At 38.2% G+C, this 57,141-nt stretch carries 47 protein-coding genes; 23 read left to right on the top strand and 24 right to left on the bottom strand.

Annotated elements, in window-relative coordinates:
* Window positions 1-383: 383 nt before the first annotated feature.
* Window positions 384-1,364 (top strand): AraC family transcriptional regulator, encoded by a 981-nt coding sequence (locus CL42_RS06015; RefSeq protein WP_035266125.1) that lies wholly within the window; start codon window positions 384-386, stop codon window positions 1,362-1,364.
* A 43-nt stretch (window positions 1,365-1,407) separates the two neighbouring features.
* Here CL42_RS06015 and CL42_RS06010 read toward each other — a convergent pair whose 3' ends face one another.
* The 11 genes from CL42_RS06010 to CL42_RS05960 form a co-directional block, all read right to left on the bottom strand.
* Window positions 1,408-2,751 carry an MFS transporter gene (locus CL42_RS06010; protein ID WP_035266123.1) on the bottom strand — a complete coding sequence of 448 codons (1,344 nt, stop codon included), beginning with the start codon at window positions 2,749-2,751 and terminating at the stop codon, window positions 1,408-1,410.
* A gap of 98 nt (window positions 2,752-2,849) precedes the next feature.
* A complete protein-coding gene (antC, locus tag CL42_RS06005; protein WP_035266121.1) occupies window positions 2,850-3,884 on the bottom strand; it encodes an anthranilate 1,2-dioxygenase electron transfer component AntC in 1,035 nt (344 codons plus the stop codon).
* 11 nt (window positions 3,885-3,895) lie between these two features.
* Window positions 3,896-4,387 carry an anthranilate 1,2-dioxygenase small subunit gene (gene antB, locus CL42_RS06000; RefSeq protein WP_035266119.1) on the bottom strand — a complete coding sequence of 164 codons (492 nt, stop codon included), beginning with the start codon at window positions 4,385-4,387 and terminating at the stop codon, window positions 3,896-3,898.
* A 2-nt stretch (window positions 4,388-4,389) separates the two neighbouring features.
* Entirely contained in the window at window positions 4,390-5,826 is a 1,437-nt protein-coding gene (gene antA / locus CL42_RS05995; RefSeq protein ID WP_035266117.1) for an anthranilate 1,2-dioxygenase large subunit, read from the bottom strand.
* A 230-nt stretch (window positions 5,827-6,056) separates the two neighbouring features.
* On the bottom strand, window positions 6,057-8,060 hold the full coding sequence (locus CL42_RS05990) for an alpha/beta fold hydrolase (protein ID WP_035266141.1): 2,004 nt from the start codon (window positions 8,058-8,060) through the stop codon (window positions 6,057-6,059).
* A gap of 115 nt (window positions 8,061-8,175) precedes the next feature.
* Window positions 8,176-9,093 carry an ABUW_2363 family tetratricopeptide repeat lipoprotein gene (locus CL42_RS05985; RefSeq protein WP_035266116.1) on the bottom strand — a complete coding sequence of 306 codons (918 nt, stop codon included), beginning with the start codon at window positions 9,091-9,093 and terminating at the stop codon, window positions 8,176-8,178.
* A gap of 110 nt (window positions 9,094-9,203) precedes the next feature.
* Window positions 9,204-10,016 (bottom strand): serine O-acetyltransferase, encoded by an 813-nt coding sequence (cysE, locus tag CL42_RS05980; RefSeq protein ID WP_035266113.1) that lies wholly within the window; start codon window positions 10,014-10,016, stop codon window positions 9,204-9,206.
* Entirely contained in the window at window positions 10,009-10,851 is an 843-nt protein-coding gene (locus CL42_RS05975; RefSeq protein WP_035266112.1) for an RNA methyltransferase, read from the bottom strand. The genes cysE and CL42_RS05975 overlap by 8 nt, the downstream gene beginning before the upstream one ends.
* A 13-nt stretch (window positions 10,852-10,864) precedes the next feature.
* Window positions 10,865-14,443: a DNA polymerase III subunit alpha gene (gene dnaE / locus CL42_RS05970; RefSeq protein ID WP_035266110.1), complete on the bottom strand. Its 3,579-nt coding sequence runs from the start codon at window positions 14,441-14,443 to the stop codon at window positions 10,865-10,867.
* Between the two features lie 173 nt (window positions 14,444-14,616).
* Window positions 14,617-15,675: a type II asparaginase gene (locus CL42_RS05965; RefSeq protein ID WP_035266107.1), complete on the bottom strand. Its 1,059-nt coding sequence runs from the start codon at window positions 15,673-15,675 to the stop codon at window positions 14,617-14,619.
* A 186-nt stretch (window positions 15,676-15,861) separates the two neighbouring features.
* On the bottom strand, window positions 15,862-17,097 hold the full coding sequence (locus CL42_RS05960; RefSeq protein ID WP_035266106.1) for a pyridoxal phosphate-dependent aminotransferase: 1,236 nt from the start codon (window positions 17,095-17,097) through the stop codon (window positions 15,862-15,864).
* 151 nt (window positions 17,098-17,248) lie between these two features.
* On the opposite strand from CL42_RS05960, the gene msrB reads away from it, so the two are divergent.
* Both msrB and CL42_RS05950 read left to right on the top strand, forming a co-directional pair.
* Window positions 17,249-17,668, top strand: a complete 420-nt coding sequence (msrB, locus tag CL42_RS05955) for a peptide-methionine (R)-S-oxide reductase MsrB (RefSeq protein WP_035266138.1) — start codon at window positions 17,249-17,251, stop codon at window positions 17,666-17,668.
* Window positions 17,665-18,147 carry a glutathione peroxidase gene (locus CL42_RS05950; protein ID WP_035266096.1) on the top strand — a complete coding sequence of 161 codons (483 nt, stop codon included), beginning with the start codon at window positions 17,665-17,667 and terminating at the stop codon, window positions 18,145-18,147. Before msrB ends, CL42_RS05950 begins: the two co-directional genes overlap by 4 nt.
* A 37-nt stretch (window positions 18,148-18,184) precedes the next feature.
* On the opposite strand, the gene CL42_RS05945 is transcribed toward CL42_RS05950, so the two are convergent.
* The gene (locus CL42_RS05945; protein WP_051586537.1) at window positions 18,185-19,705 is read right to left on the bottom strand and encodes a flavin-containing monooxygenase; all 1,521 of its coding nucleotides are present in this window, start codon (window positions 19,703-19,705) and stop codon (window positions 18,185-18,187) included.
* A 155-nt stretch (window positions 19,706-19,860) separates the two neighbouring features.
* On the opposite strand from CL42_RS05945, the gene CL42_RS05940 reads away from it, so the two are divergent.
* The 5 genes from CL42_RS05940 to CL42_RS05920 all read left to right on the top strand — a co-directional run bounded on the left by CL42_RS05940 (window position 19,861) and on the right by CL42_RS05920 (window position 26,895).
* The gene (locus tag CL42_RS05940; protein WP_035266094.1) at window positions 19,861-20,871 is read left to right on the top strand and encodes an AraC family transcriptional regulator; all 1,011 of its coding nucleotides are present in this window, start codon (window positions 19,861-19,863) and stop codon (window positions 20,869-20,871) included.
* Window positions 20,872-20,971: 100 nt separating this feature from the next.
* Window positions 20,972-22,114, top strand: coding sequence for a cell division protein ZapE (zapE, locus tag CL42_RS05935; RefSeq protein ID WP_035266093.1), 1,143 nt, complete (start codon window positions 20,972-20,974; stop codon window positions 22,112-22,114).
* A 354-nt stretch (window positions 22,115-22,468) separates the two neighbouring features.
* Window positions 22,469-24,631: a malate synthase G gene (locus CL42_RS05930; RefSeq protein ID WP_035266091.1), complete on the top strand. Its 2,163-nt coding sequence runs from the start codon at window positions 22,469-22,471 to the stop codon at window positions 24,629-24,631.
* A gap of 123 nt (window positions 24,632-24,754) precedes the next feature.
* Window positions 24,755-26,170, top strand: a complete 1,416-nt coding sequence (locus CL42_RS05925) for an aldehyde dehydrogenase family protein (protein ID WP_035266089.1) — start codon at window positions 24,755-24,757, stop codon at window positions 26,168-26,170.
* 59 nt (window positions 26,171-26,229) lie between these two features.
* Window positions 26,230-26,895 (top strand): SOS response-associated peptidase, encoded by a 666-nt coding sequence (locus tag CL42_RS05920; protein ID WP_035266087.1) that lies wholly within the window; start codon window positions 26,230-26,232, stop codon window positions 26,893-26,895.
* Window positions 26,896-26,912: 17 nt separating this feature from the next.
* Here CL42_RS05920 and CL42_RS05915 read toward each other — a convergent pair whose 3' ends face one another.
* Window positions 26,913-27,377 (bottom strand): MarR family winged helix-turn-helix transcriptional regulator, encoded by a 465-nt coding sequence (locus CL42_RS05915; protein ID WP_035266085.1) that lies wholly within the window; start codon window positions 27,375-27,377, stop codon window positions 26,913-26,915.
* Between the two features lie 556 nt (window positions 27,378-27,933).
* On the opposite strand from CL42_RS05915, the gene CL42_RS05910 reads away from it, so the two are divergent.
* Both CL42_RS05910 and CL42_RS05905 read left to right on the top strand, forming a co-directional pair.
* Window positions 27,934-29,466, top strand: a complete 1,533-nt coding sequence (locus tag CL42_RS05910; RefSeq protein ID WP_035266083.1) for a TerC family protein — start codon at window positions 27,934-27,936, stop codon at window positions 29,464-29,466.
* A gap of 145 nt (window positions 29,467-29,611) precedes the next feature.
* The gene (locus tag CL42_RS05905; RefSeq protein WP_035266081.1) at window positions 29,612-30,067 is read left to right on the top strand and encodes a hypothetical protein; all 456 of its coding nucleotides are present in this window, start codon (window positions 29,612-29,614) and stop codon (window positions 30,065-30,067) included.
* 96 nt (window positions 30,068-30,163) lie between these two features.
* Here the strand turns inward: CL42_RS05905 and CL42_RS05900 are convergent, their stop codons facing one another.
* Complete coding sequence (locus CL42_RS05900) at window positions 30,164-30,415, bottom strand: hypothetical protein (protein WP_035266079.1); 252 nt, start codon at window positions 30,413-30,415, stop codon at window positions 30,164-30,166.
* A gap of 420 nt (window positions 30,416-30,835) precedes the next feature.
* Complete coding sequence (gene brnQ, locus CL42_RS05895; RefSeq protein WP_035266077.1) at window positions 30,836-32,128, bottom strand: branched-chain amino acid transport system II carrier protein; 1,293 nt, start codon at window positions 32,126-32,128, stop codon at window positions 30,836-30,838.
* A 344-nt stretch (window positions 32,129-32,472) separates the two neighbouring features.
* On the opposite strand from brnQ, the gene map reads away from it, so the two are divergent.
* On the top strand, window positions 32,473-33,267 hold the full coding sequence (map, locus tag CL42_RS05890) for a type I methionyl aminopeptidase (protein WP_035266073.1): 795 nt from the start codon (window positions 32,473-32,475) through the stop codon (window positions 33,265-33,267).
* 19 nt (window positions 33,268-33,286) lie between these two features.
* On the opposite strand, the gene CL42_RS05885 is transcribed toward map, so the two are convergent.
* The 4 genes from CL42_RS05885 to CL42_RS05870 form a co-directional block, all read right to left on the bottom strand.
* Window positions 33,287-34,465, bottom strand: coding sequence for a benzoate/H(+) symporter BenE family transporter (locus CL42_RS05885; protein ID WP_035266135.1), 1,179 nt, complete (start codon window positions 34,463-34,465; stop codon window positions 33,287-33,289).
* 53 nt (window positions 34,466-34,518) lie between these two features.
* Window positions 34,519-35,169 (bottom strand): leucine efflux protein LeuE, encoded by a 651-nt coding sequence (gene leuE, locus CL42_RS05880; RefSeq protein WP_035266071.1) that lies wholly within the window; start codon window positions 35,167-35,169, stop codon window positions 34,519-34,521.
* 66 nt (window positions 35,170-35,235) lie between these two features.
* Window positions 35,236-36,222 carry a transaldolase gene (tal, locus tag CL42_RS05875; protein WP_035266069.1) on the bottom strand — a complete coding sequence of 329 codons (987 nt, stop codon included), beginning with the start codon at window positions 36,220-36,222 and terminating at the stop codon, window positions 35,236-35,238.
* Between the two features lie 94 nt (window positions 36,223-36,316).
* Window positions 36,317-37,201, bottom strand: coding sequence for a LysR family transcriptional regulator (locus tag CL42_RS05870; protein WP_035266132.1), 885 nt, complete (start codon window positions 37,199-37,201; stop codon window positions 36,317-36,319).
* Between the two features lie 97 nt (window positions 37,202-37,298).
* Between CL42_RS05870 and aceI the strand changes: the two genes are divergently transcribed.
* Window positions 37,299-37,730, top strand: coding sequence for a chlorhexidine efflux PACE transporter AceI (aceI, locus tag CL42_RS05865; protein WP_035266067.1), 432 nt, complete (start codon window positions 37,299-37,301; stop codon window positions 37,728-37,730).
* Between the two features lie 55 nt (window positions 37,731-37,785).
* Here the strand turns inward: aceI and CL42_RS05860 are convergent, their stop codons facing one another.
* Window positions 37,786-39,315 carry an acetyl-CoA C-acetyltransferase gene (locus CL42_RS05860; RefSeq protein ID WP_035266064.1) on the bottom strand — a complete coding sequence of 510 codons (1,530 nt, stop codon included), beginning with the start codon at window positions 39,313-39,315 and terminating at the stop codon, window positions 37,786-37,788.
* Between the two features lie 240 nt (window positions 39,316-39,555).
* Between CL42_RS05860 and CL42_RS05855 the strand changes: the two genes are divergently transcribed.
* From CL42_RS05855 to dnaX, 7 genes are all read left to right on the top strand, one after another.
* The gene (locus CL42_RS05855; protein WP_035266061.1) at window positions 39,556-40,947 is read left to right on the top strand and encodes a 3-oxoacyl-ACP reductase; all 1,392 of its coding nucleotides are present in this window, start codon (window positions 39,556-39,558) and stop codon (window positions 40,945-40,947) included.
* Window positions 40,948-41,087: 140 nt separating this feature from the next.
* A complete protein-coding gene (locus tag CL42_RS05850; RefSeq protein ID WP_035266059.1) occupies window positions 41,088-41,942 on the top strand; it encodes a MaoC family dehydratase in 855 nt (284 codons plus the stop codon).
* A 67-nt stretch (window positions 41,943-42,009) separates the two neighbouring features.
* Window positions 42,010-43,269 (top strand): serine hydrolase domain-containing protein, encoded by a 1,260-nt coding sequence (locus tag CL42_RS05845; RefSeq protein WP_035266131.1) that lies wholly within the window; start codon window positions 42,010-42,012, stop codon window positions 43,267-43,269.
* Between the two features lie 108 nt (window positions 43,270-43,377).
* A complete protein-coding gene (gene cpaA / locus CL42_RS05840; protein WP_228133234.1) occupies window positions 43,378-45,108 on the top strand; it encodes a metalloendopeptidase CpaA in 1,731 nt (576 codons plus the stop codon).
* Window positions 45,109-45,111: 3 nt separating this feature from the next.
* Window positions 45,112-45,729, top strand: a complete 618-nt coding sequence (cpaB, locus tag CL42_RS16450; protein WP_051586535.1) for a metalloprotease secretion chaperone CpaB — start codon at window positions 45,112-45,114, stop codon at window positions 45,727-45,729.
* 60 nt (window positions 45,730-45,789) lie between these two features.
* Window positions 45,790-46,248 carry a copper resistance protein NlpE N-terminal domain-containing protein gene (locus CL42_RS05830; protein WP_035266055.1) on the top strand — a complete coding sequence of 153 codons (459 nt, stop codon included), beginning with the start codon at window positions 45,790-45,792 and terminating at the stop codon, window positions 46,246-46,248.
* Between the two features lie 118 nt (window positions 46,249-46,366).
* Window positions 46,367-48,493 carry a DNA polymerase III subunit gamma/tau gene (gene dnaX / locus CL42_RS05825; protein ID WP_035266054.1) on the top strand — a complete coding sequence of 709 codons (2,127 nt, stop codon included), beginning with the start codon at window positions 46,367-46,369 and terminating at the stop codon, window positions 48,491-48,493.
* A gap of 2 nt (window positions 48,494-48,495) precedes the next feature.
* Here the strand turns inward: dnaX and CL42_RS05820 are convergent, their stop codons facing one another.
* Together CL42_RS05820 and CL42_RS05815 are read right to left on the bottom strand one after the other, a co-directional pair.
* Window positions 48,496-48,933 (bottom strand): acyl-CoA thioesterase, encoded by a 438-nt coding sequence (locus CL42_RS05820; protein ID WP_035266053.1) that lies wholly within the window; start codon window positions 48,931-48,933, stop codon window positions 48,496-48,498.
* Between the two features lie 36 nt (window positions 48,934-48,969).
* The gene (locus tag CL42_RS05815) at window positions 48,970-50,130 is read right to left on the bottom strand and encodes an iron-containing alcohol dehydrogenase (protein ID WP_035266051.1); all 1,161 of its coding nucleotides are present in this window, start codon (window positions 50,128-50,130) and stop codon (window positions 48,970-48,972) included.
* Window positions 50,131-50,243: 113 nt separating this feature from the next.
* Between CL42_RS05815 and CL42_RS05810 the strand changes: the two genes are divergently transcribed.
* The 4 genes from CL42_RS05810 to CL42_RS05795 are packed head-to-tail and all read left to right on the top strand — an operon-like array spanning window position 50,244 to window position 53,981.
* Window positions 50,244-50,765: a low molecular weight protein-tyrosine-phosphatase gene (locus CL42_RS05810; protein WP_035266050.1), complete on the top strand. Its 522-nt coding sequence runs from the start codon at window positions 50,244-50,246 to the stop codon at window positions 50,763-50,765.
* 12 nt (window positions 50,766-50,777) lie between these two features.
* Complete coding sequence (gene murB / locus CL42_RS05805) at window positions 50,778-51,812, top strand: UDP-N-acetylmuramate dehydrogenase (protein ID WP_035266127.1); 1,035 nt, start codon at window positions 50,778-50,780, stop codon at window positions 51,810-51,812.
* Window positions 51,813-51,822: 10 nt separating this feature from the next.
* Window positions 51,823-52,953: a YdcF family protein gene (locus CL42_RS05800; protein ID WP_035266048.1), complete on the top strand. Its 1,131-nt coding sequence runs from the start codon at window positions 51,823-51,825 to the stop codon at window positions 52,951-52,953.
* Window positions 52,953-53,981 (top strand): alpha/beta hydrolase, encoded by a 1,029-nt coding sequence (locus tag CL42_RS05795; RefSeq protein ID WP_035266046.1) that lies wholly within the window; start codon window positions 52,953-52,955, stop codon window positions 53,979-53,981. Before CL42_RS05800 ends, CL42_RS05795 begins: the two co-directional genes overlap by 1 nt.
* 36 nt (window positions 53,982-54,017) lie before the next feature.
* On the opposite strand, the gene CL42_RS05790 is transcribed toward CL42_RS05795, so the two are convergent.
* Window positions 54,018-55,688, bottom strand: coding sequence for an FMN-binding glutamate synthase family protein (locus CL42_RS05790; protein WP_035266045.1), 1,671 nt, complete (start codon window positions 55,686-55,688; stop codon window positions 54,018-54,020).
* Window positions 55,689-55,798: 110 nt separating this feature from the next.
* A complete protein-coding gene (locus tag CL42_RS05785) occupies window positions 55,799-56,965 on the bottom strand; it encodes a cupin domain-containing protein (protein ID WP_035266042.1) in 1,167 nt (388 codons plus the stop codon).
* Window positions 56,966-57,141: the final 176 nt, after the last annotated feature.

Here is a 57,141-nt window from a genome sequence, read left to right as displayed (position 1 = left end):
TTACTTTTTAATGACAGCTTATTCAGACCAGAAATAATAATTTTAAAATTTAATAGCTATATTGGTAATTGAAAAAATTACATTTATTTATATCGGTCCTATCCTTAGGACGTTATTTAAAAATCTATCTCTATAATCGCTGAATGTCAAATAAAACCGAATTTTTTACCATTATGATTTTAATATAAATTAATGAAAATATTATAAAAAATAAAAATACCTATTAAGTAATATAAGATACCAAATTAGTATTTTTTAATTTACTAATCTGTGTTCAAAAATATATGTAAATATTTAGTCGAAGTAAAGAGACTTTATTTCGACATTATTATTAAAAATGTTTTATAGTATTTATCATGATTCAAAATAGCTAGGTGAACAGGATGATCACACTCAGCCAACATAAGGATCTTAGTCACGCATCGCGTGAATTGAATGTTGCTCAACGATTAATGAGCCTTATTTGTGGTTCACATCAATTAGAAACTGCTCGTAAAGATCAGCTTGATTTTCATTATTCAGGTATACGCTTGCCGAGTAAAAAAATGGCAATTGGCTGTATCAGTTATGGCACAGATGTGTCTATTCAAATTCAGCAGCTAGGTGCATATAGTATCAGTTTACCTATTCATGGACAGCAAACATTGCGTATGAATGGAGAAACACATTTATCACATAGTAATAATGGAATCATTGTTTCTAGTCAGGATCAGCAAGAACTCATCATTCACCGTAATTGTAAAAAATTTCAAGTGGTGATTCCTGAAGAAAGTGTCAAATCTGTACTTTCCAATTTGCTTTCTAAACCTGTTAAAGAGCGGGTGATTTTTGAGCCAGATATGCCATTTAGTGAAGATAACTTCCTAAGATTGTGGTGGAATAATATTCAACAATGTTTATCGCTCAGGCAAGATTATTCTCGTTTTGATGGTTTAAATCTGCTTTCTCAAGATTATGAAAGTTTTTTGATTAAGGCTTTGCTTTTAACCCAGCACAATAATTATTCCAATGAATTAAGATCGCTCCAAGAGTATCAGCTTCCGAAGCCAGTCATGGTGGTCAGAGAGTTTATTCATCGTTTTGCTGATCAAGAGTTGGATGCATCAGATTTAGTCATGATATCGGGGACTTCAAAATCGACTTTATACCGTGAGTTTCAACAAGCGCTGCATATGAGTCCTATGGATTATTTAAAAAACTATAGACTTGAACAGATTCATCATGCTTTGCTGCAGAACAATTCAAATATTTCCATTTCAAGATCGGCTTATGACTGGGGATTCAGACATTTAGGACGATTTTCTCAAGAATACAAAGCCAAATATGGGGTTCTCCCGAGTGAAACTCTTAAAATTATGGTTTAAAAAAAGCCCCTTTATTGGGGGCTTTTTAATGACTGATTTTAAATTACTGCGTCATTTCAGCAGTTGATGTATTAGCTGATTCAGGTTTTTTTAATCCTTTTAATGCAAGCGCAATAAATGAAATGAAGGTTGGAATTGCTAGGATATAGAAAATACCTGCTAGAGATAATTCAAATGTAAAAATCAGTGATCCGTAGAACGCACCTAAGATCGCACCGATACGTCCAATACCATGCATCCATGAAACACCTACACCGCGGCAAACTGAAGGATAGAACAGTGCTGTTAACGGAAGTAATGATGATTGAGCACCAACTAATAATGCGCCAATTAAGAAAATTGCAATACCGAGTAAAACAATACTTTGACTCACAAATGCTGCAACGAAGAACAATACAAATGCTGCGAGATAAGAATATTTAATCACAGTATTTGGATTGACTTTGTCCATATACCAACCCATAAAGCATGCACCTATTACACCGCCGAATGGGAAAATCGCTGCAATTAAACTAAACTGTTCTGTTGTGAATCCAGCGGTTTTAAGAATAGTCGGCATCCAGCTGGTTAACAGATAAAACACCATTAGGCTGGTAAAGCAACAAAGCCAAAGCATTGCTGAACCCCAAAAGTATTTGCTAAATAAAATTTTAACAGGGCTTTGTTTAGGATCTAATACTTCTGCTTCAGGTAGAACAAATACAGTACTTTGATCAAATGTTTGACCGTGAATCTTCTCAAGAATTGGTTTTGCTTTTTCTTGACGATTTTGTTTGATGAGGTATTGGGGTGATTCAGGTAACTTGGTAATCAAAAATACCAATACAATGAGTGGGATTACACCGCCAATAATAATGACATTTGCCCACCCTTGATTCTCTAATAAGAACGCAGATAAGACACCGCCACTTGAGATCCCTAACATAAATCCGCAACCTGCTAATCCGGTCAGGAATGCTTTACGTTTTAGAGGCATGTATTCGGATACCATTGTGCTGATATTCGGCATAGCCGCACCAAGTCCGACCCCTGTAATAAAACGATAGATCATAAGTTCTTGCGTGTTAGAAGCAAATCCACACATGATGGTGAAAATTGAAAACAACAAAGTCGTCATTACGATGACACCCTTGCGTCCAAATTTATCTGATAATGGTCCTGAGATAATGGCGCCGATCGACATGCCTACTAAGGCCGCACTGAGCACAGGTGCTAGATCTGGTTTTGAAATACCCCAATCATCTAACAATGATGGTGCAATAAAGCCTAAGATGCCAGTGTCTAATCCATCACAGAAAAAAACCAAAAACCCCAGAAAGAAAACTGTCCATTGTAAAGGGGACATTTTTTCCCGATCAATAACGTCATTTACAATTATTTTTTGCATTTAAAATTTCCATATATTCAAACGTTAGAACAAAAAAGGACTATCGTTTGCAAAGAATATTAACGATAGTCCTTAGTGATAGTCATCAGCTCATTTAATTATCTAGAGCTATGACTTTGAATAAACTTCTCACTGTAAACACGTCCGTTGTCTATCTGGTGATCAGCTAACCAATTTTTGACAGCTTCGATCATTGGTGGCGGACCACACAAATACATATCGAATGCTGATTCGCTTAATTGCGATTGATCTAAATGTTCGTGGATAAATCCTTTTTTTCCAGTCCAATCATTAGAAGGTTGTCCGATTACGGGATGATACTCAAAGTGTGGAATCTTAGCTGAGTATGCTTTTAACCTTTCTTGTTCACACAAATCTTGCTCTTTGTTTACACCATAATATAGATGTACTGGTGGAATTTGAGGTTGTTTCACAATTTGATCTAGCATTCCTAAAAATGCTGACAATCCAGTACCTCCTGCGACAAAGACTAATGGCTTTTCTTTTTCCACTTCGCGAAGATAAAAACTTCCTAAAGGTGCTTCGAGTAAAATTGTATCCCCAACTTTTGCTCGATCTCGCAGATAGTCACTCATGAGACCTTGCGGGAGTAAGCGAATTAAAAACTGTAATTGATTACCTTCATTGGGTAAATTCGCAAAGGAATAAGAACGCCAATCATTTGCACCAGGAATTTTTAATCGAGCATATTGACCCGGTAAATAATCAATTTTCTGCGTATGTTGACTGGCATCTACATGAATGATTGCCGTAGTTTCAGAGACCAATTCTACGTGAGTCACTTTGGTTTCGAGTTGAAGTGTTTCACCAGCATTACAGAAACTTGAGTCATGATCGAAATAGAATGCAGCATTCGATTGCACTCGTGTTTGACAAGCTAAAATTTTACGCTCTGCCAGATCACGTTCGGTTAATGCTTCTTCATCGACATAATCTTGAGTGTAATTGCCACTTTCACATTGCCCTTGACAGGTTGCGCAAACGCCTTCACGGCAGTCTAAAGGTAATGTGATACCTTGACGGAACGCAGCATCAAGTAAAAGCTCATCATTATTCACAGAGATAAAGAACGTTTTACCATCTGCAAAGTTGAGTGCAACAGAATGACTCATTCTTTTACTCCTTAAACGTGATAGAAGTCGAGCACAGAATCAATTTTGTCATTCAACAAAATGGTGTGCTGTTTACGAATGCGGAAAGTGTCTTCATGTTGACGAAGTATATAAGTGACATGCCCGTAAAAATAGCCTTCTAAACCTTGGCGGTTATAGAATGTCGACCAACCCGCTTTAACTTCTAATAATCCATCTTCAAGTGTTTTTACACGGATGTTGTGAATCGCATGCATGAGACGCGGAAGGGGCGTAGCTGATGCAGCTTTACCAGTTCCAATACGGAATACGCGATCTTCAAGGCCAGCACGGTTTTCATAATAGATATACGAAAGTCCTTGGTTTGGATCAGTGACGTATTCATGGTCACTAATCCATTGTGGAATGTGGTATTCGCTGTCTTCATCATAGAGTTCTAAATATGCGTCCCATTCATAGTTGTCACAAAGCGCAGATTTTTCATATAAAAATTGAGAAACTTGATGTACAAGAGCTTGTGTCATGATTAAGCCTCCTCAGTTGTCGCTTGTGATGCAGGGCATTCGTGTGGTTCAGAAGTATCTTCAGTGAGTTTAAGTGCTTTATTTTTTAAGCCTTTTAACATGAGATCGCGCCAAACTTGGTGTTGATTGACATATAAACCTTCTTGAGTGATTTCAGTTCCCGTAATGACTGGTTTAATACCAAGTGTTTGAGCATTCGGGCTGTCGCCATAATTCCATTTATGATAACCGCGCGAAATATCACTCCAGCGTTCTAAACGAGCTTGGAAACCACGCTGTTGTTCACGGAATTCAACTAAATCGTCAGGCGTGCCTAAGCCCGATACGTTGAAGAAATCTTCGAATTGACGAATACGGTTACGACGTGCTTCAGCCGACTCACCTTTAACACCAATACACTGGCTAATGACTTCAGTTTTATTCCACGCAACTGGACGAATAATACGAAGTTGCGAACTGATTTGATCCATAAAGAAAAGGCTTGGATATAGGTTTAAGTTTCTGAGACGGTGCATTGCCCATTCAGCACGTTTTTGACCATATTTCTCAACCAGATATGGCATCACAGTTGCGTAACCAGGACGTACAGTTGGGTTAGGCATGTCACTAAACAAAACGTTATGACCATTTTTAAATGAGAACCAACCATCATCAGTTGTGTCATCACCTGCACCTAATTTACTGTAATCAAGTGTGTCTTTTGGTCCCGTCCCTTTTTGTGCATTCAGTTGCTGACGATATTGAACTGTAGAGACATAGTTATAGTGAACAGTACTTACGTGGTAGCCATCTACACCATTTTCATTTTGCAGCTTCCAGTTTCCAGCAAAGGTATATGCTGATTTACCCGGTAAAACTTCTAATTCACCTGTAGGTGATTGTTCAACCATAAGATCAAGGAAAACACGTGTATCACCTAAATAATCTTCTAAGGTGTCTGTAGCTGTTGTATCTAAACTAACGAAGACAAATCCTTTATAACTTGCAATACGTGCTTTTTTTAGACCTCGTGATGATTTATCAAAGTCATCACAATACTCACCAGGAGCTTTAACTTTTACGAGGCGACCATCCGATTTGTAACACCAAGCATGGAACGGGCAGGTAAATGTGGATTGATTACCTTTAGCAACTCGGGTCAATGTAGCACCACGGTGCTCGCAGGCATTGACCATTGCATTTAAATTACCTTGACCATCACGGTTAATGATGAGCGGTTGGCGACCAATTTGAACAGTGACAAAGTCATTTGGTTTTGGAATTTCACTTTCATGACACGCGTAGATCCATACCTTTTCAAAGATCATTTCCATTTCTAGATCAAAAAGTTCTGGTTCAGTAAACATGTCACGTGCGATACGATAGACGCCATCCTCTGGTCGAAAATCGATACATCCTTCAATAAAATCATGCCATTCGATGCTGCTACGAGATCCCATGGTCTAACTCCTTATATCACTTGATTTCATTTATCTTTGAATCTATTGAACAGTGATTAACGGAGTCAGGCTATCCAGTTTGTTCTAATCGTTATCCATTTTTTCTCAAATATTTTATGGAGAAGGGAATTAAAAATATGAGTGGGATTCAAAAGTCGTCATTTGGGACTATAAAAACAAAAAGCCGATGCATCTTTGATACATCGGCTGATAAAAGCTAAAGGAAATCGTTATTTGGCAATTCCAAGCTCTGTCAAATGAAGTCTTAGGATTCGTCTTAATTCCAACACAGCTTCAGGCGTTTCCTGAATTGAATGACCACCTTTGATAATAATCTCAGATTGTGCCCCTTTAAGATGCGCACTTTGATAAGGCACGATCCCATCTGACATAACAGTAGGATCTTTACTCTCAGTCACATTCCCCATGATGGAGTGAAATTTAAACCCTTTGACTGGCATCACAGGTGAGGTTAATTTGGTGAAAGGAGAGTTGTGACTCAGATCACTCGGACCATTTTGAATCAATCCATGACCTAAGTCTTTGACAAAATGTTTAATATTAATATCTTTATCTGAGAGCGATTCAGCAAATGCACCCAAAAATGCACCTGGCAACTTGATCACTTTACGGGCAGCTCGTGTAAACCAACGATCAGCATAATCTGTACCTCGATGAGGTGCTGCTAAGAAAATAGCACGATTAAACTGTGGCACAGGTTTGATTTGTAAACGAGCTTTAAATAAAGGTTCATTCTTAAAGCGGCTAATTTGAGAATTTTTTAATTGAGACAATGCAGGTTGTGTTAAATCAGCTTGGCTCACCAATAATCTTGAAATAATACCACCCATACTATGTCCAATCAGAACTGCATCTTTAGCTGATGCCGTAGATTGATCAAGTGAATTAAATGCTTGTTTAATGATCGCATTCACTTGAAAGCGACTTTCTAAAATTGGCATATTGGTTGAGTAAAATACTTGCCAAACTTGATAATGCTCTCTTAGAACATTATCTCCCATAATGTCATTGGTTAATGCAATCCAAGCTTCTGGACTGCTTGCAAGTCCATGCACCAAAACAATAATTTTTTTGTTTGGATTATACGGTTCGAGCATAAAGAGATGGGGCATTGTGATTGTATTGTCACGATCAATCAAACTCAAATATGCAGCAGCACCTAAGTTATTTTCGGCAAGCCACAAACCATAAGGCGCAGAGTAATTCGCAGCTAAAGGATAAACTTTTCCACCTACTTTTAATTGATCTAATCCATAAGGATCATAAATATTCAGGGTGAAATGCGGGTCATTCAGAATATCCTCTACATTACTTTGACGCGCAGGCTCAGCGGTCATCGTGACTGAAAGATAACGTGGTGGATGAATGTTAGGGTTACGACCATTTTTATAAGCGTGATTTAATGGATCTACAATATATTTACCTGAATCGCTATTTCGCTCTGGCGCTGGAAGCGTTGCGACAAATTCCGCACCGAAACCATCCCGACGGTTAATCGAACGCAAGCCACTAAAATTGAGGTTGTAGCTTGAAAGCAGGCTATCTAATTTTTGATTAGCAATCTGAGGGAAATGGTCATAGTTGATGGTATAAATGCTTTCACCAATTTTTATTTGTTTGGGAACTTTTTCACCCGTATAGCGCATACCATAGGTCATCACCATTTTCGCCAAGGCTTGATTGTAGAAATCTCGTATTTGAACTTGTCTATTATCGAAAATACGGTCGCTTGGTTGGCGTTTTGTCTTGAATAGATAGGCATAACTATAACGAATACTTTTATCAAGCATTGCTAACTGTTGATCAAGACATTGACTATAGTTTTCTTGATGAATTTTTTGCTTTTCTTCTGACTGATATTTATTAATTAAACTGGTATTACAGGCTGAAGAATTACTGAGGGCTAATGCCCGTGTCAAATATGCTTCACTTGCAGTTGAATAAAGTTGTTCATCTTGAATTTGTTTAATTTTTTTTAGATCAGATACACATTTATCGGGATCATTAGAACAAATTTCAGCCTCACTGCCTGTCATGGAGAGGACATTCAGACTCGCTTCGCTCATTTTTTTACGCGTTAATATGCTATCTCGTTCATTCGCGATCGAGACATTAAGCGCTTGATTTTTTACACTGACGACTTGGCAACCTGTCATAAATAGTGGTGTTGCGAGCAGTAGGGCGCCGATGTATTTATTGTTCATCATAAACATATTTTCAACTGTCAGCATGAATCATTAACGCTGAGCATACGTTATTTTTAGGGATATAAAAATAAGTGCTAAAAAAAATAGACTGAATAATCAGTCTATATTTTGTGAAATAAGATTATGATTTCGCAGGATTGTTTAAAATCTGCCAAACATTGTAGCGACCTTGTTTCTCAATTTCTTGAATCAAGCGGTCAGCAACTTCAGTTTCTTCAGGGTATTTCACTTTGTAATTTTTTAAAGTTGTGATTGCATTTTTCTTTTGGCTCAATGCGAGGTAGTTATTGACAGCTACGAGATAAGCTTCTTGAACACCAGCTTTGATGGCCTTGTCGATATATGGAATAGCTTCTTTTTGACCACCACCTTCAGACAAAGAGAAACCAAACCAGAAGTTCGCTTCTGCATCTTCTTTGTTGATCTTCAGGATTTGTTGTGCATATTTTAAAGATTTAGTGGTGTAAGCAGAACCAAGATCAAGGTTACGACCCAATATACTTGCTTTAAATGCACGAATTAAGATATCGAATGACGCGTTATCTTTCGCTGCTAAAGTATCTAGTTGAGCTGAAACTTCACGTAATTTAGCTTCAAAACCGCGACGTTCTTGACGATCTGTAAAGCGAGGAGGATAGTGACGTGCTTTACCTTCAACCATCTGGAGGAAGTCATCAATTTCTGTAATATCGATTTCATTTTGACCCGCTAAAACCGTGTATTTCATCGCACGTTGTGAACTATTCACAGTCGGTACGATTAATTTGTTTTGTTCGAGGATCATCTTTCTGTTTGGATTATTTGGATCAGTCACCTCAAGTTTTTGAAGTGGTGCAGCAGCAGCTTTTTTTAGTTCAAGCTCGAATACTGGTGGTTGGCTATAGTTAAAAGGATTTAATGCATAAAATGGCGCACTTAAATCAGGCTCAGAAAAGACGATCGGATCGTTTGTTTTAGATTGTTTTTTTACTGCTGGAGAGCTACAAGCACTCAATAATGAAACAGCGATCATGGTGGCAATGAGGGGCTTAATCGTCATATTTTCTTCCAATATTATGTTTTTAAATTCTAGTTCAGGTTGAATCTGAGTCTATGAAAAGTCGAAACAACATGCAACTCAGATTCACCTAACTTAGTCAAACTTATACATTAAGCTTTTGATTGTGCTGTTTGAGCTTCGCACTCACGACGAACTTCGTCAATGATTTTTAACTCTTCAGCACTAAATGGTTGTCCATTACTTTGAGCGTTATTAAATGTTGGATCAAGTAATGAAAGTCGCTGACATAAAGTGTTCATGCGCTTTTCATTGTGCTGTATACGATCCAATAATACTCGCATACCTTCTAACATAGGATCTGATTGATCTTGGGTTGTAGCATAAGGCTGAAAACCGATGCTTTCTGCATAATTGCGTCGTTCAGATTCTTTGTCCAAATCTTTTTGCTGATTTTTAATAATAAATCGCGCTGGGTTACCTACGGCAGTAGCCCCTTCAGGGACTTCTTTGGTGACCACAGCATTTGAACCCACTTTCGCATTTTTATGTACGGTAAATGGTCCCAAAATTTTCGCACCTGCGCCAACGACTACGCCATCTTCTAACGTTGGGTGACGTTTGCCTTTATTCCAAGTGGTGCCACCTAATGTCACGCCATGATAGAGCGTCACATCATCACCAATTTCAGCTGTTTCCCCAATGACCACACCCATACCGTGATCTATAAAAAAACGTTTGCCAATTTTGGCACCCGGGTGAATTTCGATACCAGTTGCAAAACGACTAAAAGAAGACAGCATGCGGGCTGAAGTTTTACACTCTTTTTTCCAAAGCTCATGCGCAACACGATGCATAATCAGTGCGTGAATTCCTGGATAAGTGGTTAAAACTTCAAATGTGTTGCGCGCCGCAGGATCGCGGGCAAACACAGCTTGAATATCTTCTTTAAGCTGTTTAAGCATCTTTTGATTTCTCTTTAGAATCTGACTTTTTCCATGTGCCATTGTTCAATGCCTGAACACGACTAAAAATACCTCTAAGAAGATGGTACTCCATACGATCTAATTGTATACGTCCGAATAAGCGACGCAAGCGTAAAGGCAATAATCGTGGGTTTTCTGGGTCTAAAAATTCGATTTCGTGCAACATTTTCTCAAAATGAGGATAAAATTGTTCCATCTGTTGATGTGTTACCAACGGCTCATCCCAATGCATTGAATCTTCATCAGTCACTTTCATAACAGCTTGAGGATCTTCAACTTGTTCCATGAGAGCCGTAGTCGCCATTCGCATTTCATAGCAAATAATTTGAATGGCTTGAGCGACATTGAGTACACCATAGTCTGTATTCACAGGGATGGTCACATGGTAATTCGCCATAGCCAATTCTTCATTGGTTAATCCGCGATCTTCACGCCCAAATATTACGGCTATTTCTTGTTGTTCTTTGATCACCGCTTGCATAGATTTATCAGCAGCAGGTCGAGCATCTAATAAAGGCCATGGAATAGTTCGGCTACGAGCACTTGTACCAAAGACTAAATGACAATCTGCGATGGCTTCTTCAAGCGTTTCTACAATCTGAATTTGATCAATTAAATCGGTTGCACCGGCTGCAAGTGCATCAATATCAGGATGAGGATAAGTTTTAGGTGCAACTAAAACCAATTTTGAAAGCCCCATGGTTTTCATTGCTCTAAGTGCGCTACCGATATTCGCAGGCAGGGTAGTATTCACCATGACAATACGCACATGAGACAAATGCGCTGAGACAGCAGCATTATCAATTAAATTCATAAATCTTCCAAAATTAAGAGTATTGACTGACTTCCGTCATGTATTGATCCATTGCTTCATCCATACTGATCTGGTCAGGTGGAGAGGCATGTGATGTGATGACTGGTTCTGATTTTGGTTCTGCGGCGTGGGAACGTGCAGCTTTTGATTTAACATGATACTCCACATGTAAGGCCTCTTTACCAAAATAGTCGCGCAGTTTGAACAATAAGTCATCGAGTGGTGCGACATTCCATTGCGGTGGTAAATGAAAATCAGCCGTTGCATATGGAAAGTCGAGTTGTACTTGTAATGGCACATGCTGACACATATCTACATTACAAAACGGTTGAATGATCTGTGAAAGCTCTTGACCAAGATTTGGCTGAATATGCTCAGGTTGTAATTTGATGAGGATGTGATTTGCACGTTTTTGACGAATTTCGTTTAATGTAAACGCCTTAGTAAGGCGTCCCATCGGACGGTCGAAGCCTTCACGTTCATAAATTTCACCTTCAAGCACGATCACTCTTTCATTCACAATAATATCTTTAAAACGTTGGAAGCGTTCATGATTTGCTGAGACTTCGATTCGAGCAGTACCATCATCGAGTGTGATCATCATGCGGTTAGGGAAATTTGCGACATCCACAACCAAGCCGGCAAATACAGTAGTTACTCCACGACGTGTTGGAGTCAGCTCATTAATTTTGTTAGAAATAAACGCTTTTAACTCGGGGCGATACACATCGATTGGGTGCCCCGTTAAGTATAAACCTAAGGTATCTTTTTCACCTTTCAAGCGGACTTCATCAGACCAAGGTTTTACAGGTTTAGTAGGTTTACGTTGAACTTCCTCAACTTCACCAAATAAATCCATAATGCCAGTTTCGCGGTTTGAACGAGCTTGTTCGGCAGCTTGTACAGCTTCAGGCAATTGAGCCATTAAAGTCGCGCGTTCAAGCCCGAGACAATCTAATGCACCTGAGCGAATCAAAGCTTCAAGTGTGCGTTTATTGATTTTCTTCAGATCAATGCGATGGCAGAAATCAAATAAATCTTTATAAGGTCCAAGTTGCTTACGTGAATCAATGACAGATTGCATTGCTGCTTCACCTACACCCTTGATTGCACCCAGACCATATACAATGGTTTTTTCATCAATTGCATGGAATTGATAAATCGACATATTGACGGAAGGTGGTAACACGTCGAGACCATTGTTACGACAGTCATCAATCAAGAATACAATACTATCCGTGTTTTGCATTTCCGAAGTCAGTACAGCGGACATAAACTCAGAAGGATAGTGTGCTTTTAACCAAGCCGTCTGATAAGCCACTAATGCATAGGCTGCAGCATGTGATTTGTTGAAACCATAGCCTGCAAATTTTTCCATATAGTCGAAGATATGGTTCGCCGTTTGCTCATCGATATCTTTTTTTGCAGCACCTTCAATAAAGATTTGGCGTTGTTTAACCATCTCTTCAGGTTTCTTTTTACCCATCGCACGACGAAGTAAGTCAGCACCACCAAGGCTATATCCAGCACAATACTGAGCTGCTTGCATAACCTGTTCTTGATATACCATAATCCCATAGGTAGGCTCTAAGACACCTTCTAATAGGGGATGTAAGTATTCGAACTCTCCACCATGCATCCGATGAATAAAGTCTGGAATTAGATCCATTGGACCCGGGCGGTACAATGACACGAAGGCAATAATTTCTTCAAATTTACTTGGTCTTGCTTCCTTGAGCATCTTTTTCATGCCCACGGATTCAAATTGGAATACCGCAGTGGTATTTGCTTCAGCAAATATTGAATACGCCGCTTTGTCATTCAGCGGAATATTTTCAATCTTTAGAGGTATATCAAACTTTAATCGTTGGTTAATGTGCTGAATAGCATCTTCGATTACAGTAAGATTTCGCAACCCCAAGAAGTCAAATTTAACAAGACCTGCCGCCTCAACATCGTCTTTATCAAATTGAGCGACACGACCAGTACCATCTTCTTCACACAGTACAGCTGAGAAGTCCGTAATCTTGGTCGGTGCGATTACAACACCACCTGCGTGCTTACCTGTGTTACGCGTTATTCCTTCAAGTTTAAGCGCCATTTCCCAGATTTCTGATGCATCTTCATAATCTGGGTTGGATGGGTTGGTTACAATATCTTTAAGTTGTGGTTCTGCTTCTAAAGATTCTTCTAAACTTAAACCCAAAGGTTTAGTCGGGATCATTTTAGAAATACGATCTGCTAAGCCGTAAGACTTACCTAAAACTCGTGCAACATCACGAATTGCACCTTTCGCTGCCATCGTACCAAAGGTTGCAATTTGCGATACAGCATCACGCCCATAAGTTCGTGCAACATAATCAATTACACGATCACGACCTGCGATACAAAAATCCACGTCAAAGTCTGGCATCGAAACACGTTCAGGGTTTAAGAAACGTTCGAAAAGAAGTCCGTATGGTAGTGGATCTAAATCTGTAATTTTTAAACTGTATGCAACTAATGAGCCTGCACCTGAACCACGGCCCGGGCCTACAGGTACGCCATTGTTCTTGGACCACTGAATGAAGTCCATGACAATCAAGAAGTAACCTGGGAATCCCATCGAGTTAATAATCTTGATTTCAAAATCTAAACGATCGTCATATTCTTTGCGAATTTCAGGCCAGTCTTCTCCACGTTTCTCCACAGGATAGAGGTGATTAAGACGTTCTTCTAATCCTTCTTTAGACAAATGGGCAAAGAAGGTATCAATCGTATGACCTTCAGGAATTGGATAGTCAGGTAAAAAGTATTTACCTAAGCGAAGTGTCACATTACAGCGTTTAGCAATTTCAACTGTATTTTGAATAGCACTGGGGATATCAGCAAATAACTCCACCATTTGCGCTGTTGTTTTGAAATATTGCTCAGGGCTGTAAGTACGTGGACGACGATTATCACCTAAAACATAGCCATCTGCGATGCAGACGCGCGCTTCATGGGCTTCAAAGTCTTCTTCTCTAATAAAATGAACATCATTATGAGCGACAACACCGATTTGATATTTTGCGGCTAATTTAACAGCTTCAATAATAAAATCTTCTTCTTGTGGGCGATTGGTGCGCGTGAGTGCTAAATAGACACGATTGCCAAATTTTTCGATCCAAGCTTCAAGTAAGGGTTCAGCTTTTTCTGGGCTACTTGAACACAGCATTTCTCCAACATCACTTTTAATCCCTAAAAGTCCAATCATGCCCGGCGCTTGTTCTAACACCCATTCTTTTTTTACACACGGGATACTGAGTTGTTGTCCTTCAATAAAGCCGCGCGATACTACTTCAGTTAAACTACGCCAACCCTCATTATTCATCGCCAGTAAAGTCATACGATGTGATTCATCATTCAAACGAATCACACTTCCTAAAATAGGTTTAATCCCTTTTTTAAGACACGAGGTATAAAACTTCACTGCTGCATGTAAGTTCGATAAATCTGTCATCGCGAGTGCAGGCATAGAATCCTGTACAGCAGACTTCATTAGATCAGGTATACGTACGATTGATTCAGTAATAGAAAATTCTGTATGAACACCGAGATGAACAAACTGCATAGATGAGTCCTTTACAAGAGCAGAGCGTATTTTATCATGCAAAGTGATTTAGAGCTGAGAATCCACGATATTTTATATGATTCGCACAAATTATCTTCGATTTGAATAAAGGCGATTTTATATCAATCAAAAAAAGTGCCATTCGGCACTTTTTTATAACATGAAAATTGGGCTTAATATTCCCAGAACATGCGTTGTATTTCTTTTGCATCTTTGGTTTTGGTTAAAGCAAGCGCGGTTAAAATTTTAGCTTTTTGAGGGTTAAAATCATGTGCAACTACCCAACCATATTTGTCATCTGGCTGTTCGGCATTACGGAGAACGAATCCTTGTGGCACTCGTGAAGAACGTACAATTTGTATACCACTTTGCTGAAGTTGATTCAGCGTGGGAACAATATTTTTCGCGACTGAGCCGTTTCCTGTACCTGCATGGACAATGGCTTTAACCCCAGCCTTGGCATACGCTTGATAAGCATCAGGAATCATGTTGCCAGAGCCATAGACAATTTGAACTAATGGGAGTGTATCACCCTTAATATTCTCGATATTAAATTCTGACCGCTGATTAAATCGCTTAACAGAACTTCGGAACCAATAAGGTTTAGATTCTACCAACGTCCCTAAAGCTCCCCATTGGCTTACAAAGGCATTAGTATGAATATTAATGCCTTTAGTCACATCTCGAGCTGCAAAAATACTATCGTTCATAAGGACGAACACCCCCTTATTTTTTGCACTCGGGTCTGCTGCCAGAGCAACTGCACTATATAAATTTAGTGGGCCATCAGCAGATAAAGCCGTCGATGGGCGCATTGAGCCGACAACAACAATAGGTTTTTCCGTTTGTACGACTAGATTAAGAAAAAAAGCGGTTTCTTCTAAAGTATCTGTGCCATGTGTAATGACAACGCCATTTACATCTGACTTTTTAACCAAATCATTGACTTGGCGGGCAAGGGAAAGTAATTCTTTGTCTGTAATGCTTTCAGAAGCAACCTGCATTGCTTGTACGCCGCTCACATTGGCTAAATCTTTAATTTGAGGAACGGCATTCAGTAAGTCATCCACTGGAACTTTTGCGGCAGTGTAAGTGGCGCTGTTGGTTGAGCTTGCACCAGCACCCGCAATCGTTCCCCCAGTTGCAACGACGACAACGTTATTTTTAGCAAAGCTCGTTAGGGGTAATAACAAGCCAATCGATAGAGTCAGTGCGGTTAGCGTCTTTTTCATCTTTTTTCCTAAATGTTTTTTATAGTATTGTGCATGGATAATGCTTAATCACGATAAAGGAAAAGAAGGGTGCTTGTATATAATCAAAATGAAATTAATATCATGAAATAATCAAAATATTAAATATAAAACCCCCAGATTGAAATCTGGGGGTTTTAAATACATTATTCACATAAAACGACTGAATTAACGCATTTTCGCCAAGAATCTTCCTAAACGGTTAATCGCTTCACGAAGTTCATTTTCAGCAGGCAAGAACACCACACGGAAATGATCAGGGGTAGGCCAGTTGAATCCTGTGCCTTGTACCAATAACACTTTTTCTGCTTTGAGGAAGTCAAGCATAAACTGTTCATCATCCTGAATCGGGTAAATTTCAGGATCAAGTTTAGGGAAACAATACATTGCACCTTCAGGTTTAACACAGCTTACACCTGGGATTTCATTCAACATTTGCCAAGCAATATTGCGTTGCTCATACAAACGACCACCTGGACGAATTAAATCGTTGATAGACTGGTAGCCACCCAATGCAGTTTGAATAGCATATTGAGCTTGATGGTTAGCACACAGGCGCATTGACGCGAGCATGTCTAGACCTTCAATATAATCTGCTGCACGTGTCTTATCACCCGTAATTGCCATCCAGCCTGAACGGTATCCAGCAATTCGATAGGATTTAGATAATCCGTTAAATGAAATACACAGTTGATTACCCGCAAGGGCAGCGACCGATACATGTTCGATTCCATCGTAAACGATCTTATCGTAGATCTCATCAGCAAATAAAATCAGGTCATATTTTTTTGCAAGAGCGACAATTTTTTCTAAGACATGGCGTGGATAAACAGCACCCGTTGGGTTGTTCGGATTGATAATCACGATCCCACGAGTATTAGGCGTAATTTTGTTTTCCATATCCTGAATATCAGGATACCAATTGTCTTCCTCATCACATTTATAATGAATTGCTGTACCACCAGAAAGATTAACGGCGGCAGTCCATAATGGATAATCTGGCATTGGTACCAGCATTTCATCGCCGTCATCTAACAGGCCTTGCATAGCCATTACAATCAGCTCAGAAACACCATTCCCAATATACACATCATTGACATGCATATTGAAAATACCTTTTTGCTGGTAATACTGACAAACCGCTTTGCGGGCAGGGAAAATCCCTTTTGAGTCTGTATAGCCAATTGCATTTGGTAAATTCAACGCAACATCATTGATAATTTCTTGGGGTGCTTCAAAACCGAAGGGCGCTGGGTTGCCGATATTGAGTTTAATTATCTTATGTCCGGCTTCTTCCATTTCGTTGGCGGCGCGTAACACAGGTCCACGAATGTCATAGCATACATGCTCGAGCTTAGACGATTTCTTAATTTCGCGTGGAGTAGTGTTACCTAAAACGGACATATTCCCATCCAATTATTTTTGAGTGAATAAAAATAGATTACTAAATATCACAATCTATGTAGAAATTTAGCTAGAAATTTTTCAAGCTCTAGCGTAAATATGAAGGTACTGAAGCATGACATTGAATGTCAAAGATTTAAAGGAGTTAATCATGGGAAAACTCAATAAAACAGACCGAGAATGGCAAAGAGAGTTATCACCAGAGGAGTATCGCATTACCCGTCAAAAGGGAACTGAGCCTGCTTTCACAGGGCGATATTGGAATACCAAACAAGAAGGAACTTATGTTTGTCGTTGCTGTGGCGAACCTTTATTTACTTCAGAAACCAAATATGACAGTGGTTGTGGATGGCCTAGTTTTTATCGTCCAATCAACCAAACAGTCATTGAAGAACATGATGATCACTCACATGGCATGATTCGTACTGAGATTGTTTGTCATCATTGTGACGCACATCTAGGTCATGTTTTTGAGGATGGACCTGAACCTACAGGTCTTCGTTATTGTGTAAACTCAGCTTCATTAGAATTAAAAACCCAAGAAAAAAATGATGAGGAAACCTATCCATGACCAATATTTATCAATTTGAGGCAGAATTGCTAGAAGGGGAAAATAAGCAATTTTCGGACTATGAAGGTAAAGTGCTATTGATAGTCAACACAGCCAGCAAATGTGGATTCACGCCACAATTTGCAGGGTTGGAAGCGCTGTATGAAAAGTATAAAGATCAAGGTTTTGAGGTATTAGGATTTCCGTGTAATCAATTTGGTGGGCAAGATCCGGGTACGCATGAAGAAATTGGTAGTTTTTGCCAGAGAAATTACGGTGTATCCTTTCCGATGTTCGCTAAAGTGGATGTAAAAGGTCCTGAAGCCCATGTGATTTTTCGGTATCTCACCAACAACAGCAAAGGCATTTTAGGAAGTGGAATTAAGTGGAACTTTACCAAATTTTTGATTGGAAAAGATGGCAAAGTGCTTAATCGATATGCACCTACAACTAAACCAGAAAGTATTGAAGATGATATTCAAAAAGCGCTGGCTCAGTAAAAAAAATCAGCTCAATTGAGCTGATTTTTTTATTCATTTAATTCAAGAAACGATAATCGGCTAGATTTGCATTTTTGGTTTCTAGCCAATACTTCCATGTATAACTCGGCCAAAGTGAAAAATTCTTTCCGCCTTCTTGCTGATACCAACTCACACAGCCAGATTGCCAAACTGTGCCTGCAAATTTTTCTTGGATTTTACGGTTGAATTCTTCTTGAACTAAATCTTTGACCACGATTGCTTTGGTTTTGGATTTTTCTACAGCTTCAATCAGTTGTAGAATGTAATTCACTTGAGATTCGATCATAAAAATTACAGAGTTATGACCTAAAACAGTATTCGGGCCTAAAAGTTGAAAGAGATTTGGAAATCCTTTGGTAGAAATTCCATAGTAGCTTTCAGCACCCTCTTTCCATGCTTCTTTCAACTCAATGCCATTTTCGCCATAACATTTAAAATCTTTTAAATAAATTCGTGGATCAGTAATAAAACCAGTACCGTAAATTAAGCAATCTATTTCTCGTACTTGACCATCTTTGGTAACAATCGCATTTTCAGTAATTTCTTGAATGCTGTCCGTCACGAGTTCTACATTCTTGCGATTAAATGTTGGGAAATATCGATTTGATACCAAAATTCTTTTACACCCCATGGTGTAATCTGGTGTCAATTTTTTTGCTATTTCTTTATCTTTGACTTGGAAGCGAATAAAAGCTTCTGCAAGTTTTTGACCCAGTCGCATCATTTGAGGTTTTACAATCGGAACTACGCGTGATTCGTTAGACCAATATAAGCGTGCTCGATGCAATTTTCTAAACCAGTCGTATTGGGCAAATAGTTTTTTGTCTAAAGCATTATAAGCTCGTTCATCGCGCGGTATTACCCATGCAGCCGTTCTTTGAAACACGTATAACTGTTTGGTTTTTGGTGCAATCTCAGGAATATATTGAATTGCACTTCCACCTGTGCCGATACTGGCTACACGTTTACCATTCAGGTCATAAGCATGATTCCAAGATGAGGAGTGGAATACTTCGCCTTTAAATTTTTCGATTCCTTTAATCTTTGGAATTTGAGGAATATGCAATGGACCAGAGGCAAAAATAAGGAATTGACTGTGTAGAGCACTTTGATTCTTGATGGAGATTTCCCACGCATGAGCTTGCTCATCGAAGCGTGTCGAAATGACTTCGGTATCAAATTGAATAAATTTTTTTAAACCATATTCTTGGATAAGATCTTGAATATATTGGAAAATTTCAGGTGCTTCAGCATATCGTTTTGTCCAATCAGATTTGGGTGCAAAAGATAATGAATACATATGAGACTGCACATCACATGCAGCACCCGGGTATTGATTTTCACGCCAAGTACCACCTACATCTGTAGCTTTTTCAAGAATAACAAAATCTTTAATACCGCGTTTAAGAAGTTGAATCGCTGTGGCTAATCCTCCAAATCCAGCGCCGATAATCGCAATTTTAGTATTTTTCTTGATGAATTGCGTTTCAGTTAAGTCGACTGAATTTGTATCTAGCTGATCTGATGTAACTTCCATTTTAATACTCGTTTATATTATTTGAAGCTATCATAATCAGTCTGGACTGAAACTGACATGATTTCATTGACATTTAATATTGATATTTTCGGCAATATTCTTTCCCTTTTTTTTAGGGTAAAACATATGCAACTTTAATTTTAAAATTCTGATTTATGAAAAGGTCGATTCTCGGTTTGTTGTATCTCATACAGGGTATGCGACAAGTCGGAATAAATGTGGACGAAAGATTGGAAGCTGTCGGTTTAAAGGCGGATGCCTTAGATCCGAGTTCAACGATTCAACCTGAATTAGAACAAATCATTCAAAGAATTATTGCTAAAGGGGTTAACCCGCTGCTCGGTTCAGATGTCGGTCAACATTATGCGCTCGCAGGCTATGGTCCGCTTCTCATGCTATTGGTCACAAGCCCGAATGTCGGTGCGGCTCTCACAAATGGAATACGCTATCAAGCGCTTACCCATTTATCGGGTAGACTTACATTAGAGCAGACGAGTGTCTATGCGGCTTTATGTTATGAGCCTCTCAATTTACAAAGTGAAGTTGATGAGTTCAGGGCTCAATGTGAAATTTCAGGTACGGTTAAATTCGTGCAAGATATCTACAAAATGATAGGATTGCCTTTTCCTGAAGTGCAGATTGAATTGCCGTTTTCACGACCGAAAGAATCCATTTTTTTGAACAAGTATTTGAATTATTTCAGTGAACAAGTTCGGTTTGAACAAGACAAATTTCGACTGATTTTTGATGCAGAAATTTTAGAATTGAAGTTGCCTTCAGCTGATCAAATCACATTTAATGTCCACCAACAAAGATGTAATGCTGAGATCGAAAGATTAAATGCGCAACAATTGAATCAACACCAGTTGATTCAAAGAATTCACGATTATTTGGATTTACAAACGGGGCAGATTCCAACAATGGCAGAAACTGCTCAAGCTTTGAATATTCCAGAGCGTACTTTGCGACATCAGCTTAACCAACTGAATACAAGCTATAAGCAAATACGGGAGCAACTCATTCGAGAGAAAGCGCTTCGATTGATTGAGTACAAAGAGTATTCGATCGAAGTAATAGCTGAAATGCTTGGATATTCAGAACCTGCAGCATTTAACCATGCTTTTAAAAGATGGTTTGGACAAAGTCCACGACAGTATGGGAAATAACCTCAGCATGTATGCTCAAATGGTATATGCCAAAGTGTTATTTATCATTTTTTTAAATATTCGTTATACTTCCGACGGCCTAAAAAAGTAATCTATATCTATGTTCCATTCTCATTCTTCGCAAAATAGTTTAAGTCACACTCCGCAATCACCTGCAGAACGTTATGCTCACGCAATTTCGTCAGGACAATTTATGCCTGATGATGCTCAAGCTCAAGCTGTACATGAACTTAATCGTGTTTGGGAAGAACTGATCTTACGATATAAAGCTTCTAAAAAAGCGTTTCGACGTTTTCGCCGTCAAACTGCCCCGAAGGGTGTTTATATGTGGGGTGGTGTTGGGCGTGGAAAAACTTGGTTGATGGACCAGTTTTATGATGCGATACCTTTCCGTCGCAAGACGCGTATGCATTTCCATCATTTTATGCAATATGTGCATAAAGAGTTAAATAAAAATTCAGGACAACAAAATCCACTCGACATCGTTGCTGATCAAATTTACAAAGATGCGGTTGTGATTTGTTTTGATGAATTCTTTGTATCAAATGTCACTGATGCGATGATTTTAAGTGATTTATTCCAAAAGCTATTTGTTCGTGGAATTACACTTGTTGCGACATCAAACATTGCACCAGATGGTTTATACAAGAACGGCATACATCGCGACCGCTTTATTCCAACGATTGAAATGGTAAAAAAGAACTGTGTCATTTTGAATGTGGATGCAGGTGTTGACTATCGTTTGCGTGTACTGAAACAAGCGCAATTGTTCAAATCACCTTTAAGCCATGATAATCAGGTATGGATGGCACAACGTTTTTCAGCATTAACCAGCGCTCAAAATGTGAGTGAAGAACCGATCATCATTAATGGACGTAATGTCGATACGATTGGTCATACTGAAGATGTATTATGGTGTGAGTTTTCTGAACTCTGTATGAAGCCACGAAGTCCTGCGGACTTTATCGAAATTGCGAATACTTATAATACAGTCCTAGTCAGTAATGTTCCCGATCTAAATGATTATTTATCAGAAGGGACACGCCGATTCATTTATTTAGTCGATGAGTTTTATGATCGTGGTGTTAAATTATTACTGACCTCACATGCCAGTATCATTGATATATATAGTGGCGAAAAATTAGCGTTTGAAATCGAACGTACACGTTCACGTTTACTTGAAATGCAATCAGATGACTATTTACAATCTGCGCATCGACAAATTGATATGCCTACTGAATAAATGTGAGAATTCAAAAATGAACCCAAACAGATGATGTTTGGGTTTTTTTATTTGGAGTTGAATAAATTTGAAATCGTCGCTTAAAAGCGTAGAGAAAATAGACATATTGGTTTAAATTAAATCAAATTTGATGGAAATTGGCACTTAAGTCTAATTTCTACCTTTATAAAACTTTATACACTGTAATTAGATTGTTGAATTAAAGCGACTCAATAAGTAATAGATCAAAAGTCTCAGCTGATTGGTGTCTATAATAAATGATCACTATTTAGCAATGTGATATTACTATTCAGCAATTTATAAATGGGTATACTAGATTCTCTTGTATAAAAAGTAGCAATATCAGGAAAGACAATGACTGCACGTATTCAGAAAGGCAAGTTAGCGATTGCTAAAGAACTCTACGATTTCATCGAAAATGAAGCACTACCAGGTTCTGGTTTAGACAGTGAAACTTACTGGAAAAACTTTGAACAAGTCGTTGTTGATCTTAGCCCAAAAAATAAAGCACTCTTGGCTAAGCGTGATGACATTCAAGCGAAAATTGATGAATGGCACCGCAATAATAAATTTGAATTAGGAGCTTACAAAGCTTTCCTGACAGAAATTGGCTACTTATTACCAGAAGTAGAAGATTTTCAAATTACAACTGAAAATGTAGATGAAGAAATCGCACTATTGGCGGGTGCACAATTGGTTGTGCCTGTACGTAATGCACGTTACTGCTTGAACGCTGCAAATGCTCGTTGGGGCTCTTTATATGACGCATTGTATGGTTTCGATGTTATCTCGGAAGAAGGTGGTGCGGAAAAAGGTAAGGGGTATAACCCTGTTCGCGGCGAAAAAGTTATCGCCTTTGCTAAAAATTTCTTAAATGAAACTTTCCCTTTAGCAAATGGATCACATGCGGATGCTACGAAATACGCTGTTGAAGCAAAAAAATTAGTGGTAACGCTTAAAGATGGCAGCACAACGAATTTGGCTAAAGAAGCTCAATTTGTAGGTTTTAATGGTGAAGAGTCTGCGCCGACAGAGATCGTTTTATTAAATAATGGTCTACATGTCATCATTGAAATCGATGCGACAAGCCCAATTGGTCAAACGGATGCTGCTGGCGTAAAAGATCTTGTTTTAGAATCTGCGGTAACAACGATCCAAGATTTGGAAGACTCAATTGCTGCGGTTGATGCTGAAGAAAAAGTTGAAGGCTACCGTAACTGGTTAGGTTTGATGAAGGGTACTTTGGAAGAGAAAATCGAGAAAAATGGTAAAACCATTACTCGTGCTTTAAACAAAGACCGTACCCACAAAAATCTGATCGGTGGCGAAACAACTTTACACGGTCGTTCATTGATGCTTCTTCGTAACGTTGGTCATTTGATGACGAACCCGGCGATCCTTGTGGATGGTCAAGAAATCTATGAAGGTATCATGGATGCATTGATCACACCGTTATTAACGTTTGCTGACATCAAAGGTCAAAATGAAATCAAGAACTCTCGTAAAGGTTCAATGTATATCGTTAAACCTAAGATGCATGGCCCTGAAGAAGTTGCATTTGCAGTTGAACTATTTGAGCGTGCAGAACAAGCTCTAGGTTTGCCAGCAAAAACGCTTAAAATCGGGATCATGGATGAAGAGCGCCGTACTTCTGTAAACTTGAAAAACTGTATTGCTCAAGCGAAAGATCGTACCATCTTCATTAACACAGGATTCATGGACCGTACAGGTGACGAAATCCATACCTTTATGGAAGCAGGTCCATTCGTTCGTAAGGGTGAAGTTAAATCTCAAATTTGGTTCCCTGCATATGAAAACCGTAACGTAATGGTTGGTTTACAAGCAGGCTTACGTGGCAAAGCACAAATTGGTAAAGGTATGTGGCCTAAACCAGATATGCTTTTAGACATGTATAAAACTAAAATTGAGCATCCTGAAGCTGGTGCGAGCTGTGCTTGGGTTCCATCACCATCTGGTGCTGTAATTCATGCGATCCACTATCACCAATGTAATGTTTCAGCGCGTCAACAAGAGTTGTTAAAAACTGAAGCATTACCTTTAGATGATTTATTAACTCCACCATTAGCGACTGATACGAATTGGACTGATGATGAGAAAACCAAAGAGTTAGAAAATAACCTTCAGGGTATTCTTGGTTATGTTGTTCGTTGGGTTGATTTGGGTGTTGGTTGTTCTAAAGTTCCAGACATCAACAACGTTGGTTTGATGGAAGACCGTGCAACTTTACGTATTTCATCTCAACACGTTGCTAACTGGTTACGTCACGGTATCGTGACTAAAGAGCAAGTTGAAGAAGTAATGCAACGTATGGCTAAAATTGTAGATGAGCAAAATGCGAACGATCCAGCGTACACACCAATGGCGCCTGGGTTTGACGGTTATGCTTACCAAGCAGCATATGATTTAGTGTTTAAAGGTGCTGAACAACCATCAGGTTATACAGAACCATTACTTCATGCTTACCGCTTGAAGCTTAAAGGTTACACTGGTGACTAATTAAAATAAAAAAGCCTCTCCGGAGGCTTTTTTTACGATTGTGTAAAATAGTTGACCATTGGGTAAAAAGTGGCATGTAGAGGGACATAAAATACGCAATATTCAAATTTAAATCAACAGTTTATTAACGGTTCTTGGTTAAAAGGCTCTTCAGAGCGTGTCATACAAAATTTAAATCCATTTGATTTAAAAGAAATACACCAAATTCAAGCGGCGAATCAGTCTGATGTTGATCTTGCTTTTTCTGCAGCACAACAAGCATTTGATCTTGGCTTAATTGCTTCTGCTGTAGATCGCAAGAAAGTCATTCAGAAGCTGCATGACATCATACAATTACGTAAAGACGAAATTATAGATTGGCTGATTACCGAGTCTGGAAGTACGCGTCTCAAAGCAAATATTGAAGTGAGTGCTGCGCTTGGTATTATCTCAGAATCATTCACTTTTCCTGATCAAATCCAAACTGTTCAGCTAGAAAGTAAAGATCCTGCGAGAAAAAGTTTTTATCAACGCAAAGCGTTGGGTGTTATTGCTGTCATTAGCCCTTGGAATTTTCCATTTCATTTGTCAATGCGATCGGTTGTTTGCGCAATCGCATGTGGAAATACAGTGGTACTAAAACCTGCGAGTGACACACCTGTTACAGGTGGAACATTATTAGGGAAATTGTTTGAAGAGGCGGGTGTGCCCGCTGGTGTACTGAATGTCATTGTGGGTAGTGGTAGTGAAATAGGGGATTATTTTGTCGAGCATCCTATCCCGAAAATGATTTCATTCACTGGCTCTACAGAAGTAGGACAAAATGTTGGTGCTAAAGCGATGGCCAGCTCTAGAATTAAACGACTTGCTTTAGAGCTTGGGGGAAATGCGCCATTATTAATTCTTAAAGATGCAGATTTAGATTTGGCAGTCGATTTGACGATCAAGGGACGCTTCCTTCACCAAGGCCAAATCTGTATGAGCACTAATCGTGTCATCGTAGATCAATCAATTCACAATGAATATGTTGAAAAGCTTTTAAACAAAGTAAAAGATATTCCTGTGGGTGATCCTAATCTTGATGAGACGCTCATAGGGCCTATTATCAATAATACACAAGTGAAGCAGCATCAACGAATTATTGATCAGGCTCAAATAGAAGGTGCTAAGTTGGTCTATGCTGGGGGTATTGAAAATAATTTGGTTTCACCTCATGTGTTTATCGATGTGTTGCCGACATATGCAATTGCTCAAGAGGAAAGCTTCGGACCAATTCTGCCAATCATCAGAGCAGATGATGAGGCACATGCAATTCAAATCGCCAATGACACACCGTTTGGTTTATCTGGTGCTGTATGTACATCTGATATTGAGCGCGGAGTAGAAATCGCTTCAAAACTCGATATTGGAATGACACATATTAATGGTATAAGTGTCGCGGACCATGCTAATGCACCATTCGGTGGAGAAAAGAACTCTGGATTAGGGCGCTTTAATGGGCATTGGATTATGGATGAATTCACGCGTACACACTGGATGACAGTACCAATATCATCATAATGAACTGAATTGGATCGGCTATAATAGCCTAAGTTTTTTATAGTATTGAAAATTATGCTATGTGTGCCAACTTTAAGCCAATACAAGCGCATCAAATCCAAGCATTAGAACTTCCACATATTCCATTTGAATATGTGGAAGAGGTTTATCCAAGCTACGAAACCCCGTTGTTATTTAAATCTGATCATGGCTACGAGTGGAGGTTAGTTAATTTTGGTTTTATACCAAAATGGGCAACTGATACAGAAATAGCGAAGAAAACCTATAATGCACGCAATGAAACATTAAGCGAAAAAAGAAGTTTTCAAGAAGCATTTGAAAAATGTAAATTTGGTGTAATTCCAGTCACTGAGTTTTATGAAGCAAAATATATTAATGGACGACCGCAACGATGGGGTGTGAGAAGAAAAGATGGTCAGGCATTTTTTATCGCAGCGTTGTATGAAATCACGAAAATTGATCAAATTATTTATCGTTCAGCAACGATGATTACCATGGATGCTATTCATCACGAAATGATGAAGGATTTTCATGAGCCTGGAGATGTTAAACGGTCAGTAATTATTATTCCGCACCATAAATTAGATCAGTGGTTGAGTTTAAAATCCCCCGACATTCAGAACTTTGTTGAAGGCTTTCCAGTAGAGGAATTTGAATGTTTTTATTGTCCAAAACCACGGCAGAACAATACAGCCCAACTCAATATGTTTGATGATGGGCTTTAATCTAAAGTTTAGGAAAATTAATGCGCTAAATTTTTGAAAATATGCTTTAAGCTTTCCATTAGTTTTTCAATTTGAAGTGGGGTTAATCCCTCAAATGTTTGTTCAAGAACCACACTCATCAGGTCATTAATTTTTTTTGTCATTTCCAAACCTTTTGGTGTTAGTACCACACGCGTAATACGGGCATCGTTTTCACACGAGTAAGTATCAACCATTCCTTCATCTTTTAAACGGTAAACGATTTTTGTAGTCGTCGACATTTTTGACACTATCATATCAGAGAGTTCTGAAACACTTGCATCTGGCTTAGTAGACAATGCGACAAGCAAACGTCGACGAGAATTATCAACGCCATACTTTTTGAGCACATGGTCAACATTCAGTACATACTGAGAATGGACTTGAGTGATCCAATAGAATGGAAAATTTTCGAGTTCAAAATTTTCAGATGAAGGTAAAAATTTTGCATATTTTTTTGACATCGCTACGTCCTTGTCAGTGTAACTTAATTGTTTTTATTGATTTAAATATTACATGAAGCATAACCTATATTAAAAGAACTTTGTTCAAATAATCAACTTATGTTCAAGCGCTTACCTTAAATCAGACAAAAGGCATGATACCTATAGGCTTCAGTTTTATAAAACATATTTCAATGATCTTTAAATATCTTTATTTATATCAAAACAGAAGATTCTAAAAATACAGCTCTTTTGATCTTCGTGATTATATCTTTATGTCAATTCCACGCTGACCAAATTCTATTGAAAAATAGAGGAACTATAACTTGGCACTGATATTTTTTTTTGTGTCGAAAATGTCAAAGACTATTCAAGGATGGCAATTACGACTAAAGATATGATCTAAATTTACATAAAAAATTGTTTTCAACATAAAAAAAGTAATTACAAAATAAAATTCTTATGCATAATAGTTTCATCATTTCTGAAAAGGTAACTTTATATATGGACCCGTCGCCGTGTTGGCCTAATTTAGCTTCTTACATTATCTTAAATAATAAGAACCAGGAGATCTAATATGGAATTTTTATTGGATCCTGGCATTTGGATAGGGTTAATTACCCTTATCATTCTTGAAATCGTTTTAGGTATTGATAACTTAGTATTTATTGCGATACTTGCAGAAAAACTTCCTCCAGAACAACGTGATAAAGCCCGTGTAATCGGTTTATCCCTCGCATTATTAATGCGTCTAGGTCTGCTTTTTGCGATCTCGTGGTTAGTGACTTTAACTCAACCATTGATTGAAATTTTTGGAAAAACATTCTCAGGTCGAGATTTGATATTACTGTTTGGTGGTCTATTCCTTGTGTATAAGGCTGTCAATGAACTCCATGAAAAAATGGAGGGTAAACCCGAGATTAAAACGAATAACAATGTCGTATACGCTGGTTTTGCTGCAGTTGTGGCTCAGATCGTCGTGCTTGATGCGGTATTTTCACTCGACTCAGTGATCACTGCGATTGGTATGGTAGATAATATTTACGTGATGATGGCTGCGATGATTGTGGCTATGGTTGTCATGTTAATTGCATCAAAACCGTTAACTACGTTTGTTAACCGCCATCCTACGGTGGTTATCCTTTGTTTAAGTTTCTTGTTATTGATCGGTGTAAGTTTAATCGCTGAAGGTTTTGGATTCCATATCCCTAAAGGTTATATTTATTCAGGTATTGGTGTTGCAATTCTAATTGAAGCATTTAATCAATTTTCGAATCGTAATCTTGAAAAAAATCAAGCGAAGATCCCATTACGTCATCGAACTGCAGATTCAATTTTGAAATTGATGGGCAGTAAATTAGATGCCGATATTGCAACATCGAAAGAAGTTGAAGAAATTCAACAAGCTTTTGGTGATGAAGAACGTTATATGGTTGGTGGTGTGCTATCACTTGCTGAACGTTCAGTTGCTTCAATTATGACACCTCGAAATCAAATTTCTTGGGTAAATATTGAAGACGATGCCGAAGCAATTCGTGAACAGGTATTAGCTGTACCTCATAGTCTTTTCCCAGTTTGCCGTGGACAATTGGATAAAGTCATCACGATTGTACGTGCAAAAGAATTGATTGATGCATTAGATGATCCAGATCAACTAAAAGATTTGATGAAACGTGTCCGTCCTATTTTCATTTATGAAAAAATGAAAGTGATTGATGCAATTAATACATTAAGAACTTCTAAAGGTTCATTGGTGCTTGTTACAAATGAATATGGCAATATTCAAGGCTTAATCTCACCATTAGATGTTTTTGAAGCAATTGCTGGTGAATTCCCAGATGCTGATGAACAGCTTGAATTGGTTAAAATCGATGATACCACTTGGAAGGCGTCTGGTATGTTAGATTTATATCAATTAGAGCTGGCGCTCGATATATTAGATTTAGATCTGGTGCAAGAAGACTCAGGTTACTTCAGTGTTGCAGGACTGATTTTAGATAAAACGAGTGGGGCGGTTGAAGTTGGTATGGTGATCGAACATCAAGGGGTTAATTTTGAAATTCTAGAAATGGAAGATAATCGAATTAAAACCGTTAAAATTACGCTTTAGTGTCTGATAAAAAAAGCTCCGTAAAGGAGCTTTTTTTGGCTTAAATTTTTATACAAGGTATGGAGGTAGCCAAGTCGTAGTACGAAATATGAGATAAGATGCTAAACATATTGCAATCTGTTTTATAGCGAAGGAATGTAAGATCATGATTGATCAAATGGAATTATCGGTAAGACTTGCTATTTTTTTTAGTGGTATTTTTTTATTGACCGGTATGCTTACTGGTGTTTGGAAGTATGTGCAAATCAGCTTATCTAAACAAGCTCGAGCACATTATTATGTTGATATTGCGCATAGAAGTAGTTTGCTATATGCACCTGCAACTTTAATTCTAGCTGTAATGGCATATTTTTCAGCGTTGAATGAATCGACAAATTTGCTCTTTATTTTGATTAATATTTTCTTTTTTGCATTTTCTATTGTAAGTTATATTTTGCATGGCTTATTGAAAGATACGACAAATCAGTTTAAAGAACCACATCAATTAGGGCGTATTGAATTACCAAAATTGCTCATGAGAGGTGCGATGGTACTATTGGTCGTAGGTGAGGTTGGGGCGACCTTAGGTTTGCTTTATGGTTTGTATATTGGGTTATTTTAAGTAGATAAGTAGAGCAGAATTTAAAAACTTGTTGTTTTGATAGAGTTCTATAAATTATGACATTGACTTTAAGATGGATGCTTTTGCATCCACCTCTTAGTCTAAATGCGCTTCTTGATCAGAAAGTTTTTGAGTACGATATTTCGTGTCAATAAAGGCCCACACGTAAAATGCTAGCGTTGCAGCAAGTGCATAAGCAAAATATTCAAGCTTCAACGTGCCTTGAATTGTACCTTGCACAACAAGTGTCAGCATGAGAGCAAACATTGTGCTTAAAAAAACGACAGCATTGTTGTTCGCTTTAAGAGTATTAATGAAGACTTGCTTGTTGAAATGTAATGATAACATCTCCATCCCTCCTGATAATTCATGACAAATCTGAATGATTTAGTCGACTTTGTTTATATACTTGTACAGGGGATTGAAGAATAAAGCAAGTTTTTAACACTCTATTATGTAAATAAATTATGACATTATTATGACAAAAGTTGAAATATTTGAAATTAAGATACTATGTGAGCTAAGTGCTAGAATTGTTTCGATAAATGGCGATGAGATGAATAGAGTTTCTTGTAATTCTTTAATCTAATTACTTTTTAGCATCTTGCAAAACAAATAAATAGTAGCAAAAGTCATTCCAATTCTGACTGATGAGGTCAAATTTAAGGTGGGTAAGCAATAATAGTCTGTTGGATAAACGAGACAATTATTGATTACAGAACAAATACGGTTTGGGTAAAACAATATTTATTGATAAATCACCTGAATTTACTTCTTCAGTCTATCCAGTGTGTAGACAATGACAAATACAACTAAAGAAGGAATCAACCATGCTAAATTTTGTTCAGCCAATGGTAGATTGTTCATAAATGCTGGCAAGAAATGATCTAATTCTGCAACCTTAAGTCCATCAATAATACCGAATATGAAAGCAACCGCTGTAACAGGCGCAATGACGCGTGGAGCGGAATTAAAGAACTTCCACATAAAGCCCATCATGATCACCACAATCGCTGGGGGATAGATTGCACTTAATACAGGTACAGAGAAGGCGATTAACTTGGTTAAACCTAAGTTGGAAATGACAAATGAGAAACCAACAAGAATGAAAACCCATTTTTTGTAAGTAATCTTCGTGATTTGTGAGAAATATTCTGCACATGCACAAGTCAAACCAATTGCCGTAACCATACATGCAATAAAAATCATCGCCCCTAGAAAATATGAGCCAAAGTCACCAAAAGCATGCTGAACATAGCCATGGAGAATAATGGCACCATTTGCAGCGTTAGGTGCAGCTTCGTGGCTACTCAGTCCAAGTTTAAATAGGCTAATGTAAACCAGTGTAAGGCCAATACCTGAAATTAAACTTGCGATCACTGCATATTTGGTAATTAACTTTTGATCAGTTACACCACGTGAACGTATCGCATTAATAATGACAATACCAAATACTAAAGCCCCTAAAGTGTCCATGGTTAAATAACCATTAACAAAACCTTCTGAAGCAGGACTATTGACATAGTTTCCAATGGGAGCAGGGATATAATCTGCAGAAACTAAAAAGGCACTGCCACCTAAAATGATCAAAGAGAGAATTTTGAGTGGAGATAAAACATAGCCGACAGTATCCAAAATTTTATTCGGATAAAGTGAGATTAACGTTACAAATGCAAAATAAATTGCACTGTAGATCAACAAGGTAGATGAGGACGTTCCGAAATAACTCGAAAAACCAATTTCAAAAGAAACTGTAGCTGTCCGAGGTGTCGCGAAAAGTGGTCCGACAGCAAGATAGCATGCTACGGTTAAGATTAAACTTGCAATCTTACCCAGTGGAGAGCTTAAAAGTTGAATAGAGCCTTCAACACGCGATAGCGCAATGATCGTGATAACAGGAAGGCCAACAGCAGTAATTAAGAAGCCAAAAGCAGCTAACCAAACATGTTCACCCGCTTGTTGAGCAACAATAGGTGGGAAGATAATATTGCCTGCACCGATAAATAGTGCAAAGGTCATAAAACCTAAGGCAATAATGTCCCGTGTACGCAAATTGGTCATAAGGGAGATCGGTTCAAGAAAAAAGAAAGCGATTTTAGAGCAAATGTCAGTAAATAGGGAGGGTGGTCATCCATCGAATGGAATAGTAAAAAAGCAAGAAGCGAATAATTTTATTGGATGGGAAATTATGAGTTAAATTAAGTCTATGTATTTATAAAACTAATAAAATAAATTTATTTATTGAATTGAAATCAAGCAGAGCGTAGACCTAGATTCGCAAAATAAAATAATGTACTGATTGGTTAAATAGTAGTCAAAAATGATTGAGTTACAGACAGTCTATAGCGTTTGTGATCGACAAATGAAAGTCCTATAATGAATCCTGAATTAAAGAGGGGTTCATCATGAAGGCAACAGCTGTCACCATTAAAACTGAACAAGATATTGAAAAACTAAGAATATCGGGTCGGCTTGCGGCACAAGTGCTTGCGATGATTGGTGATTATGTGAAGCCAGGTGTGAGTACTGAGTATCTTGATGATATCTGTAATGATTACATCGTCAATACACTCAAGGTGACACCAGCAAATGTCGGTTATTACGGATATACAAAAACAACCTGTATTTCGAAAAATGAAGTTGTATGTCATGGTATCCCTGCTTCCAATATTATCTTAGAGGATGGAGATATCATTAATATTGATGTTGCAATCATCAAGGATGGTTATTTTGGTGATACCAGTCGAATGTACTATGTAGGTACAATTAAACCTGAAGCAAAAAAATTAGTCGATACGACTTATGAAGCGATGCTTGCAGGTATTAAAACGGTTAAACCTGGCGCGACACTTGGTGACGTGGGTCATGCTATTCAACAAGTTGCGCAACGCGAAGGTTATACGATTGTACGTGAATATTGTGGTCACGGTATTGGAAAAACTTACCATGAGCAACCGAATGTATTGCATTACGGACAGCCTGGTCAGGGATTAGTATTAAGAAAAGGAATGGTGTTTACCATTGAGCCTATGGTGAATGCAGGCAAAGCTAAAGTTAAAGAATTAAAAGATGGATGGACAGTAGTTACAGCAGATAAATCTTGGTCTGCACAATGGGAACATATGGTTGCTGTGACTGATGAAGGATATGAATTATTGACACCTTGGCCTGAAGGTACGGGTGAATATCCTGTAATTTAATTCCCAAAAGCCTATTTTTTTAAATAGGCTTTTTAATTTGTATACGCATCAAATGATAAATAATAAATCCAATAACCAATCCCCAAAAAGCAGATCCAATGCCCAAAAACTGAACTCCAGATGCAGACATTAAAAAAGTGATTAAAGCAGCATCACGATCTAAATCTTCTTTAAATGCGATACTGATGTTATGTCCAATCGTTGCAAAAAGTGCGATCGCCGCCAAAGTGGTGATCATTTCTCTAGGGAATGACAGTAATAATCCCGTTAGTGTCGCTGCAAAAATGCCCATAAAAATATAGAACACTCCACAAGAAATTCCAGCAATATAGCGTTTAGCAGGGTCTTGATGAACTTGTTCATCTAGGCTCACAGCTGCACTAATTGCTGCGATATTGGTTGAAAATGCCCCGAACGGAGCGAATATTGCTTGAGCAATTCCTGTCCAACTTACTAATTGGTTGACATGAGGTTTGTAACCATAGGATCTGATCATTGCTAAACCAGGTAAATATTGCGAAGCCATATTGATGATCAAGAGGGGAATAGCTAAACCCAGAATACTTGACCAGTGAAATTCAGGCTGAATCCATACTGGATACGTCATTCCGTAGTGAATTTTGGTTGCTGTATATTCAAAGAATAAAGGTGTGAGGAGAATGCAAGCTAATAATGTAATGACAATGGAGTGACGTGGTAATGTTTTTTTACTTACAAAATATGTACTTATCAAGACTAAAACATAGATTAATTGGTCTTGCATGACCGTAAATAATGTAATGCCAAATTTTAACAACACTCCAGCTAACATGGCGCTTGTAAGAGATTGCGGTAAAAATTCAAGAATTCTTTGAAATATTCCAAAAAAGCCCAATACAGCAGTCATAATTCCACATATTAGAAATGCCCCTATCGCCTCATTCAAATTGTATCCTGAGCCTGTAGCGATAATCAGTGCTAGTCCTGCTGTTGACCATGATGTCGCAACTGGATATTTAAACTTCCAGCTTAAGATCAGTCCTGATAATCCTATACTCAAACCCAGTGCCCAAAACCATGAGCTAATCTGTGCTTGATTTGCACCTAATACTTGTCCAGCTTGAATAACCAGTACAGATGAAACGCTAATGCCAATTAAAAATGTAATAAAGCCAGCGAAAACAGCAGGTAGACTAAAATCTTTTTTTATTCTTGTTATCACGTTTTTGAGCATTTTTATATTATTTCCCTAATGAGTCTGTGATCTTAAGATTACATTGTTGATGTCGCAAGTTTGATTCCGAACAATCCAAATAAAATACCAATAGCGGCAACAGAAGCAACAGCTACTTTATAATGCGTGTTGAAGTAATTTGAAATTTTGATACCTGTAAAGATCAACATACTTAAGTAGGCCATACTCATCAATTGTAAAATTACAGCAAGCATTAAAAAGCTTTGGGCTGGATAAGGATAAGCTGGATCTACAAATTGAACAAAAAAAGATAAAAAGAACAGTATTGCCTTTGGGTTAATTAGACTGATGAGTAATGCGGTACGAAAAGGATGAAATTTTTCTTGTTTTTGTTCAATAGAAACATTAGCTTGATCTTTACTTGGACGTTTCCAAGTTAAATAGGCTGCATATATTAAGCGGATACCTAAATAACTAAGGTATAAAGCACCAATAATTTTTAGGGCGAAAAAAATCCAGGGAAATTGATGCAATAATGTTGCGGCACCTAAGACAGTTAGCAAAATAAGGATGCTATCTCCACACAAAATACCGAAAGCACCTTGATAGCCCACTTTTATGCCAAAGCGAGTCGCAATAGACATGACATAGAGAGAGTTAGGTCCAGGTAATAAAATAATAAGTAATGTACCTATTAAATAGGTTGGAAGATCAGTTATACCAAACACTCATTTATCTCTTAAAAATAATCGAGCTCCTAAGAGCTCGATTGAAAGAATGATGGATAGGTGCAATTAAGCTTTAATATCAGCATCTATGCCAAATGATTGTTTTAACAGAGAGCTGAGTTGATCTCTTGCCTTAATAAAGCCATCAATACCGCCTTGCAATAATTGCGATGCCATAAGATCTTTCTGAATTTGCGCTTTAAAATCTATTTCAGTGATTGGACTAAGCGATTCGATATTTGAGCTGTGTGCATTTGCATTTAACTGAACTTCAACTTGGCGATGATCTTGAGCCAACTCATCAAGTAAATTTGGTGATACAGTTAAGAGATCGCATCCAGCAAGTCCAAGAACCTGTTCTACGCTACGAAAGCTTGCACCCATAACTTCAGTTTTTACCTGATTTTGTTTATAGAACTCGTAAATATGTTTAACGGATTGCACACCAGGATCTTGTTCAATTGGATAGTGATCCACATTTTCAGCTTTTTTATACCAATCGAGGATACGTCCTACAAATGGTGAAATTAACGTGACCTGAGCATCCGCACATGCTTTTGCTTGATGTAAACCAAACAACAAAGTTAAGTTGCAATGAATGCCTTCTGCTTCAAGAACCTTAGCAGCTTGAATACCTTCCCATGTTGAGGCGATTTTAATTAAAATTCGGTTTTGATCAACACCATAAGTCGCATAGAGTGCGAGTAATTCTTTAGCTTTAGCAATTGTCGCGGCTGTATCGTATGAAAGTGCTGCATCAACTTCCGTTGATACTCGACCTTTAACTGCTTTTAGAATTTCCACACCTAATTTGACAGTCAGGATATCAATTGTTCTATCGATTAACTCATCTGACTGATAACCCTCTGACTTTGCTTGATCAAATGCAGCTTCAATCAGTTCTTTGTTTTCAGGGAATGAAGCTGCTGCCGTGATGAGTGAAGGGTTAGTGGTAGCATCCAATGGCTTAAATTTTTTTATAGCGTTTAAGTCACCTGTGTCTGCAACAATTGTAGTGAAGTTTTTTAATTGAGATAAAGCTGTTTCAGTCATTGCGATCTAATTCTTTGTTTCATTACTTATATCATCTTTATAACACATGATTATTTTGAAACATGCTACAAAAGTTTTAAATCAAGTCATTTTCCTACATTTTTCTTTTATTTCTGATGTGATGAATTAAAAATTGAGCAGCTTTGCCCAGTGGTTGCTCTTTACTCCAGACTAGATCGATAAAATAATCAAATTTTGGGGTGAAATCTGAAAATTGTAGAGCTTTAAGTTTTTTCTTTAATGTTGGTTGTTCTATCAGCATTTCAGTGGGTAAAACCCCCCATCCAAGTCCTTGTGAAATTAATCTACATGCAGAATGGTGATTGTCTGTACGCCATGCATCTTTGGAAAAGAGTAACTCTGGTTTAATGTTTCGATCGCGACTAGCGACTACAATCTGACGACTTTGAAAAATTTCTTCATAGCTTACTTTTTGATTTTGGCACAGCGGATGATGAACAGATGCAACTGGAATTAAACTTTCTTTCATCAATTCCACAAATTGTTCATTTGCCTCAATATGCTCACGCTCAAACATCAAGGCTAAATGTGCTTTACCCGTTAAAATCATTTGTTGAGCATCTTCTTGTGGTGCGCTGAATATATTGATTTGTAGTTGAGGAAATTGTTGTTCTAATAAAACAATATAATCAGTCCATCTACTATGCAGTAACTCAGATACCACCACAATATTTAATTCGGTTTCGATGCCGCTACTCAAACCAAATGCATGTTGTTTCCATTGATTCATTTCAATCAATAAATGATTAGTACGTTCATACAAAACTTTGGCTTGAAGTGTTGGTTGTGGTTCACGTCCTATTCTTTCAAATAGATGAAGATTCAGATCAATCTCTAAATTGGAAATCGCCATACTGACAGCAGATGGGACCTTGCCTAATTGACGTGCGGCTGCGGAAAAAGAACCTGTTTCCATCACCGTTTTAAAAACGACCAATTGTTCTTGATTAATATTCATGTTTGTTCTTTCAAAAATTTTGATAGATTCTAACTCGATCATTCAATATTTTGAAAATAAAATGCGCTCATGAATAACAATATTGATGAGTGAACGCATGTTTTTTTCTAAGAGAAGAATTATTCACGCAATAAGCTATGAAATCATTCTATTGGTGATCATCGCAATTTCTTTGAGTTTTATTTTTGAAGTTCCAATGGAGATTGCAGGTACATTAGGTGTTATTATGGCTGTGCTCTCAGTGATCTGGAATATGATTTTCAATCATTATTTCGAAAAAATTGAAGCGCGTAATCAGTGGAAGCGTACTGTAAAAATTCGTATATTGCATGCGCTAGGATTTGAAGGTGGCTTGATGTTAGTAACCATCCCAATTGTTGCATATATGATGGATATGACGCTCATACAAGCTTTTATCGTCGACTTAGCTTTGACGCTTAGTATTCTGGTGTATACGTTTATATTTCAGTGGTTCTATGATGGGGTTGAAGCTAAACTGGGTTATGCACCTGAGAGTTTAAATCATTAAAACTTAAAATAAAAAAGCATCTCAATAGAGATGCTTTTTTGTTAAGAACATCGATTTATTTTTCAATAATAGCCGTTACACCTTGACCACCTGCAGCACAGATCGACACAAGTACACGACCTGAACCTTTTTCATTTAAAATTTTTGCAGCAGTTGCGATAATACGACCACCCGTTGCGGCAAATGGGTGACCCGCAGCCAACGAAGAGCCTTTAACGTTTAACTTCGCACGATCAATTGAACCTAAAGGTACATCTAAGCCTAGACGCTCTTTACAGAATTTAGGATCTTCCCAGGCTTTTAATGTAGAAAGAACTTGAGATGCAAATGCTTCATGAATTTCATAGTAGTCGAAATCTTGAAGTTTTAAATTAGCACGCTCGAGCATACGTGGAACTGCGTAAGCAGGAGCCATTAACAAACCTTCTTTTTTACCAATGAAATCTACAGCAGCAGTTTCAGAGAAACTTAAATACGCTAAAATTTCGTGACCATTTGCTTTAGCCCATTCTTCTGATGCTAATAATACACAAGAAGCACCATCGGTAAGTGGAGTAGAGTTACCCGCAGTCATTGTACGAGCATCACCTTTGCCAAACGCTGGCTTAAGTTTTGAAAGCTTTTCTACAGTTGAATCAGGACGTAAGTTGTTGTCGCGCTCAAGGCCAAGGAATGGCGTCATTAAATCGTCAAAGAATCCTGCTTCATAAGCTGCAGCCATTTTCTGATGAGACGATGCAGCAAGTTCATCTTGAGCTTCACGAGAAATGCCCCACTCAAGTGTTGTGATTGCTTGGTGATCGCCCATAGATAAGCCAGTGCGAGGTTCACCATTTTTAGGCGCGTCTAGCAAATCTTTTACGTTAATTTTAGTTAACGCTTTAAGGCGATCTTTACCTGTTTTTGCAACATTGAGTTCTAAAAGAGCTTTACGTAATCCATCACCAAATGCGATAGGAGCATCTGAAGTGGTATCTACACCACCTGCAATACCCACCTCAATTTGACCTAGTGCAATTTTATTCGCTACGAGGAAAGCAGCTTGAAGCCCAGTGCCACAAGCTTGTTGGATATCGTAAGCTGGAGTTTCAGGTGCAAGCTCTGTGCTTAACACACATTCACGCGTCATATTGAAATCACGGCTGTGCTTCAGTACAGCACCAGCAACGACTTCACCCAGACGTTGACCTTGAAGATTAAAACGCTCAACTAGACCATTCAATGCCGCTGTAAGCATATCCGTATTTGTAGCTGTGAAATAAGCACCATTAGAACGTGCAAAAGGAATACGATTACCACCGATAATTGCAACACGGCGTACAGTATTTTGAGTCATAGTTTTTTCCTGTTCAGCGGAAGATTGAGTCGTAGTTGCTGAAGTTTGATTTTCAGCTTTAGTTTTATTTGTTGCTGCTGTTTTTTTGCGAGTCGTCGACGTACGAGGGCGAGTCGCTTTTGGAGTATTTGCGTTGTTGGCGCTGTTTGCATTACCACTACTCGCATTTGAACGAGCTTTTGATGTATTTGACACAGTCGCTTTCGCAGAATTCTCAGTTGTTGGATTTTCTTGAGTTGTTTTGCTCATAAGGCTTTTCCAAGCATATTTGGGATATTCTTGAGTGCTACATTAGCATAATCGCTAAGAGGTCGTATTGACTAAAATGACATTTAGCAATGCTTTCAGGTCAAGACATACATAGAGTAACTCAAGTATTATTTAACTGAAACGCAGGGATCGATTAATTTACTAAGTATCAGAGTTTGAACTGAACTTCATCTACATCATAGATCCTTCAAAAAATTATTCTATCGAGAGATCATATTCATGACTGACCAATATCAAGCTTTTGCAAAATCTCCAATTGGTAAATTTGTCATCAAAAATTTAGGTTTACCATCTCCAATTCACTTAGATCGTTTTGAATCAGCAACGCCTGTTGTTCAAGGCGCTGTTTTATTCGGTTCTGCGTCTAAAAGTCTTTTTAATGGTGAAATTGCGCAAGTTCTGAGTAATATTCATGCCAACAGCTATGCGGGAAACAATGCTGAGTTACAACAAGCTGCAGCTAAAGTAGGGTTGAACTTAGGTGCGTTTAATGAAGGCGATAAAGAGTCGAAATTCAAAGCAGTTGTTTTTGATGCTTCGGGTATTCAGGACTCTGAACAGTTAATTGAATTGTATAAATTCTTTAATCCAATTGCTCGCCAAATTCAAACTTCAGGTCGTGTAGTCGTCGTTGGCTTGACACCAGAATCAGCACCTACAGTGAAACAAGCGATTGCTCAACGTGCATTAGAAGGTTTCGTGAAATCTGTAGGTAAAGAATTTAAGAAAGGTATTGCTGCACAATTGGTTTATGTAGATCAAGATGCTGCTTTAAATCTTGAATCTACACTTCGTTTTGTACTTTCTCCGCGCTCAGCGTATGTATCAGGTCAAGTCATTCGTGTTTCAAAAGCAAATGTTGTTGATGTTGACTGGACTAAACCACTTGCGGGCAAAACTGCAGTGGTCACAGGTGCAAGTCGCGGTATTGGTGAAGCGATTGCGCATGTTTTGTCGCGTGATGGTGCTCATGTCATTTGCTTAGATGTACCACAACAACAAGCAGATCTTGATCGTGTTGCGAGTGAAATTGGTGGATCGACTTTAGCGATTGATATCACTGCACCAGATGCTGGAGAAAAAATCAAAGCTGCAGCGGCTGCTCAAGGCGGGCTAGATGTGATTGTCCATAATGCCGGTATTACACGTGATAAAACGCTTGCTAATATGAAGCCAGAGCTTTGGGATCTTGTGATTAACATTAACTTATCTGCGATTGAGCGTGTGAATGACTATTTGTTGTCTAATGAAGGCATCAATGAAAATGGTCGCATCGTTTGCGTATCTTCGATTTCAGGTATTGCGGGTAACCTCGGTCAAACGAACTACGCAGCTTCTAAAGCTGGTGTGATTGGTTTAGTGAAATTTACAGCACCAATTTTGAAAAATGGTGTAACGATTAATGCTGTTGCTCCTGGATTTATTGAAACTCAAATGACAGCAGCGATTCCATTCGCAATTCGTGAAGCGGGTCGCCGTATGAATTCGATGAGTCAAGGTGGTCAACCAGTTGATGTGGCTGAAACAATAGCATTATTTGCTTCATCAGCTTCAACGGGGCTGAATGGAAACATTGTACGTGTGTGCGGTCAAAGTTTATTAGGTGCTTAAGCTTTAGTGGTCATAGATTGTTAAATGAAAGAGAGTAATGTTCAGGCATTGCTCTCTTTATTGCTCGTATGATTTGTTATGATCGTTTTGTTGAGCTGCAAACTGTAAATTTTTTATAAAGATAAATGGGAATTTTTAACATGAAAACACGTCACTTTAGTCAATTGCCAAAAGCTTATTTAGCTTATCCTAAAGTCATTAAAGGTTTAATTTTTAAAAAACCGAAAGGCGAAAAGACACTGCCACAAGTGGATTACATCGTTGATGAATATCGTGTTGATCATGACCATTTAAAATCTTATAACGAAATTTGTGGTTATAAGAATAATGGATATGTACCATCGACTTACTTGGCAGTCATTTCTCAAAGTTTGCAGATGCAAATGATGACACAAGAACCTTTCCCATTCGCATTGTTGGGTTTAGTTCATATTCGTAATCAAGTTAAGCAGTACCGTAAAATTGGAGTGAATGAAACCATCACGCTATCATGTAAATTTGGCGAGTTAAAACCCCATGATAAAGGTTTGCAATTTGATTTTATTACGACTGCAAAAGTAGGTAATGATGTGGTGATGGAAGGTTTAACGACCTATCTTTCTCGTCAAAAAACAAATATTTCATCCGCTTCAAAGGCTAAAGAAGATCAGTTGCCTAAATTTAAATCACAGGGAAATTGGAAAGTCGCCGAAAATACGGGTCGTCGTTATGCGCTTGTTTCAGGTGATTTTAACCTCATTCATATTCATGCAGTTACAGCGAAAGCATTTGGTTTTAAACAAGCGATTGCTCATGGAATGTGGAGTAAGGCTAAAGCATTAGCAAGTATTAGTTTACCGGATGCTTATGATGCTGATGTTTATTTTAAGTTGCCTATGTTTTTACCATCTGAGGTTGAATTTTTAACGGGTGAGCGCGATCAAGCGACACATTTATTAGTTCGTAATGCAAAATCGCAAAAACCTCATGTTTCAGGTGTTGTGAAACCACTTTAATAAATGCTCAAGGCCTAACATATTCGTTAGGCTTTTTATAACTATAAATCAAGGATAGAAGATGAAAATTCTAAAAGATTTAATTTACGCTGACACATATAATTATAAGGGTACGGTTCACCATCAGTTTGCAGATTTGGCACATTTGTTTAGTCGTTTACAAGACTCTCGTGCGGAACAAGGTGGTGCATCATTGGCTGTATACTATGGCCAAGAAAAAGTGGTTGATATTTATGTTGGAAAAAAGTCTGCGAGTGAAGAGTGGTCAGAAGACACGATGGCGATGTGCTATTCCACCGGAAAGGGGATCTTAGCGACTTTGGCACATATTCTAGTGAGTGAAGGGAGATTAGACTATCGTCAACCCATAGCTGATTATTGGCCAGAATTTGCTGAACATGGAAAATCTAAGATTACTTTGGCTGACATATTGAGTCATCGTAGTGGTTTATATGATGTTAGAAATGTCATTGCTCAAGCATCTGAAATGGCAGACTGGGATCATATGCTCAATGTGATGGCTAGCGCGACACCACGTTTTAAACCCAATTCAAATTATGCATATCAAGCACTTACGTATGGCTGGTTATTGGGAGGGCTGATTGAAAAAGCGACTCAGCAAAATCTTTCTGATCTGATGAATCAATATTTAGTTGAACCACTTCAATTAGATGGTGCCTATTTTGGCGTCCCTCAGGATCAACTTTCAAGAATAGCTAAACCTTTAGAAAAACCAAATACTAAAAGAAAGCCATCAACTACTCAAGTTGCACAACAAAAGCAGAAAAAACCGAAAATTTCATTTTCGGATCGGATCATTCAATATTCTGGTCAAAACCCTGATGATTTTATAGATGCAATGATTCCTAAAGGGATGAAGGGATTTAGCTTTTTTGATGATCGTGTTTTGACTCAACCCATTCCTGCTGCAAATGGTGTATTTACAGCCAGAAGTTTAGCGAAAATCTATGCCATGATGGCGCACTATGGTCAGTTTGAATCAAGACAATTTATCAAGCCACTTGTATTCAAACAACTTTCACAAATACAAAGCTATGATCGAGACAAGGTGATGCCAATACCTATGCATTGGCGTTTGGGTTATCACAGAGTTATCACGCTGGGTAAAAGTGCAAAAAACGGTTTTGGTCATATGGGTTATAACGGATCAGGGGCTTGGTGTGATCCTGAAAGAAAATTAAGTTTTGCCTATACCCATAATTATCCTGTTGGGTCTATTACAGGGGATTATCGTTTGTGGAGTTTATCGCAAGAGGCATTGAGATGTGTAGATCACATTAATAATGGTAAAAAGGGATGGTTTTAACATTTACAAAGGGGAATTTGTATTTATAATGTACACTAACTTTAACTAAAATAAACAAATAGTGACATGATGAATAAAAAAATTACCTTTTTACTAATGGGTTGTTTGATGAGTGGTGTTGTGGCAAGTAGAGTACTTACACCAAACCAAAATCAGCAAAGCGGTCAGATTCCGAGCGGTTATGCTGAATTAGAATTTAAATTGGGTGATGGAAATTGGACGAAGCAAATCTATCTGCCAAACAATCCAAAAAATAATGACAAGATTAGAATTTCTTCGACGGCGGGATATGCTGCATATCTAGATACTTCCAATATAGATATTCCGCTTGAATCAATTCAAATCAATAGAGGAAACACATTCGACTTTATTTATAGTGAATCTTTAAAAAAATGGCGAATCAACAGTACACCTAGTGCCATTGTCGATAATTCAAGTGTACAAAATATTGTATCTAATCAACAAATAATACAGCGAGTTCATCTAAGAGATGGCGCTTGGGCAAAGAAAATAGTCTTGCCGAGTGATGTGGCTAACAATACGGTGATGTTGATTGAATCTGATGCAGGCAGGGATTCATCAATTGATACAACAAATCTTCTTTTTTCGAGTAATTTTAATTTAAAAAAAGGAGATCGCTATTGGTTTGTATTTAATCAAAGACTAAAAAAATGGGTGCCTGAATATATTAAGCCGAGACAACTAAATGTTAGTTCAGTGGGTACTCAGTTAAATAAAACCGATAGCCCTTTAACTGAAATTATTTTTGGTGATGGAAACTGGGTGTCACAATTCACATTACCAAGTTCAGCATATGACCGTGATCGTGTGATCGTGAAGTCGACTGCAACATGGGAAGCTACTATTTCAAATCAGAATATCAATACCTCAGCAACTTTAAAACTAAATAGAGGTGATCGATATGAATTTATGTTTGTAAAAGAATTAGCGAAGTGGATTTTAGTCTCTGCACCAGAACGTGTGATACAAGCGAAAGATTTAAATAATCAAAAAGTTCCTGATCCTAAACAACCAGTGACACGTGTTAAGTTGGCAAATGGAAATTGGCAATCAGTAATTAATTTAACTGATCGTGCTCAAATCAATGACAAGATAATCATAAGTTCTGGAGCGACGTGGAGCAGTACAATTCAAGCATCCAATAATTTACGACAAACGATTCAAACTGGTGAAACGCAACGTTTTGTCTATACATCTCAAGGATGGCAAGCTGATAGTTCAACGATTGACATGCTTTTAGTGAGTAGTCCTGCTGTTGCAGAGAAATTAGGTGCAAATGCAGCGAAAATTAGATTGATTGAAGGCTTTGACCTAACCAATGTGTCTGCAGAGAATTCAAATGCCAAGTTTTATCTGCGCAACGTTGGTTACCTGCAATATAAAACACCAGGTTCTAAAACATTAAACAACGTCCTTGATATTGGTCGTGTGGACAAAGTTATTCAGAATGAGCGTAATCGCTTAAAAGCTGATGCTATATATTATGAAGGTGATGAAGAGGGCTGTGGTTTAGCGTACTTACTTGTAAACCCTAACTCCAATTATATGATCGGTAGTGGAAGTATTAACTGTGGAATCACTGTTTTACGTCATGAATTCGGTCATAATATGGGGGTGGATCATCATGATACCGCTGGACCAGCACGTGGTTTGGAGCATCCTTTGGGTAGTACGATTATGGGAGGTAATAGTATCTCTTATTTCTCAAGCCCAGATTTATTCCATCCAAAGTATGGATACCAATTAGGGGGCACGAATGATCGTGATGCTGTCACTATGATTAATAAAAATGCTAAAGCAGTGTCGCTATTCAAATAATCTATGAAAGTAATTTATATTTTATTGGGTGTAGCAGTCTTTGTGACTGCTACATTTACGTTATATTTAAAACCTGAAAAAGACAAATCATCTGCAAGCTTACAGCAGCATCAAGTTGAAAATGAACTGGGTCAAAATGTTAATGCTCATGACGAACGCCTTAAAAATAAGAATGAGTCATCGAGTTCTCATCTGATGCCTGAGCTTATGCCTGTACTAGAACAAAATATTGAACGGCATATGATTCTTCCAGAAAGTTTTCAGCATCGGGCTGACACGGGTTATTTATTTAAGTTTAGCCCTGATCAAGTGGCGAGCATGAAAGAGGGCAGTAAATTTCCCTTGAAACTTTTGCAATTTGGTATCAATCGTGTGGCCGAAATTACTGAGATTGAACAAGTTGAGGATGGAATTGTGAGATATAAGGGGCAATTTGAGGATTATCCTGCTGATCTAAACTATTTTACGATTACTCAAAGTATTGAAGATCAATATGCAATTATTAAAGTTTATACAGATAAAGGGTCATATTTTGCTGAAGTAATTAAAGGGATTGGACTCGCTTACCCTGATCAAGTTTTACATGATGATGGGGTTCACGTGCACCAACATACGCATTGATTCATATGCAGACTTGAGATATGGTAATTTTCACAAAATTGTTAAAATTGATTTGTGATTATGCGCCGTAGTACTGTCATCCCATTCGTTTTGATCTCGTCGATTCATATGGCTTCTTGCGATCAGTCCACGCAATCAAATCAACTCTTGAAACAGAATGATTCAATAAAAAATCAAGTAACACCTCAATATATTGGTTTGTATCAAGGTACTACGCCATGTATGGGGTGTTTTTCGCGTTGTGAGGATTGTCCTGGTATGGCTGTTGATTTACAACTTAACGCAGACCAAACGTATGTATTATCACGATTAAGTCTAAGTGGTCATAACCAAGCAGAAGAAATAAAAGGTCAGTTTAAATTCATTAATACTGAGAAGTCTGTGATTCAATTAAGCGGTGTCCCAACCAGAAATATCATTCTTGTCGATTTGGTCAACAAAATGCTAGAAATTCGTATCGATGGGACTGGTGAGGAATACGAAAATTTTGATGATTTTAGTTTGAATTTAACAGGTTAAATTTTCCCAAGAAAAAAGACTTGGGTTTAAATTGTTTTTTGAATGTATGAATGATCTGTAACGCATTCACTCTTGCCAAAAAAAACAGTATGCTTAGTCCTGTAATTAGGGAGCATTCATGTATCAGGTTCTTGCGCGTAAATATCGTCCACGTAATTTTTTAGAATTGGTTGGTCAAAACCATGTGTCGCGTGCATTAACCAGTGCTTTAGAGCGTGGTCGACTGCATCATGCTTATCTTTTTACGGGGACGCGTGGCGTTGGTAAAACGACGATTGCAAGGATTCTTGCTAAATGTCTGAACTGTGAAACAGGTGTAACATCTACACCGTGTGAAGTATGTCCAACGTGTACCGCAATCAATGAAGGTCGATTTATAGACTTAATTGAAATTGACGCAGCATCCCGAACCAAAGTTGAGGATACACGAGAATTATTGGATAACGTACCTTATGCACCAACGCAAGGTCGTTTTAAAGTGTATCTCATTGATGAAGTACACATGCTGTCCACACATTCATTCAATGCTTTACTCAAGACACTTGAAGAACCGCCTGAACATGTCAAATTTTTATTTGCGACGACAGATCCTCAAAAACTTCCAATTACGGTTATTTCACGTTGTTTGCAATTTACTTTACGCCCATTGGCGGTTGATGAAATCACTTCACATCTCACACAAATTTTAACTAAAGAATCAATTAATGCGGAAGCTGATGCGATTTGGCAGATCGCTGAGTCAGCACAAGGTTCTTTACGTGATGCACTGTCGCTAACAGATCAAGCAATTGCATATGGGCAAGGTGCGATTCACCACCAAGATGTGAAAGAAATGCTGGGTTTGATTGATCGCACGATTATTTTCGACCTTATTTTGGCGATACATCAAAATCAACGTGCTAAAGTCAGTGCTTTATTACTCCAATTCCGTCAACAAGCACTTGATGTTTCTTTGGTGTTGGATCAACTCATTTCAACTTTACATGAGTTGGCTTTACTCCAATATTTACCAGACTTGAGTTTAAAATATAGTGCTGAGATTAATCAGAAAATTATGCAGCTTTCGAGCATGATTTCGGCTCAGGATCTACAATTGTATTATCAAATCGCATGTAAAGGTCGTGCTGAATTACAAATTGCAGTGACTCAAGAGCAAGGCTTTGAAATGTGTGTGCTCAGGTTGTTGGCATTCCGCCCGATGGCGAATAATGAGCAGCTGACCACTCAAGCACCTCCAGAAGAATCAAATGTCTTAAAAGAAGCTGAAAATTTCAATCAGATTTCGACAGAGAATTCAGAATCTATACCGGCAGATCATCAAGAAGCAGGATCGAAAATTAGTTCACCTGAGAATAATACGAGTTTGATTCAGCCTAGTCGTGATGTAAATGATGAGGAAAATACGGATTTAATCTTATTTCAGCAGATGATGGCATCTGATGATGAGGTTATTCCAGCTGAGTCAATTCAGCCTGAAAAAACTGAATCTGAAAGCTTACATTCAACAGAATTAAATCATGCGGATGATGTCGGTCAGTCTGTATCTGTTGAGGTGAAACAAGAGAATTTAACCAACTCTGTGGTAGGCAGTGAGGAGATTGAGCTGACTTCATTTGGAGCAAGCTTTAATTCAGAACCTGTTGAATCTTCAATTGTTGATCAAGACAATATTTTCTTTTTAGAGCCTAAACCAAATGAACTTTCTGCTGAAAGTGCTGAATTGTCAGTTCAAGAAGAAGGAACATCGAATGGCCCTCATTTCCAAAGTCTAGATCTACCCGATGAGAATAAAATTGTTGTCACAGATGTTGGCTTAAAAGGTTTAATGCCTCAAGATATTCTTAAACTTGAGCCTGTCGAATTGGAAGGTGAATGGGATACTCAAAAGTGGGAATATTGGTTCAGAAATAGTCCATTAACACCTGCGGTACAAGAATTAGCACAACAAGGTCTTATGCAAGGTCAAATTGATGGGACATGTGAATTCTATATCCCTGCAAAATACGAAGCTTTATTGCACTCGCTCATTCCGAGTTTAGAAGCAGCACTCAAGCAATCATTTTTAAAATCTCAATTAATCGTAAAATACAACGAACCAAACGGTGAAACGCCTTTCGATCTGCAGGAAAAGCGTAAGCAAAAGGCATATCGACGTGCTGAAGAATTGATTCATCAAGAACCCGTCGTGGAAGACTTGTTAAAAACTTTCGGCGGTGAGCTACATAATATTCAGCTTAAGTCTTAAGTTTATTTTGTTATAAACGTAGTTAAGGCTTCGCGTATTGAGTTTGGTAATTCAATACTTTTACGAGAGTGACGGTCGACAAATACATGGACAAAATAACCTTGAGCAGCAGGCTCTGATTGATTTTTCTTAAATATTGAAATGCTATACGTCACTGAAGATCGTCCAATCTTTTCGATAGCGACAGCAACATCAATCACTTCGGGGTAGGATAGTTCAGAAAAATATGTACATTTTGATTCAACAACGAGCCCAATGATAGGCGAAGTTTTAAAGTCAAATAGTGCGTGTTGAATAAGTAGCGCATTTGCGGCGGTGTCAAAGTAGCTGTAATAAGTGACGTTATTGACATGCCCATACACGTCATTATCAGCCCAACGGGTTTGGATTGGAAAAAAGAATTGATAGTCAGCTCTGGTTTTTTTTGAAATAGTTGTCATATTTTATTTAGAAAGTTGATTAAAGATTCGAGTCATTTAATGATAAATTGCTTGGTAGATGCTTAAAGCATCAGCATAGCTTAGAGCTCTAGGATTGTTTTGTAAGAGGCGCGTTTGTTGCATTGCATCATTAGCTAACATCTCTAAATCTGATTCTTGTACACCTAGCTCATTGAGTTTTAAGCTCAACCCACTCTGGCTAACATGCCTTTCCATATGATCGATAAACAAATCACATAAGCCATCAGTATTGCCTTTGCTATAAGGGTCAATCCATTGCATCAGTTCAGCATAGTATTTCTTCGCTTGAGGTGCATTGAATTTCAGTGTTTCAACAAGCACGATTGCATTGGTATGACCATGCGATAAGTGATAATGCCCGCCCAAAGGATAGGCAAGCGCATGAACCGCTCCAACAGGTGCATTTGCAAATGCCTGCCCAGCCAACATAGAACCTAAGAGCATTTTTTGACGCGCTTCTAGGTTTTGGGGTTGCTCTAGAACAAGTTTTAAATTTTGATTCAATAAATCCAATGCTTGTTTAGCGAGCAAATCAGAATAGAAATTTTTCTTTAGTTTTGAGGTGTAGGCTTCAATTGCATGCACCATTGCATCAATTCCTGTTGCTGCAGTGATGTGAGCCGGAAGACCTTGAGTAAAAGTGGCATCTAAAATGGCAGTATCCGCATACAGAACGGGTGAAACAATTCCTGTTTTTGTTGTTTTGCCTGTAGTGACAATAGAGATTGGTGTAACTTCAGAACCCGTACCTGCAGTTGTAGGCACTAAGATGAGTGGTAATCGTGGCGGTTGAGCTTGATTGACGCCATATAACTCAGAAATCGTTTGGGTTTGATTGGGGTGTGAAAGTACGGCAATAACTTTTGCCACGTCTAAAGAGCTACCACCGCCAAAACCAATGACTGCATCAATGTGTAAACGTATTGCTTCATCTACTGCATTTAAGATGACTTCCTCAGGAGGGTCTGCAACGACATCGGAAAAAATACTGAACTCAGTCCCAGTAGCGTTGAAAATGTGAAGAATAGGTTGGTGGAGGTGATGATCAATCATTCCTTGATCTGTGACGAGAAGAACTTTATTAAATCGATGTTGTTTTAAAATTGAGCCAAGCTGTTGAATACTCCCTAAACCAGAAATAATATTCCCGACAGTTTGAAATTGAAATTGGCTCATCACACATCCTTTTTGCGCTTTAAATAAGATTATTGTTTTACAGTTCTATAGGATTCACTCCTTAAATAACTTAACATATGCACTGCGAAAGTATATGTATTTTTGAGGCGAAGATGACGACGAAAATGCCATACAAAATTTTATGTGTATGTTTAGGAAATATTTGTCGTTCCCCAACAGCAGAAGTGGTAATGAAACACTTTGCTGATTTAGAAAAATTAAATATTCAAGTTGATTCAGCTGGAACCAGTAATTACCACCCAAACAAAGCGCCTGATCATCGAAGTCAAAAGCACGCATTGAAACGAGGATATGATTTATCTTCATTACGTGCGAGACAGATTCGTATTGAAGACTTTCAGGAATTTGATTTAATCTTGGCGATGGATCATGAAAACCTAGTCAATATTCAGAAACTGCAAGCTGAAGCAGCGCAAATATTTCAAAACCATGAACTGCGAGCAAAAATAGAGCTCATGAGTGCCAAGGATCCTTCATATTTAAATCAACCCGTACCAGATCCTTACTATGGTGGAGATGATGGCTTTGAGTTGGTCTTAGATCAATGTGAGTCGAACAGTAAAGCATGGATTAGTTACTTAAAACCAATGTTGCAGCAGTCAAACGTTGAGTAAGATGAAAATATGATTGATATTCAAACCAATATACAACTCCAGTCTTTCAATACGTTGAATTTAAATGCTGTTGCATCCCATTATTGTATTGTTCGATCTCTTCAAGATTTGCGAGAAGCAATTCAATTTGGTGAGCAAGCTCAATTAAACATGATGATACTTTCTGGGGGGAGTAATATGCTGCTTCCCGAGTATTTAGATGCTTTAGTTGTTCAATTACATTTAGATGATCTTGTCCTGCTTGCTGAAGATGATACCAATGTCACAATTCGAGTAGGTGCTGGACGTCACTGGCATGAGTTCGTGCTATGGACAACAGAGCAAGGTTTCTATGGATTGCAAAATCTCGCATTGATTCCAGGGTGGGTGGGTGCTGCACCTGTTCAGAACATCGGTGCCTATGGTGTTGAAGTCGGTGAATTTATTGAATTTGTAGAGGCTTTTGATCGTACTAAAAATGTAATCGTTCAAATCCAAGCGAGTGATTGTCATTTTTCATATCGACACAGCATTTTTAAAGATCACCCTGAGCGGTTTGTTATTACTGCGGTCATCTTTAAATTACTTAAACAGCCACAACTCAAAATGAATTATGGAGATTTAAAAGCTGCGATGGGCGATGACATTACGCCATATAATTTACAGCAACAAGTGATCAAAATTCGTCAAAGTAAACTCCCAGATCCTGCAGAATATCCAAATGCAGGGAGCTTTTTTAAAAATCCGATTTTAATTAAAACGAAATTTGAGGAAGTTTTACGGCTTCATCCCACGATTCCACACTATCCTCAAGCGGATGGTTCTGTAAAAGTTGCAGCTGGTTGGTTGATTGACCAATCAGGCTGGAAAGGAAAAAAATTAGGAAAAGTGGGAATGTTTGATCGACAGGCTTTAGTTTTAGTCAATTACGCCGATGCATCTCTCACAGATGTGCAAGCAACCTATCGCTCTGTGCAGCAAGATGTGTTAAATAAGTTTGGTATTTTATTAGAACCTGAGCCTGTTTTGTTCGATCAAAAAGGTTCTATTCAATCTCATTTGGTTTAAAAAGGACAATATGTCTAGAAAACATTGGATGGTGACAACGGTGCGTATGATGGCGATCATATTCGCACTTTTGGGCTGTCTCATGGTTTTCTGGTATACACCATTTTATTCAGCACTTGTTGTGAAATCACTTCACGCATTTGTACCTATCAAAGTTGACGAAATTGCGGCCAAGAGCCAGCAAATGGCAGCGTTAACTGATAAGGAGGATTTGGAGCCTGGTTCAAGGCTGTGGATTGCAAGACAAGCTTATCTCAAACTTATTGAAGAACAATTGAATGATCAAGGGGCTGAACAGCTTGCTGAAATTCAAACTCGCTATGTTTTATTAAAACAAAAAATTAAAGATGAATTGCTTATAGATGCAAATACAAAGAATGAAACTAAAGAGGATGTTGTCTTCGCAATTGATCAGCCTGATTTAGCCAGTGATGTTGCCATAAGCCAAACTGATTCAACAAACTCATCCATCAATGAAGAAAAAAATCAGCGCTTGGCTTTAATGGAAAAATATGAATTTTTCCTTAGAAATCATCCCTTAGAAGAAGACGAGGTTCAAACATTAGATCCGCAAATCTACAAAGATATCGCGTTGATTCAAAATGAAAATAAAACTTTATCAAATCAACAAGATAAACCTTATGCGATAGTAGTGTTGGGTGGTGGGTTGACGCTAGGGGATAATAAAATTGATATCGTAGTTAATGATTATACACGCTCTAGACTAGAAAAAACACTTGAGATTGAGAAGCAAACGGATTTACCTATTGTGTTGAGTGGTGTTGAAGCACCGTACATGCAAGCTTGGCTAGCATCGCGTGGCGTAGAAGCGAATCTATTAGAGCAACGCAGCATGAATACCTGTGAGAATACACGCTTTAGTTCATTATTATTACAAAAAAAAGGAGGAGCGCCGACAGTGATTCTGATTACCGATCGTTATCATATGACACGTACACGACGTCTTTTTGCTTTGAACGGTATCAAGACAATTCCTGTTGAAGCGCCCATGCCTACAATGCTGACAACATGGCGTCCTAGCCAATTAAATTACGATCACAGTCGTCGTGCAAATTATGAATTACTTGCCACGATCAGAGATGTAATGTTTGGCTCTAGCGGTTGTCGGGAGGTGCCATAATGTCTGATATTCCATTTCTGAATCCAAATGTGTTGAAACAACTCGATTTACCCATTCCGAATCGAGAACAAACACCTTTAAGATTGGAACCATTAAATTTAAATCGACCTTATTCTCCTTCGAAAGAGATTCAAGCTTATCGTCATCTTTACGCACTTGATCGTCTTGAAGCGAATTATTGGCAGGGTTATATCAAAATGCCTTTGTTCAAACTTCATGTGCAGGTGTATCAACCTCGCATAGAGCAGGTGAAAGGTACTGTATTCTTATTGCATGGCTATTTGGAACACAGTGGGATTTACCAACCAATTATTGGTGAATTGCTGGATCAAGGGTTTAGTGTTTTAACTTATGACTTGCCTGGACATGGGTTAAGTGATGGGAATGCTGCCAGCATTCAGAACTTTGATCATTATCAGCAAGTACTCCATGCGGTTCACCAATATGTAAAACAAGCGGATCAATTGCCTAAACCATGGCTAGGTATCGGACAGAGTACTGGTGGTGCAATTTGGATGCATCATTTGTTGGAGTTTGCTGAACAACGTAAAAATCCAATTGTAGAACGCGTATTGCTCTTGTCGCCGTTAGTCAGACCTGCAAAAACAGCATGGTGGCATAATCCAGTAGGCTTAGGCATCATTCGCCGTATCAAACGTGAAGTTCCAAGACATTTTAAGCGCAATAATCACAACCCTGAATTTTTAAGATTTGTACGTCTAAAAGATCCATTACAACCGCGTATGATGGGGATGGATTGGATATTAGCAATGTCAAAGTGGATGTTGGAAATGGAAAATCGACCTGCATGCCGAATTCCAGTATGGCTCGCTCAAGGTGCCCAAGATCAAACCGTAGACTGGCGTTATAATATCGAATTTATTCGCAGAAAGTTTCGCCTCCAGACCTTGCTTATGCTAGAGGAGGGATCCCATCAGTTGATCAATGAGCGTGCTGATATACGGGCAGCATTAACGGGTCTAATCCCAGCGTTCTTGCATGCTCAAAGTCATAAAGGATACTTTTAAAATAAAGGTGCTGATTTCAGCACCTTTTTGATGAAACTAGAATTTGCTGGCATCTGCCAAATTCCACATTCTGAAATAGAAATTTTCTTCGTCTTTATCTTTACAGTTCAATAGTTGACCCGATTCTAACCAAAAATGTAATTGAGCATAATTTTTGATTTCACGATCATTTATACGTTGCGCGAGATGATGAGCTTTAATTTCACTCGGATGATTTAAACCTGCAGCTGCTATCATTTCTGCTAGTGCATGTAATGTATTTTTGTGGAAATTATAAACACGTTCTGCTTTCGTTGGTACATGGACTGCTTTTTGGCGCTCAGCATCTTGTGTTGCTACCCCAACTGGACACTGATTGGTATGGCAACTTTGAGCTTGGATACAACCGACAGCAAACATAAATCCACGAGCTGAATTCACCCAATCTGCACCTAAGGCAAAGGTACTTGCAATATCAAAAGCACTAATGATTTTACCACTTGCACCAATTTTTACTTTATCTCTTAATCCAGCACCTACTAAGGTATTGTGTGCAAACAATAGAGCTTCACGCAGAGGTGTACCGATATTATCGCTAAATTCAATCGGTGCAGCACCGGTTCCACCTTCTGATCCATCTACGACGATAAAATCAGGAACAATATTGGTTTCAAGCATCGCTTTGACAATACTCATAAATTGCCAAGGCTGTCCGATACATAATTTGAATCCAACAGGTTTACCACCTGATAGTTCACGTAACTTTTGAATAAAATACATCATTTCAATCGGTGTATTAAAGCTAGGGTGGCTTGGCGGGGAAATACAATCGCGATCACGAGGAACACCACGAATTTTCGAAATTTCTTCTGTAATCTTATGTTTGGGTAAAATACCGCCGTGACCTGGTTTTGCACCTTGAGACAGTTTTAGCTCAATCATTTTGATATTGGGATGTTTAGCTTGAGCTTTAAATTTTTCAGGATCAAATAGACCTTCTTCAGTTCGACAACCAAAATATCCACTGGCGATTTGCCAAACAATATCTCCATTATTTTCAAGATGGTAGGGGCTTAGGCTTCCTTCGCCAGTATCATGATAGAACTGACCCATGTGGGCACCGAGATTAAGTGCGCGTATTGCATTAGCACTTAAACTCCCAAAACTCATTGCTGAGATATTCATGATTGATGCACTATAAGGTTGAGCGCACTGATCATTACCCACTTTAATACGGAAGGTGCTGGTATCAGCTGGGAGTTTCGGTGCAAGAGAGTGGGTAATGAAACGATAGTCCTCTTGATATACATCAATAATTGAACCAAAAGGCTTATCAGCATTTTCATTCTTTGCACGCTGATAAACTAAGCTACGTTGCATTCTTGAAAAGGGTAAAGCGTCTTGGTCTGATTCAATAAAATATTGACGAATTTCGGGTCTGAAATCTTCAAATAAGAAGCGAAAATGCCCCATGATTGGGTAGTTCTTCAAAATTGAATGTTTATTTTGAAGTACATCATATAGGCCTAAGACACTGAGTAAACTGGTCAGTAGCCAAATAATATTAATGACACTGTCGGATAGAAAATAATAAATATAATGGGGACTGTAAAATAGCCTAATCCACGTAATACTCAGGGCGATGATAATACATGCGAACCATACAGAATGTCTTGAAAAAAAAGTGTTCAGTAATTTATGTCTTATTGCTTGAGCAGGACTTGCCATTTTTATTTTCCATCGTTCTTTACTGTAATTACCTTACGAACTTCTATGGAATCAGACAAGTAGTGAATTGTTAGCTTACAGCTGTAAGCTAACAATTTATATTTATGGGTTTAGTTTTCTTCCGAAGGTAGCAACATAATGATCGAACTGTTCAAAAGTTCTGCGAGATCTTCAAGAATATGTTGATCATATAAACTTTCATCTAAAGCGATCATTTCACCATCAGCGATACGTTTTAAATGAGGTTTAAATTCTTCGGAGATACATAAGCGCTCTCCATTCGCCCAAAAGTTAAGTTCATCATTGAAGTTGCTATAAAGCAAACGTGAAGCAGGTTCGATTTTTAATAAATAACCTTCTTCAAGTGCTTCTTCTAAATCACCTGTTCCAATTTCGTCATTTTCTGGAATATTGTTAGGATAACCAGGTTGCGAAGCGAGACACATGATGGCTTCATTTAGCATATGAGGATTTTGCAGTTGAGCTAAAAGTTGTTCGCGCAAATAGCTAAGCTCATGATCTGAAATTTCGCCGACAGCAGTGCTGGCAGAGCGAGTGACATCTAATAATGGTTTTTTCAGTTGCTCTTGTTCTGAGAAAGAATCACCAAGACTATCCATCATGTCTGAGATATTTGGCATGCGGAACCCGAAAGAATAGGTTAAACACTCATCTTCAGCTACGCCATAATGAGAAAGACCTGGTGGGACGTATAGTAAATCGCCCGGCGCCAAAATTTCATCAAAATGAACTTCCATTTCTTGCAAAAGTTTTAAAGGCTGACCTGCAACGAGTGCCGTCTGTTCATCACACATTTGCCCTAATTGCCAACGGCGATGTCCGTAACCTTGAACTAAAAATACATCATAAAAATCGAAGTGCTTACCGACAGAACCACCTTGTGGTGCGTAAGATACCATAATATCTTCACGACGCCATTGAGGAATAAAAGGAAATTTTTTCCATAACTCAGCAAGATCAAACGAATAGTGATCGACCGCTTGAACGAGTAATGTCCATAATTTTGGCATTTTTTGGAAGTCTGCTTTGAGCAGTGGCGATGACTTCACATTCCATTGATTAGGGTCACGATCTTTTTGTTTGATCAAACGTGCAGTCACGTTTTCATCGAGTGCAAGCTCCATAACATCATTGGGTTCAAGTAAACCCACAATTTCAGGAACTGCATTACGAACGAGGAGCGGTTTTTTTTGCCAATATTCCGTAAGGAATTGTTCAGCGCTAATACCGCCGAGAACGTCTAAAGTTTGGGACATAATAAGGACTACAATTTAGTTTGGCTTATTGTCCCTTGAACGATGCAAGTTCTGCAAGTGACACGGCTTTAAAAGCGCATGTTTTCTTGCTTATGGATGATACAAATGAATATAAAAAAATGAATATAGCAGTTTTAAAGAAATAATTAATTTACACTTTGAGGGAATTTCTGTTA

The sequence above is a fragment of the Acinetobacter sp. Ver3 genome (assembly GCF_000632455.1).
Lineage (GTDB): Bacteria > Pseudomonadota > Gammaproteobacteria > Pseudomonadales > Moraxellaceae > Acinetobacter.
This window is presented reverse-complemented; position numbering and strand designations above follow the sequence as displayed.

Excerpts from the sequence above, each read along its gene's own strand:
- CL42_RS05910 (WP_035266083.1), top strand. The coding sequence starts at position 27,934 with ATGGAATTTTTATTGGATCCTGGCATTTGGATAGGGTTAATTACCCTT.
- tal (WP_035266069.1), bottom strand. The coding sequence starts at position 36,222 with ATGACTGAAACAGCTTTATCTCAATTAAAAAACTTCACTACAATTGTT.
- aceI (WP_035266067.1), top strand. The coding sequence starts at position 37,299 with ATGTTTTTTTCTAAGAGAAGAATTATTCACGCAATAAGCTATGAAATC.
- CL42_RS05960 (WP_035266106.1), bottom strand. The coding sequence starts at position 17,097 with ATGTCCGTTTTAGGTAACACTACTCCACGCGAAATTAAGAAATCGTCT.
- CL42_RS06010 (WP_035266123.1), bottom strand. The coding sequence starts at position 2,751 with ATGCAAAAAATAATTGTAAATGACGTTATTGATCGGGAAAAAATGTCC.
- dnaE (WP_035266110.1), bottom strand. The coding sequence starts at position 14,443 with ATGCAGTTTGTTCATCTCGGTGTTCATACAGAATTTTCTATTACTGAA.
- antC (WP_035266121.1), bottom strand. The coding sequence starts at position 3,884 with ATGAGTCATTCTGTTGCACTCAACTTTGCAGATGGTAAAACGTTCTTT.
- brnQ (WP_035266077.1), bottom strand. The coding sequence starts at position 32,128 with ATGACCAATTTGCGTACACGGGACATTATTGCCTTAGGTTTTATGACC.
- CL42_RS05785 (WP_035266042.1), bottom strand. The coding sequence starts at position 56,965 with ATGTCCCAAACTTTAGACGTTCTCGGCGGTATTAGCGCTGAACAATTC.
- CL42_RS05905 (WP_035266081.1), top strand. The coding sequence starts at position 29,612 with ATGATTGATCAAATGGAATTATCGGTAAGACTTGCTATTTTTTTTAGT.
- CL42_RS05850 (WP_035266059.1), top strand. The coding sequence starts at position 41,088 with ATGAAAACACGTCACTTTAGTCAATTGCCAAAAGCTTATTTAGCTTAT.
- CL42_RS05870 (WP_035266132.1), bottom strand. The coding sequence starts at position 37,201 with ATGAATATTAATCAAGAACAATTGGTCGTTTTTAAAACGGTGATGGAA.
- CL42_RS05810 (WP_035266050.1), top strand. The coding sequence starts at position 50,244 with ATGACGACGAAAATGCCATACAAAATTTTATGTGTATGTTTAGGAAAT.
- CL42_RS05820 (WP_035266053.1), bottom strand. The coding sequence starts at position 48,933 with ATGACAACTATTTCAAAAAAAACCAGAGCTGACTATCAATTCTTTTTT.
- CL42_RS05985 (WP_035266116.1), bottom strand. The coding sequence starts at position 9,093 with ATGACGATTAAGCCCCTCATTGCCACCATGATCGCTGTTTCATTATTG.
- CL42_RS05815 (WP_035266051.1), bottom strand. The coding sequence starts at position 50,130 with ATGAGCCAATTTCAATTTCAAACTGTCGGGAATATTATTTCTGGTTTA.
- CL42_RS05915 (WP_035266085.1), bottom strand. The coding sequence starts at position 27,377 with ATGTCAAAAAAATATGCAAAATTTTTACCTTCATCTGAAAATTTTGAA.
- msrB (WP_035266138.1), top strand. The coding sequence starts at position 17,249 with ATGGGAAAACTCAATAAAACAGACCGAGAATGGCAAAGAGAGTTATCA.
- CL42_RS05930 (WP_035266091.1), top strand. The coding sequence starts at position 22,469 with ATGACTGCACGTATTCAGAAAGGCAAGTTAGCGATTGCTAAAGAACTC.
- CL42_RS05790 (WP_035266045.1), bottom strand. The coding sequence starts at position 55,688 with ATGGCAAGTCCTGCTCAAGCAATAAGACATAAATTACTGAACACTTTT.
- CL42_RS05965 (WP_035266107.1), bottom strand. The coding sequence starts at position 15,675 with ATGAAAAAGACGCTAACCGCACTGACTCTATCGATTGGCTTGTTATTA.
- CL42_RS05855 (WP_035266061.1), top strand. The coding sequence starts at position 39,556 with ATGACTGACCAATATCAAGCTTTTGCAAAATCTCCAATTGGTAAATTT.
- antA (WP_035266117.1), bottom strand. The coding sequence starts at position 5,826 with ATGGGATCTCGTAGCAGCATCGAATGGCATGATTTTATTGAAGGATGT.
- CL42_RS05860 (WP_035266064.1), bottom strand. The coding sequence starts at position 39,315 with ATGAGCAAAACAACTCAAGAAAATCCAACAACTGAGAATTCTGCGAAA.
- CL42_RS05990 (WP_035266141.1), bottom strand. The coding sequence starts at position 8,060 with ATGTTTATGATGAACAATAAATACATCGGCGCCCTACTGCTCGCAACA.
- cpaA (WP_228133234.1), top strand. The coding sequence starts at position 43,378 with ATGAGTGGTGTTGTGGCAAGTAGAGTACTTACACCAAACCAAAATCAG.
- dnaX (WP_035266054.1), top strand. The coding sequence starts at position 46,367 with ATGTATCAGGTTCTTGCGCGTAAATATCGTCCACGTAATTTTTTAGAA.
- antB (WP_035266119.1), bottom strand. The coding sequence starts at position 4,387 with ATGACACAAGCTCTTGTACATCAAGTTTCTCAATTTTTATATGAAAAA.
- CL42_RS05975 (WP_035266112.1), bottom strand. The coding sequence starts at position 10,851 with ATGAATTTAATTGATAATGCTGCTGTCTCAGCGCATTTGTCTCATGTG.
- CL42_RS05900 (WP_035266079.1), bottom strand. The coding sequence starts at position 30,415 with ATGTTATCATTACATTTCAACAAGCAAGTCTTCATTAATACTCTTAAA.
- CL42_RS05950 (WP_035266096.1), top strand. The coding sequence starts at position 17,665 with ATGACCAATATTTATCAATTTGAGGCAGAATTGCTAGAAGGGGAAAAT.
- CL42_RS05830 (WP_035266055.1), top strand. The coding sequence starts at position 45,790 with ATGCGCCGTAGTACTGTCATCCCATTCGTTTTGATCTCGTCGATTCAT.
- CL42_RS05795 (WP_035266046.1), top strand. The coding sequence starts at position 52,953 with ATGTCTGATATTCCATTTCTGAATCCAAATGTGTTGAAACAACTCGAT.
- CL42_RS05940 (WP_035266094.1), top strand. The coding sequence starts at position 19,861 with ATGAAAAGGTCGATTCTCGGTTTGTTGTATCTCATACAGGGTATGCGA.
- cysE (WP_035266113.1), bottom strand. The coding sequence starts at position 10,016 with ATGCTTAAACAGCTTAAAGAAGATATTCAAGCTGTGTTTGCCCGCGAT.
- CL42_RS05920 (WP_035266087.1), top strand. The coding sequence starts at position 26,230 with ATGTGTGCCAACTTTAAGCCAATACAAGCGCATCAAATCCAAGCATTA.
- cpaB (WP_051586535.1), top strand. The coding sequence starts at position 45,112 with ATGAAAGTAATTTATATTTTATTGGGTGTAGCAGTCTTTGTGACTGCT.
- CL42_RS05945 (WP_051586537.1), bottom strand. The coding sequence starts at position 19,705 with ATGGAAGTTACATCAGATCAGCTAGATACAAATTCAGTCGACTTAACT.
- map (WP_035266073.1), top strand. The coding sequence starts at position 32,473 with ATGAAGGCAACAGCTGTCACCATTAAAACTGAACAAGATATTGAAAAA.
- CL42_RS05800 (WP_035266048.1), top strand. The coding sequence starts at position 51,823 with ATGTCTAGAAAACATTGGATGGTGACAACGGTGCGTATGATGGCGATC.
- zapE (WP_035266093.1), top strand. The coding sequence starts at position 20,972 with ATGTTCCATTCTCATTCTTCGCAAAATAGTTTAAGTCACACTCCGCAA.
- CL42_RS06015 (WP_035266125.1), top strand. The coding sequence starts at position 384 with ATGATCACACTCAGCCAACATAAGGATCTTAGTCACGCATCGCGTGAA.